The sequence below is a fragment of the Acidicapsa borealis genome, from assembly GCF_059115245.1.
This window is the reverse complement of record NZ_JCACNY010000001.1, coordinates 4,203,265-4,258,549: the sequence shown is the minus strand read 5'-3', so window position 1 is coordinate 4,258,549 and position 55,285 is coordinate 4,203,265. Positions and strand designations below refer to the sequence as shown.

At 58.9% G+C, this 55,285-nt stretch carries 56 protein-coding genes, 2 tRNA genes and 3 rRNA genes (2 of these 61 running past the window's edge); 34 read left to right on the top strand and 27 right to left on the bottom strand.

Translation table 11 applies throughout. The annotated features are described in order from the left end of the window. On the top strand, positions 1-387 hold the end of the coding sequence (locus tag AC5S27_RS17540) for a GTPase Era (RefSeq protein ID WP_493935859.1). 795 nt of this gene lie to the left of the window's left edge; the window shows 387 of its 1,182 coding nt (coding positions 796-1,182); its start codon lies beyond the left edge, outside the window; its stop codon occupies positions 385-387. 24 nt (positions 388-411) lie between these two features. On the opposite strand, the gene AC5S27_RS17535 is transcribed toward AC5S27_RS17540, so the two are convergent. The 6 genes from AC5S27_RS17535 to AC5S27_RS17510 all read right to left on the bottom strand — a co-directional run bounded on the left by AC5S27_RS17535 (position 412) and on the right by AC5S27_RS17510 (position 4,555). Continuing rightward, a complete protein-coding gene (locus tag AC5S27_RS17535; protein ID WP_493935858.1) occupies positions 412-582 on the bottom strand; it encodes a hypothetical protein in 171 nt (56 codons plus the stop codon). A 181-nt stretch (positions 583-763) separates the two neighbouring features. Continuing rightward, positions 764-1,810, bottom strand: a complete 1,047-nt coding sequence (locus AC5S27_RS17530) for a sensor domain-containing diguanylate cyclase (protein WP_493935857.1) — start codon at positions 1,808-1,810, stop codon at positions 764-766. A 127-nt stretch (positions 1,811-1,937) separates the two neighbouring features. Continuing rightward, positions 1,938-2,987 carry a GTP 3',8-cyclase MoaA gene (gene moaA / locus AC5S27_RS17525; RefSeq protein ID WP_493935856.1) on the bottom strand — a complete coding sequence of 350 codons (1,050 nt, stop codon included), beginning with the start codon at positions 2,985-2,987 and terminating at the stop codon, positions 1,938-1,940. A 212-nt stretch (positions 2,988-3,199) separates the two neighbouring features. Beyond that, positions 3,200-3,478, bottom strand: a complete 279-nt coding sequence (locus AC5S27_RS17520; RefSeq protein WP_493935855.1) for a hypothetical protein — start codon at positions 3,476-3,478, stop codon at positions 3,200-3,202. A gap of 151 nt (positions 3,479-3,629) precedes the next feature. Then, entirely contained in the window at positions 3,630-4,205 is a 576-nt protein-coding gene (locus AC5S27_RS17515) for a hypothetical protein (RefSeq protein ID WP_493935854.1), read from the bottom strand. A 77-nt stretch (positions 4,206-4,282) separates the two neighbouring features. Further along, on the bottom strand, positions 4,283-4,555 hold the full coding sequence (locus AC5S27_RS17510) for a hypothetical protein (RefSeq protein WP_493935853.1): 273 nt from the start codon (positions 4,553-4,555) through the stop codon (positions 4,283-4,285). 57 nt (positions 4,556-4,612) lie between these two features. Here AC5S27_RS17510 and AC5S27_RS17505 point away from each other — a divergent pair, with 57 nt between their 5' ends. Next, positions 4,613-4,798 carry a hypothetical protein gene (locus tag AC5S27_RS17505; protein ID WP_493935852.1) on the top strand — a complete coding sequence of 62 codons (186 nt, stop codon included), beginning with the start codon at positions 4,613-4,615 and terminating at the stop codon, positions 4,796-4,798. A gap of 2 nt (positions 4,799-4,800) precedes the next feature. Beyond that, complete coding sequence (locus tag AC5S27_RS17500; RefSeq protein ID WP_493935851.1) at positions 4,801-5,160, top strand: VOC family protein; 360 nt, start codon at positions 4,801-4,803, stop codon at positions 5,158-5,160. A gap of 11 nt (positions 5,161-5,171) precedes the next feature. On the opposite strand, the gene AC5S27_RS17495 is transcribed toward AC5S27_RS17500, so the two are convergent. The 4 genes from AC5S27_RS17495 to bla all read right to left on the bottom strand — a co-directional run bounded on the left by AC5S27_RS17495 (position 5,172) and on the right by bla (position 9,182). After that, positions 5,172-5,864 carry an ankyrin repeat domain-containing protein gene (locus AC5S27_RS17495; RefSeq protein ID WP_493935850.1) on the bottom strand — a complete coding sequence of 231 codons (693 nt, stop codon included), beginning with the start codon at positions 5,862-5,864 and terminating at the stop codon, positions 5,172-5,174. A 7-nt stretch (positions 5,865-5,871) separates the two neighbouring features. Continuing rightward, a complete protein-coding gene (locus tag AC5S27_RS17490; protein WP_493935849.1) occupies positions 5,872-7,398 on the bottom strand; it encodes an energy transducer TonB in 1,527 nt (508 codons plus the stop codon). Between the two features lie 80 nt (positions 7,399-7,478). Continuing rightward, on the bottom strand, positions 7,479-8,246 hold the full coding sequence (locus AC5S27_RS17485; protein WP_493935848.1) for an RNA methyltransferase: 768 nt from the start codon (positions 8,244-8,246) through the stop codon (positions 7,479-7,481). A 9-nt stretch (positions 8,247-8,255) separates the two neighbouring features. Further along, entirely contained in the window at positions 8,256-9,182 is a 927-nt protein-coding gene (gene bla / locus AC5S27_RS17480) for a subclass B3 metallo-beta-lactamase (RefSeq protein WP_493935847.1), read from the bottom strand. 102 nt (positions 9,183-9,284) lie between these two features. On the opposite strand from bla, the gene mtnB reads away from it, so the two are divergent. From mtnB to AC5S27_RS17405, 15 genes are all read left to right on the top strand, one after another. Further along, entirely contained in the window at positions 9,285-9,920 is a 636-nt protein-coding gene (gene mtnB / locus AC5S27_RS17475) for a methylthioribulose 1-phosphate dehydratase (RefSeq protein ID WP_493935846.1), read from the top strand. Positions 9,921-9,936: 16 nt separating this feature from the next. Then, the gene (locus AC5S27_RS17470) at positions 9,937-10,506 is read left to right on the top strand and encodes a 1,2-dihydroxy-3-keto-5-methylthiopentene dioxygenase (protein WP_493935845.1); all 570 of its coding nucleotides are present in this window, start codon (positions 9,937-9,939) and stop codon (positions 10,504-10,506) included. After that, positions 10,503-11,252, top strand: coding sequence for an acireductone synthase (mtnC, locus tag AC5S27_RS17465; protein ID WP_493935844.1), 750 nt, complete (start codon positions 10,503-10,505; stop codon positions 11,250-11,252). The genes AC5S27_RS17470 and mtnC overlap by 4 nt, the downstream gene beginning before the upstream one ends. Positions 11,253-11,584: 332 nt before the next feature. Continuing rightward, positions 11,585-12,280, top strand: a complete 696-nt coding sequence (locus tag AC5S27_RS17460) for a MarC family protein (protein ID WP_493935843.1) — start codon at positions 11,585-11,587, stop codon at positions 12,278-12,280. Between the two features lie 978 nt (positions 12,281-13,258). Next, positions 13,259-14,760, top strand: a 16S ribosomal RNA gene (locus AC5S27_RS17455). A 264-nt stretch (positions 14,761-15,024) separates the two neighbouring features. Next, a tRNA-Ile gene (locus AC5S27_RS17450) sits at positions 15,025-15,101 on the top strand. Between the two features lie 26 nt (positions 15,102-15,127). Further along, a tRNA-Ala gene (locus AC5S27_RS17445) sits at positions 15,128-15,203 on the top strand. Between the two features lie 411 nt (positions 15,204-15,614). Continuing rightward, positions 15,615-18,533 (top strand): 23S ribosomal RNA (locus AC5S27_RS17440). Positions 18,534-18,763: 230 nt separating this feature from the next. Then, positions 18,764-18,879: ribosomal RNA gene (gene rrf / locus AC5S27_RS17435) — 5S ribosomal RNA — on the top strand. Together the 16S, 23S and 5S rRNA genes with 2 tRNA genes alongside form the textbook arrangement of a ribosomal RNA operon. Before the next feature lie 74 nt (positions 18,880-18,953). Further along, positions 18,954-19,604, top strand: a complete 651-nt coding sequence (gene queE, locus AC5S27_RS17430; protein ID WP_493935842.1) for a 7-carboxy-7-deazaguanine synthase — start codon at positions 18,954-18,956, stop codon at positions 19,602-19,604. Between the two features lie 8 nt (positions 19,605-19,612). Beyond that, complete coding sequence (gene queD / locus AC5S27_RS17425; protein ID WP_493935841.1) at positions 19,613-19,969, top strand: 6-carboxytetrahydropterin synthase QueD; 357 nt, start codon at positions 19,613-19,615, stop codon at positions 19,967-19,969. Between the two features lie 110 nt (positions 19,970-20,079). Then, complete coding sequence (locus tag AC5S27_RS17420; RefSeq protein WP_493935840.1) at positions 20,080-21,240, top strand: TIGR03790 family protein; 1,161 nt, start codon at positions 20,080-20,082, stop codon at positions 21,238-21,240. A gap of 244 nt (positions 21,241-21,484) precedes the next feature. Further along, positions 21,485-21,841, top strand: a complete 357-nt coding sequence (locus AC5S27_RS17415; protein WP_493935839.1) for a PadR family transcriptional regulator — start codon at positions 21,485-21,487, stop codon at positions 21,839-21,841. Continuing rightward, entirely contained in the window at positions 21,838-24,660 is a 2,823-nt protein-coding gene (locus tag AC5S27_RS17410) for an ABC transporter permease (protein WP_493935838.1), read from the top strand. The genes AC5S27_RS17415 and AC5S27_RS17410 overlap by 4 nt, the downstream gene beginning before the upstream one ends. Next, a complete protein-coding gene (locus AC5S27_RS17405; RefSeq protein ID WP_493935837.1) occupies positions 24,653-27,514 on the top strand; it encodes an ABC transporter permease in 2,862 nt (953 codons plus the stop codon). The genes AC5S27_RS17410 and AC5S27_RS17405 overlap by 8 nt, the downstream gene beginning before the upstream one ends. A 22-nt stretch (positions 27,515-27,536) precedes the next feature. Here AC5S27_RS17405 and AC5S27_RS17400 read toward each other — a convergent pair whose 3' ends face one another. The 3 genes from AC5S27_RS17400 to AC5S27_RS17390 are packed head-to-tail and all read right to left on the bottom strand — an operon-like array spanning position 27,537 to position 28,846. Further along, positions 27,537-27,917: a RidA family protein gene (locus AC5S27_RS17400; protein WP_493935836.1), complete on the bottom strand. Its 381-nt coding sequence runs from the start codon at positions 27,915-27,917 to the stop codon at positions 27,537-27,539. 20 nt (positions 27,918-27,937) lie between these two features. Next, positions 27,938-28,360: a hypothetical protein gene (locus AC5S27_RS17395; RefSeq protein ID WP_493935835.1), complete on the bottom strand. Its 423-nt coding sequence runs from the start codon at positions 28,358-28,360 to the stop codon at positions 27,938-27,940. Between the two features lie 48 nt (positions 28,361-28,408). After that, entirely contained in the window at positions 28,409-28,846 is a 438-nt protein-coding gene (locus tag AC5S27_RS17390; protein ID WP_493935834.1) for a VOC family protein, read from the bottom strand. A gap of 171 nt (positions 28,847-29,017) precedes the next feature. Here AC5S27_RS17390 and AC5S27_RS17385 point away from each other — a divergent pair, with 171 nt between their 5' ends. Continuing rightward, complete coding sequence (locus AC5S27_RS17385; RefSeq protein WP_493935833.1) at positions 29,018-30,757, top strand: alpha-amylase family protein; 1,740 nt, start codon at positions 29,018-29,020, stop codon at positions 30,755-30,757. A 15-nt stretch (positions 30,758-30,772) separates the two neighbouring features. Here AC5S27_RS17385 and AC5S27_RS17380 read toward each other — a convergent pair whose 3' ends face one another. Continuing rightward, on the bottom strand, positions 30,773-31,258 hold the full coding sequence (locus AC5S27_RS17380) for a GNAT family N-acetyltransferase (RefSeq protein ID WP_493935832.1): 486 nt from the start codon (positions 31,256-31,258) through the stop codon (positions 30,773-30,775). A gap of 123 nt (positions 31,259-31,381) precedes the next feature. Further along, complete coding sequence (locus AC5S27_RS17375) at positions 31,382-32,791, bottom strand: alpha/beta hydrolase (RefSeq protein WP_493935831.1); 1,410 nt, start codon at positions 32,789-32,791, stop codon at positions 31,382-31,384. Positions 32,792-32,995: 204 nt separating this feature from the next. Here AC5S27_RS17375 and AC5S27_RS17370 point away from each other — a divergent pair, with 204 nt between their 5' ends. From AC5S27_RS17370 to AC5S27_RS17355, 4 genes are all read left to right on the top strand, one after another. Further along, a complete protein-coding gene (locus AC5S27_RS17370) occupies positions 32,996-35,449 on the top strand; it encodes an ABC transporter permease (protein WP_493935830.1) in 2,454 nt (817 codons plus the stop codon). Positions 35,450-35,952: 503 nt separating this feature from the next. Next, positions 35,953-36,660, top strand: coding sequence for a tetratricopeptide repeat protein (locus AC5S27_RS17365; protein WP_493935829.1), 708 nt, complete (start codon positions 35,953-35,955; stop codon positions 36,658-36,660). A 155-nt stretch (positions 36,661-36,815) separates the two neighbouring features. Beyond that, positions 36,816-37,454 (top strand): RNA polymerase sigma factor, encoded by a 639-nt coding sequence (locus tag AC5S27_RS17360; protein ID WP_493935828.1) that lies wholly within the window; start codon positions 36,816-36,818, stop codon positions 37,452-37,454. Further along, complete coding sequence (locus AC5S27_RS17355; RefSeq protein ID WP_493935827.1) at positions 37,451-37,981, top strand: hypothetical protein; 531 nt, start codon at positions 37,451-37,453, stop codon at positions 37,979-37,981. The genes AC5S27_RS17360 and AC5S27_RS17355 overlap by 4 nt, the downstream gene beginning before the upstream one ends. 23 nt (positions 37,982-38,004) lie before the next feature. Here the strand turns inward: AC5S27_RS17355 and AC5S27_RS17350 are convergent, their stop codons facing one another. Next, a complete protein-coding gene (locus AC5S27_RS17350; RefSeq protein WP_493935826.1) occupies positions 38,005-38,352 on the bottom strand; it encodes a phage holin family protein in 348 nt (115 codons plus the stop codon). 126 nt (positions 38,353-38,478) lie between these two features. Between AC5S27_RS17350 and AC5S27_RS17345 the strand changes: the two genes are divergently transcribed. Then, positions 38,479-39,399 (top strand): hypothetical protein, encoded by a 921-nt coding sequence (locus AC5S27_RS17345; RefSeq protein ID WP_493935825.1) that lies wholly within the window; start codon positions 38,479-38,481, stop codon positions 39,397-39,399. 82 nt (positions 39,400-39,481) lie between these two features. Here the strand turns inward: AC5S27_RS17345 and AC5S27_RS17340 are convergent, their stop codons facing one another. Next, a complete protein-coding gene (locus AC5S27_RS17340; protein ID WP_493935824.1) occupies positions 39,482-39,991 on the bottom strand; it encodes a hypothetical protein in 510 nt (169 codons plus the stop codon). A 163-nt stretch (positions 39,992-40,154) separates the two neighbouring features. Here AC5S27_RS17340 and AC5S27_RS17335 point away from each other — a divergent pair, with 163 nt between their 5' ends. From AC5S27_RS17335 to AC5S27_RS17325, 3 genes are all read left to right on the top strand, one after another. Further along, positions 40,155-40,421: a hypothetical protein gene (locus AC5S27_RS17335; protein ID WP_493935823.1), complete on the top strand. Its 267-nt coding sequence runs from the start codon at positions 40,155-40,157 to the stop codon at positions 40,419-40,421. A 61-nt stretch (positions 40,422-40,482) separates the two neighbouring features. Continuing rightward, on the top strand, positions 40,483-40,830 hold the full coding sequence (locus tag AC5S27_RS17330) for a type II toxin-antitoxin system RelE/ParE family toxin (protein WP_493935822.1): 348 nt from the start codon (positions 40,483-40,485) through the stop codon (positions 40,828-40,830). Further along, positions 40,830-41,168 (top strand): XRE family transcriptional regulator, encoded by a 339-nt coding sequence (locus AC5S27_RS17325; protein ID WP_493935821.1) that lies wholly within the window; start codon positions 40,830-40,832, stop codon positions 41,166-41,168. The genes AC5S27_RS17330 and AC5S27_RS17325 overlap by 1 nt, the downstream gene beginning before the upstream one ends. 28 nt (positions 41,169-41,196) lie before the next feature. On the opposite strand, the gene AC5S27_RS17320 is transcribed toward AC5S27_RS17325, so the two are convergent. From AC5S27_RS17320 to efp, 6 genes are all read right to left on the bottom strand, one after another. Further along, a complete protein-coding gene (locus AC5S27_RS17320) occupies positions 41,197-41,736 on the bottom strand; it encodes an adenine phosphoribosyltransferase (protein WP_493935820.1) in 540 nt (179 codons plus the stop codon). 146 nt (positions 41,737-41,882) lie between these two features. Then, on the bottom strand, positions 41,883-42,164 hold the full coding sequence (locus AC5S27_RS17315; RefSeq protein WP_493935819.1) for an acylphosphatase: 282 nt from the start codon (positions 42,162-42,164) through the stop codon (positions 41,883-41,885). Between the two features lie 38 nt (positions 42,165-42,202). Beyond that, on the bottom strand, positions 42,203-43,144 hold the full coding sequence (locus AC5S27_RS17310) for a 3-keto-disaccharide hydrolase (protein ID WP_493935818.1): 942 nt from the start codon (positions 43,142-43,144) through the stop codon (positions 42,203-42,205). A gap of 89 nt (positions 43,145-43,233) precedes the next feature. Beyond that, positions 43,234-43,617 carry a hypothetical protein gene (locus AC5S27_RS17305; protein ID WP_493935817.1) on the bottom strand — a complete coding sequence of 128 codons (384 nt, stop codon included), beginning with the start codon at positions 43,615-43,617 and terminating at the stop codon, positions 43,234-43,236. Continuing rightward, the gene (locus AC5S27_RS17300; RefSeq protein ID WP_493935816.1) at positions 43,596-44,009 is read right to left on the bottom strand and encodes a HEPN domain-containing protein; all 414 of its coding nucleotides are present in this window, start codon (positions 44,007-44,009) and stop codon (positions 43,596-43,598) included. The genes AC5S27_RS17305 and AC5S27_RS17300 overlap by 22 nt, the downstream gene beginning before the upstream one ends. A gap of 17 nt (positions 44,010-44,026) precedes the next feature. Beyond that, positions 44,027-44,587: an elongation factor P gene (gene efp, locus AC5S27_RS17295; protein ID WP_493935815.1), complete on the bottom strand. Its 561-nt coding sequence runs from the start codon at positions 44,585-44,587 to the stop codon at positions 44,027-44,029. Positions 44,588-44,741: 154 nt separating this feature from the next. Here efp and AC5S27_RS17290 point away from each other — a divergent pair, with 154 nt between their 5' ends. Then, positions 44,742-45,329, top strand: a complete 588-nt coding sequence (locus AC5S27_RS17290) for an anthranilate synthase component II (RefSeq protein WP_493935814.1) — start codon at positions 44,742-44,744, stop codon at positions 45,327-45,329. Between the two features lie 14 nt (positions 45,330-45,343). Further along, complete coding sequence (locus tag AC5S27_RS17285; protein WP_493935813.1) at positions 45,344-46,249, top strand: hypothetical protein; 906 nt, start codon at positions 45,344-45,346, stop codon at positions 46,247-46,249. Between the two features lie 111 nt (positions 46,250-46,360). Here the strand turns inward: AC5S27_RS17285 and trpE are convergent, their stop codons facing one another. Then, the gene (gene trpE, locus AC5S27_RS17280; RefSeq protein ID WP_493935812.1) at positions 46,361-47,917 is read right to left on the bottom strand and encodes an anthranilate synthase component I; all 1,557 of its coding nucleotides are present in this window, start codon (positions 47,915-47,917) and stop codon (positions 46,361-46,363) included. A 101-nt stretch (positions 47,918-48,018) separates the two neighbouring features. Between trpE and AC5S27_RS17275 the strand changes: the two genes are divergently transcribed. From AC5S27_RS17275 to AC5S27_RS17260, 4 genes are all read left to right on the top strand, one after another. Then, on the top strand, positions 48,019-48,288 hold the full coding sequence (locus AC5S27_RS17275) for a type II toxin-antitoxin system Phd/YefM family antitoxin (RefSeq protein ID WP_493935811.1): 270 nt from the start codon (positions 48,019-48,021) through the stop codon (positions 48,286-48,288). Further along, complete coding sequence (locus tag AC5S27_RS17270; protein WP_493935810.1) at positions 48,285-48,713, top strand: putative toxin-antitoxin system toxin component, PIN family; 429 nt, start codon at positions 48,285-48,287, stop codon at positions 48,711-48,713. The genes AC5S27_RS17275 and AC5S27_RS17270 overlap by 4 nt, the downstream gene beginning before the upstream one ends. A gap of 160 nt (positions 48,714-48,873) precedes the next feature. Next, positions 48,874-49,815 (top strand): VTT domain-containing protein, encoded by a 942-nt coding sequence (locus AC5S27_RS17265; protein WP_493935809.1) that lies wholly within the window; start codon positions 48,874-48,876, stop codon positions 49,813-49,815. 39 nt (positions 49,816-49,854) lie between these two features. Then, positions 49,855-50,745 carry a Nif3-like dinuclear metal center hexameric protein gene (locus AC5S27_RS17260; protein ID WP_493935808.1) on the top strand — a complete coding sequence of 297 codons (891 nt, stop codon included), beginning with the start codon at positions 49,855-49,857 and terminating at the stop codon, positions 50,743-50,745. An 18-nt stretch (positions 50,746-50,763) separates the two neighbouring features. Here the strand turns inward: AC5S27_RS17260 and AC5S27_RS17255 are convergent, their stop codons facing one another. Both AC5S27_RS17255 and AC5S27_RS17250 read right to left on the bottom strand, forming a co-directional pair. Further along, positions 50,764-51,192, bottom strand: coding sequence for a GNAT family N-acetyltransferase (locus AC5S27_RS17255; protein ID WP_493935807.1), 429 nt, complete (start codon positions 51,190-51,192; stop codon positions 50,764-50,766). Positions 51,193-51,208: 16 nt separating this feature from the next. Further along, positions 51,209-52,618 carry a phytoene desaturase family protein gene (locus AC5S27_RS17250; RefSeq protein WP_493935806.1) on the bottom strand — a complete coding sequence of 470 codons (1,410 nt, stop codon included), beginning with the start codon at positions 52,616-52,618 and terminating at the stop codon, positions 51,209-51,211. Positions 52,619-53,085: 467 nt separating this feature from the next. Between AC5S27_RS17250 and AC5S27_RS17245 the strand changes: the two genes are divergently transcribed. Next, positions 53,086-54,351: a Glu/Leu/Phe/Val family dehydrogenase gene (locus AC5S27_RS17245; protein ID WP_493935805.1), complete on the top strand. Its 1,266-nt coding sequence runs from the start codon at positions 53,086-53,088 to the stop codon at positions 54,349-54,351. A 454-nt stretch (positions 54,352-54,805) separates the two neighbouring features. Here the strand turns inward: AC5S27_RS17245 and AC5S27_RS17240 are convergent, their stop codons facing one another. After that, positions 54,806-55,285, bottom strand: the 3' portion of a protein-coding gene (locus AC5S27_RS17240) for an L-dopachrome tautomerase-related protein (RefSeq protein ID WP_493935804.1). 663 nt of this gene lie beyond the right edge of the window; only the last 480 of its 1,143 coding nucleotides appear in the window; its start codon lies beyond the right edge, outside the window — the gene reads right to left on this strand; it ends in the stop codon at positions 54,806-54,808.

Below are 55,285 nucleotides of genomic sequence, written 5' to 3'. Positions count from 1 at the left end.
TATGCCTCGGCTGTGGTGATTGAGAAGTTTGAGGAGCCACCTCCGAGTACGGGTAAGACGAAGAAGCCGCGGCCGATCAAGGGTGGCGGATTTGCTGAGGTGAAGCTGCCGGTGACGAGCATTGCTGCTGCGATTTACTGCGAGCGGGATGGGCAGAAGGCGATCTTGATTGGCAAGCAGGGCGCGAAACTGAAGGCGATCGGGACCGGCGCGCGCAAGGAGATTGAGTCGCTGCTGGGGACTCGGGTGTACCTGGAACTGCGGGTGATTGTAGAACCGGGATGGCGGGAGTCGCGCGGGTTTATTGACACGCTGGACTGGCGGCGGCAGCTTGAGGATATGGCGGCGCGGCAGGCGGATGAGGTTGAGGGGAATCTGGGGGAGTAGGAGCCCCCTCGACTCTGTTCTTGTTCACGGAGAAGGACTCATAGGGAAAGTCGTCAGTTCGTACGCCTCCACAAGTGAGACGAGAGCTTCAAGGCGATCGCTTTCTGGGGTGTTTTCCTCGGCTCCCCACAGGCGCTCGATCTCTTTGAGAGCTGCCTCGTGATCGGCATAGGTTGTGATTACCTTGAGTTGCATGTGGAGTGTCCCTAAAGAAGTGTAGAACCGTATTTGTTCGTCCCACCCCTCCGCGAACGGCGCCGAAGGGTGAGGCACTCGGTATTGGTAGACCTATTAGAAAAGTAGAAGCAACAGCAGATTCCCTTCGGGAATGACAAACCAAAAAGCAACTGCAAAAACGAAGTCAAGAGTGGCAGATTTACGCTTCGATGCGGCCTCGGCCTGAGCTTTTTACCGAATACATGCGTTTGTCGGCTGCGCCTAGGATGGCGTGGACGGTGCGGCCGTCGCCGGGGTAGGCGGCTATTCCGGCGCTGGCGCCCACTTTCAGGTCTTTGCCGTTGCTGAGGCGGAAGGTGGTGTTGGCGAGGTTGGTGTGGATGGATTTCGCCATGCGCAGGGCTTCTTCGCGGGTGGTTTCGGGCATCAGGATCACGAATTCATCGCCGCCATAGCGGAAGCAGAGGTCGGTCTTGCGGCAGAGTTCGCGGATGCGGCGGCCCACCTGGCCGAGCAGATCACTGCCGACGAGGTGTCCGTGGAGATCGTTGACGAGCTTGAAGCGGTCGAGGTCGAGGAAGACGAGGCTGAGGGATTTGCTGTCGCGGCGGGAGGATTCGCGTTCGCGATCAAGTTCGCTCTGCAGGACGGTGTAGAGATGGCGGGCGTTGTAGAGGCCGGTGACGTCGTCGGTGATGGTGAGCTGCTGGGCGCGGGCGACGTCGAGGGCGTTTTCGATGGCGATGGCGGCGTAGTCGACGAGGATGTGGAGGAAGGCGATGGTGTATTCGGAACCTTCTGCGATGTTGGGGTTGAAGATTTCGACGACGCCGTGGGTGCCTTTGCGGCCGCGGATGGGAAGGCCGACGGCGGAGCGGATCGTGAAGCCGTTTCCATTGGTGCCGCTGCTTCCGGTGTTGGTCAGGCGCGGGTCGGTTGAGGCTTCGGGGATGATGAGGGTTTCGCCGTGAAGGGCGACCCAGCCGGCCAGTCCCTCGCCCATTTTGATACGGAGGCCCGCGAGACGGGAGCTTTCTGTACCGTCTGGAGAGACGTAATAGAGCTCCTGGCGGGCGGGGTCAACCATGAGGAGGGCCCAGAGCTGGGCGTCGATGAAGCGGTCCATGTACTGGAGGATGATGCGGAGGATGGCATTGAGGTCGAGCGTAGAGGTGAGCGAACGCGCCAGTTCATGGAAGACCAACAGGTCATCCAGCGGGCCTCGGCTTACGGGCGACTTCGGCATCGGCGGCAGCCAATCGTACACAGTTAAGTAACAGAACGGTATAAAGATAAGAGCCGCGGGGGTCGGCTGAAGATTGCGTGTTACGCCATCATATCTGAGTGGAGCTGCCTTCTAGAAAGGCGGAATTCTAGCCGCCTATGTGCACCATGGAGCGGGATGGTTTCAGGAATCCCGGTTCGCCGATGTGGTGCCGTGCTTCCTTTCTAAGAACTGTACGTAGGATGAACTCCTGCAGATTTTCGTCTGAGGCATCTTCTTGCATTTTTTTATAGAGATCGTGTTCGTTATGGGAGAAGAGGCAGGTACGGATTTTGCCGTCTGAGGTGAGGCGGATGCGGCTGCAGGCTCCGCAGAAGGCCTGGGTTACGGGGGCGATGATGCCGATTTCTCCGGTGCCGTCGGCAAAGCCATAGCGGCGGGCGGTTTCGCTGGCTGCGTTTGGGGTGAGCTGGTGGATTGGGTGGACTTTGTTGAGGCGCTCCACGATTTCGCGGAGCGGAACTACCATCTCGGGGGACCAGAGGCGGTCCTCCTCGAGGGGCATGAATTCGATGAAGCGGACGATGACGTTTTCGCGGCGGGCGAATTCGCCGAAGGCCTCGACCTGGTCGTCGTTGAAACCGCGGAGGAGGACGCAGTTGACCTTGACGCGTTCGAAGCCGGCCTGCTGGGCGGCGCGGATGCCCTGGACGACTGCCTGGAAGCTGTTGGGGACGCGGGTAATGCGTTCGAAGGTAGGGGCATCGACTGCGTCCATGCTGACGGTGACTCGGCTCAGTCCGGCTCTCTTGAGCGGAGCGGCCAGGTCTTCGAGCAGGTGGCCGTTGGTGGTGATGGCGATGTCGAGCTTGTCACCGGTGAGGGTGCGCCAGGTTGCCAGTTCCTGGACCATTTCGGTCAGGTCGCGGCGAAGGAGCGGTTCGCCTCCGGTGAGGCGGACTTTTTCTATGCCGAGGGCGACGAAGTTGCGGATAATGCGGAGGTAGTCCGCAGTAGAGAGTTCGGCGTACTGGGCGCCGACCTGGCCGGTGCGGCAATAGACGCACTTGTAGTTACAGCGATCGGTGATGGAGACGCGGAGGTCGGTGATGAGGCGGCCGTGGCTGTCCAAGAGCTGATCCGGCAGTTGGCGACCCAGAGCGGCTTGGTTTGCGACGATCTCCGGGAGAGTGGCCATGGCTAAGGCTATCGCATATGCGGGGGATCGCGCTATGACGGGATACTGTGGGGTTTGCTGGGAAGCACAGGCGACTGCGGGTTTAGCAGCAGATTCCCTGCGGGAATGACAACAAAAGAAGCAACGGCAACTAGAGGTCTCTTTAGAACACAAAGATAAACGCGGCTTGAGGAATCAAGCCGCGCTCACGATGTCTGTTGGTTTCCAGGCGACTAGTCGAGGGGGACGGAGCCGCTGCGCATGATGGTGCCTGCGGTACCGCAGGTGAGGACGATGGTCACAGCGATGGCCATATAGTAGGCCATGGGGTGCGCCCAGCCCGGCGAGTACGTGAGATCCTGGCCGACCCAGAGGGAGAGCAGGATGCTGACGACGGTGAACTGGCCGGCGATGACCTGGAGGGTCAGGCCCCATTCGCGGCGCTTGTCGAGAGCCTCTACCTGGTCGGGAGTGAGGTTGCGTTCGGCGACGGGGAGGAGCGTATTGGCCATGGCTGTGTTCTCCGGGGTGGTTCGGGTTTCTACTGCGTCTTCTGGATTGTAAATCGGGGGCGGGGAGGTTGGGCAAGTGGGAATGAGACGCGAGGTGGAAATTGTGCTTTTGGGAAGACGTTGATAGTTGGGTTTGTTTACAGGAACTGTTTTATTTCACGGGTTTGGCGTCCCAGATCATCTTCGAAAATTCGATAACGATTGTCGCTCCGGAAGCGAACAGGAAAGAGTGCCTCATCTGGTCATCTTCTCCGGGCGTAACTTCATCAGCCAACAGGCTATCAACGATTTTTCCCTGGCTACGTGAAAACCATCTTTCGTTGGGGACATTAATGTTCAAAGAGGAAAGCTGGCGATATCGCAAGGTATGAATAAAATTGCCCGAAAAGCTTTCGAAAACTGCTTTCACCGAGGTCTCTCGTATCTTTTTGCTTCCCGACTTGTGAGGTGTATCGCCGAAAGAGAACTCCAGAAGATCGCTATCGAAAAGAGGGAGCTTACGATCGGAGAGCCGGGAGTACGTCTGCTTGCTGAATCGTGCTCTTAACGGAATTAGCTGTTCAAAATACTCAGCAAGCAGACGTTTGCTGGTATCCGATGCGCGTTCAATCCCTTCGCGGTCGATCTCTTCCTGATTCATCAAATTCTGAAGTTCAGGATCATAAAACCGAAGCGGTGATGGCTTAGCGGCTGGATTTGGTTGAGACATAGATAGAGTTTTATTCATGTCGCTCAATCGTGCGGGTCGAGTCACAGAGTCCTGCGTGTTCCAAAATGTGTGATGGCGTGTGGGATCATAGCTGGCTAGAGGAAGGCCAGGGTTTGGAGTTGGGTGATTTCGAAGCGTTTGCGGCAGCGGATGTTGCCGCAGGCTACCATGTCATCGCGGCGGACCATGTAGGGTTGGGCATTGGCGAAGCGGGCCCGGTCGCGGTCGTCGGCGTTGCGAGGGAGCTGGGCGCGCTTGCGGCGGACTACCCATTGAATCTGATGATCGGAGGGCTGGCCGCAGTGAGGGCAGACGAGCGTGTGGGTGCGCGTTTCGTTGGTTTCTGTGAAAAAATCGCGTTCTTCCATAAGTGAGTTAACTCCCGCTTTCTTCCCAGACGAAAGTATTCCATACTCGGAGGTGCGATGACGAAACGAAAAGTGGAGAAGTTCTCTGTAACGAAAGCGGTGAAGTCGAATGCTCGGGACCAGGTGGGGCAGCCTAAGCCTGGGCGCGTGTTGGAAGAGAAGCCTAAGCCGGACGAGCGGGGCGAGAAACACAAGCCCAGCTTGGAAACCCTAATTGAACGCGGCAATGAGACAGGAGAGTAGTGATGGCGAAGGTAGTTGGAATCGGCGGAGTGTTTCTCAAGGCGAAGGATCCAAAGGCTTTGCTGAAGTGGTACGGAGAGAATCTTGGCATACCGGTGAGTGACTACGGGTTCGCCAGCTTCGAGGGGCCGGAAGCTGCGGGGACGACGGCGTTTTCCTTTTTTCCGGAGGCGAAGGCCGAGGGGGGAGAGCAGGCGGTGGTGAATTTCCGGGTGGATTCGCTGGCTGCGGTGATCGAAAAGCTCGAGGCGGCCGGGGTGAAGGTGGATCCGAAGCGCGATGAGTACGATTTTGGGCTCTTCGGCTGGTTCTGGGATCCGGAGGGGAACAAGGTCGAGCTTTGGGAGCCGCTGGGGGACTGAGTTTGCCTTGCCTAGAGAGTTTCCAGCCAGTCTGCCAGTGCAATGTGCTCGCGCTCGCGGGCGAAGGTGGCTGCGGTCTGGCCGAAGTCGTTGGTGAGCTTGGGGTCGGCGCTGTGGGCGAGAAGCAATTCGACCAAGTCCAGGCGGTTGGCTGCCGCGGCTGAAAAAAGCGCGGTGTAGCCGGCTGTCTGGCGGGCGTTGGGGTCAGCTCCGGCTTCCAGCAGCAGCTTGATGGTTTCAGGGTTGCGGCTGAGCGCGATGGCGGCGTGGAGCGGCTGGTTGGTCTGCGGGTTCTTGCTCACGGCGTCTACTTTTGCGCCGCGGTCGAGCAGGAGCCTGACAGCTTCCGGGGTGCCGAAGGCTGCGGCCAGGTGCAGGGCGGTCCAGCCGTCGGGGGAGTAATTCTGGATCCGGTTGTCGGAGGCGAGCTGAATCAGCTGGCTGGGCTCAGGTTCGAGAGCGGCTTCAATTTCTGCGGTGTCGCCTACGGCTGCTGCTTCGAAGAGGTCGAGCGGGACGCCCTGGTTCGAGATCTGGACGAGCAGGAAGTTGCGGATGGTGGTCTGGCCGCTATAGATAGCCCACATCAGCGCGGAGACGCCCTGTGCATCGCGGAAGGTGACGAGTGACGGGTCGGCTTCGACGGCTTCGGCTACCTCGGGGGCCTGACCGCGCTGGATGTGCTTGAGGAATTGCTGGCTCATGACTCCATTATGGCTGGTTTGGGGTTGTTGATGGTGCGGGTTTCTCTTCTGGTTTTGGGGCGGGTTTCGCGTCAGTCGCCGGCGGCGTGACGGGTTCGGCGGGAATTACGATCGCGGGTTCGTCCGCGCCGGGATCCTGGAGCTGGGGTTGGGACGAATCGGGCTGCTTCGGAGCTTCTGTTGCAGGGGGCGCGTCCGCTGCCGGCTGAGGTTGTGGCGCACGAACCGTGAAGGGGCCTGGTCTGACGGGTTCGGCGGGTTTGGGTTCCGCGTCCGGCGCTGCTGCTGCGGCGACGGATGTTCGCTTGGAATAGATGCGGAACATGACGCCAAGGTCGAGGGTTTCGCCTACAGGCTTTCCGGCTTTGATGGCGGGCTGGAAGGTGGCTTTGCGGATGGCTTCGACGGCCTTTTCGTCGAGACCGAAGCCGATCGGGTGCAGGACGGCGATTTCCGCTGGGCGGCCGTCGGGTCCGATGACGGTGCGGTAGAGGGCGCGTCCGGCGATGCCGCTGGCCTGGGCGAATTCGTTGGAGTCGGGCGCTATGGAGCTGGTGAGTTTAGCCTGCTGGTCGACGGCGTTGGCGCGGTAGACGTTGGGGTCTTTGGAGTGGTACGCAACGTGGGTGGCCTGGGCCTCGTAGTAGAGCTGCCAGAAGTCTGGCATCTGGGCTTTGAGCTTGTCGTCAATGCCAAAGGAGAAGATTTTGGTGATGGCGGTGCGCAGGAGCGCCGCAGAGGTTGCCGGAGAAATCGTAACGGTCACGGTCGTTTCGCCGGTGACGGGATCACTCACCGCGCTGGCCGTTGTCTTAGGTTCATTGCCTGTTGAGGTGGTTGCTGCCTGGGTGGCCGGATCGGTTTCAGAGGACGCGACGACGGGCTGGGGTTGATCGGTACCTGCGGCCGCGCCCATGGCCGGTTTGACCTTCTCCTTCGGGGATTTTTCTCTTTCTTTCTTGACCTTGGAAACCAGTTCGCGCTGGATGGTCACGCGGAAAGTTTTCTTCTTGGGGGTGATCCTGACTCGTTCCACGTCTTTGCCGGGATCGTCATAGGGGTTATCGCCAAGGAAGTGGATCGCGTAGCGGACACCTTCGAGTTCGAGATGGTGCTTGGTCAGGCTTACCTTATCGATCTGCACAGCGGATAGGGTGTAGGAGCCGCGGACCGGGTTGCCGGTGGGGTCGCCGTGGATGTCGAAGCTGAGAGATTCGCCGAGGTAGCCGCCGCGTAGGAACAGCTGCTTGCCGACCAGGAGGGACTTAACCTCTTCTTCGGTGATTTCGCCGCCCTTGGTGTTGGCGGGCGGTTCAGCGGGCGGCTGGGCCTGGGGCGCTGCCGGAGTCGGCGCAGGTTGAGGCGGTGTGGCGGGTGCCGGGGCCGACGGGGTTTGCGCGCTCAGGATGGCGGGGCCGATGACGAGTTGGGTGATGAGGAGGGCGGAGAAGCTGCGGGTGAGCAGAGCTGTCCGCCTTGCGGAGACAGTCTTGGTAACACTTGCGAAGGGGGAGGACGAACGTGTCTTGATCATGTGCCTTGCCCGCACTGTAGCAGGAATTCGGCAATTTATTGACAACGTTCTGCAAACTTTGTCATTCACGACGGATTCGTCTAGGGATTTGGGCGGCGGAGTTGCCAGAGGATGCGGCGGAACAGCCCCATCATGCGGCGCAGGTCGGCATCGTTGGGCATGAGGCGGCGGAGGAGGATGCGCAGGGCTTCGCCGTTGGCTGAGCGCATGCCGCGGGTGGCGTAATTGACGGACTCCATGGTTTCTTCGATGAGGCCGGCCAGGCGGTCCAGCTGCTCGGAATTTGCATTGCTGGTGAGTTGAGGTGGGGCGCTGGCGGCTGGGGCTTCCTGCGTGGTCGAGACTGTTCTGGAGATTTCGTAGAGGCAGACGGCGACCGCCTGACCTAGATTCATCGAGGGCTGGGCATCGGCGGTGTCGATGACGGTGATGGCGTGGCACCAGGAGAGTTCGTCGGCGGTTAGGCCGTGCTTTTCTGAGCCGAAGAGCAGGGCTACGCGGCTCTTGGAGTCTCCGCTGGAGGCTGCTTCCCGCATCTGGACTGCTGCAGCGGGCAGGTCGAGGATGGCTTGTTCGGGCTTGCGGCGGTCGAGTGAGCCGGTGCCAATCACCAGTGTCGCGTGGGCTACGGCTTCGGCGAGGGTTTCGTAGACGATGGCATCACGGAGCAGGTCGGGCGCGCCGACGGCGGATTTGGCCTCCATCCAGTTATGGGCAAAGGGGGCGACGATCAACAGGCGGCGGAAGCCGAAGTTGGCCATGGCGCGGGCGGCTGCGCCGATGTTGAGCGGGTTGCGTGGGGTGACGAGGACTACGTCGATGCGGTCGAGTTGGGCGGGGGTGAGCAAGACTCGATTTTAAGCGGTGTGGGTGGCTGCTTTCTTCTGGCGGGCTAGCTCGGTTTCGAAGGCTTGCTGGCGGTCGGCGATGTAGGCTCTGTAGCCTTCGGGGTCAATGAAGGGGTTGGTGGTGGAGTTGGTGAGTTTGGCGGATTTTTCGAGCATGTCGTAGTAGCCGCCGTGGGCGCCGAGAAAGACGTCGCAGGGGAGCGACTTCAGCGTTTGGAACTGGCGGGTGAAGTCGGCGGCCATATTCGGGTATTTGGGGTCGTTGATGAGGTTGTAGCTGGAGAGGACATTCGGGCTGCCCACGATTACCGCGTTGTACGACCTGCCTTTGTCGGTGACCTGCATGGTCCAGGTGGTGCAGCCTTTGGTGTGGCCGGCGGTTTTGTGGGCGGTCAGGACTGCGTTGCCGAGCTTGACCTGCTGGCCGTTGCGGAGGGTTGAGGCGACTTTGGCGGTGGGGAACCACATGCTTTTGTCGTTGGCGTAGCGGAAGTTGGTGCGGCCGCCGGCTTCAACTTCGGGAACGTCGGCGTCCATGACCATGTATTTGGCTCCGGTTTCGCGGACAATCTGGGCGCTGCCGGCGCAGTGGTCGTAGTGGGCATGGCTGATGAGGAGGATTTTTACGTCCTTATAGTGATAGCCCAGCTTTTCGATGACGGCGCGGATCTGTGGCGGGGAGGTTTCGAGGTTGCTGTTGATGAGGATGAGGCCTTCGGAGGTGGTGACGAGGAAGGAGGCGAGGTCGCGGCTGCCTACGTAATAGAGGTTGTCGGCGATGCGGTGGGGCGTGGCTGGCGTGGTCCAGTCTGGGTCGAGGCCCGATGTTGGGGCAGCGCGGAGAATTGGCTTGGCTAGGTTGGCCAGAGTGGCTGCCGACAAAGATTGAAGAATGGAACGACGAGTAATGCTACGGCGGGAAAGAATTGCGGGCATAGATGACTCCGGGATCAGTATAGGGATGGGTAGAGTTGGGATTTTCCACGGATGCGGCTGGGTTTGAGAGAATGTGCCTTCAGGGTTACGAGGGTTCTGTGTATGGCTGAGGTGGTTTGGACGGAAGGGCTCTTGCGGCAGGCTGAGGAGCTTTGTGCGGCGGCGAAGCGATGTTCGGCGCGTGGCTGGGTGCCGGCTACGGCGGGGAACTTCAGTTTTCGCGATGCCGAGACGGGGCGGATCTTTATTACTGCCAGCGGACTGGACAAAGGGGCGATTACTCCTGCCGACCTGCTGGAGATTGATCTGCAGTGCAATGTTCTCGCTGGCGCGGGGAAGCCTTCGGCGGAGACTCTGCTGCATGGGGTGGTTTACCGGGATTTTGCGGAGGCAGGGGCGATCTTTCATGTGCACACTGTCTGGAACACGCTGCATTCGGACCGGTTTGCTGGAGGGGCAGTCGAGCTTGAGGGTTATGAATTGCTGAAGGCGCTGTCAGGGGTGGGGACGCATGAGCACCGGGAACTGGTGCCGGTGCTGGAGAATTCGCAGGAATATGTAGGACTGGCGGCGGCGCTCGAAGCTACCTTACAGGAGTTTCCGCAGTCGCATGGATTTTTGTTGCGGCGGCATGGGCTCTATACATGGGGCGAGTCGGTGGCCGGGGCCTGGCGGCATCTGGAGGCGCTGGAGTTTTTGTTTGAGGTTGAAGCGCGGCGGCTTTTGGGCGCATCTTGAGTGGAGAGGGTTCTATATGGCTGTGGTGACGGTTCCTGCGGAAGGTCGCACGATTCACGATGAGCTTGGCATCCAGGCCGAGCTGGCGCCCTTGGGTGTGGATTACGAGAAGTGGGATCTTTCGCGGGTGGCGGAGGATGCTTCGGCAGAGGCGGTGCTGGAGGCCTACGCCGCCGAGATCGAGGAGATGAAGCGGCTGGGCGGGTATCAGACAGCGGACGTCATTGATGTGAATCCGGAGACGCCGGGGCTGGATGTGATGCTGGCCAAGTTCGATCGAGAGCATACGCATTCCGAAGATGAGGTGCGGTTCATTCTGGCGGGGCGCGGGATTTTTTATCTCCATAAGGATGACAAAGTCGTCTCGGTTGAGGTGGGGCCGGGGGATATGATTCGGGTGCCGCGGGGGACGGAGCACTGGTTTACGCTGTGCGCGGATAAGCGGATCCGGGCGATCCGGTGGTTTCAGGATACGACTGGGTGGACGCCGCACTATACGGCTTCGGGTGTCGACGCGGGGTATCAGCCGCTTTGCTTTGGGCCAGCCTATCTGGGCGCTCGCGCTGAGACTTCGATCCAGATATGACGACGGCCCGGCTTTATTTGCTGGATGTTGAGGGGACGACTTCGCCGGTTTCGCTGGTGTATGAGCAGCTTTTTCCGTATGCGCGGCGGCGGATGGGGGCTTTTCTGCGGGAGCAGGTGCGGGAGCCTTGGATCGACGATTCCATCGCTTCGGATTTGGATTTGCTGGCCGTTGAGCGGGCTGGCGAGCCTACGGGCGCGGATGCTCCGGTGCTGATTGGGCCGGCGGATGGCGGGAGTTGGGAAGCTCATGTGGGCGAGGCCGAGGCTTATCTGCTTTGGCTGATGGATCGCGACCGGAAGTCTACGGCGCTGAAGGCGATCCAGGGGCGGGTCTGGCGGGCAGGGTTTGAGGGCGGGGAGCTGGTGGGAGCAGTGTTTCCGGATGTCCCTCCAGCTTTGGCGCGATGGAGCCGGACTGCCAAGGTGGCGATTTACTCTTCGGGGTCGGTAGAGGCGCAGCAGCTTTTGTTCCGGTATTCGAGTGCTGGGGATCTGACCGGGTTGATCACTTGCTACTTCGACACTCGAGTGGGGCCGAAGACTTCGCCGGACAGCTTTCGGGCTATTGCGGAGCAAATGCAGGTGGCGCCGGGGGAGATCGTGTTTGTTTCGGATTTGCTGCGTGAGCTTGATCCGGCGCGGGAGGCTGGTTGCCAGACCTGTCTGAGCGTGCGTGAGGGCAATGCGCCGGCGGCGGATCCAAATGGACACGACGTTATTGGGTCGTTCGAGGAAATTGCTTGAGAATGCTCTGGTGCTGGCGATGTGAGGCTGAGATGCCGATGCTGGACGACGAGGAGTTTGCGTTCGTCATCGCTCAGAAGAGCAGGGTTGGCGCGCTAGAAGTCAGGCTTGCGCCGGTGCTGGATGCCTACGAGTCGATTACCGGATTCCGAGAGACGAACCCGAATGCGGTTTATCACCATCGGCTTTCCATGTATGGACCACCCTGCACAGCGTGCGGAAAGCCTCTTCGGACTCCTCTGGCGAAACTATGCGGAAGCTGCATGCATCAGAGGTAATAGGAACCCTCTCCATATGTGGTCCTGTTGCACGGCTTGGGGTAGCCTCATGGCATGATCTTCGATAATCCAGCGGTGGGCGTCCTGCATGATCTTCAGACGACGCCCTATTTCCGCTTTTCGCTGCTGGCGATCAGTTCCATCTTCTTTCTGGTCGATCCGTTTGCCGCGATTCCATCGTTTCTGGCGATTACCGCGGGAGCGGATCCGGCGCGGCGGTCGCGGATGGCGCGCAAGGGCGCCATTACCTGCTTTATTGTTCTGACTACCTTCGCCCTGGTGGGCAAATACATCTTTGTCATGTTTGGCATTACGCTGCCGGCCTTTGAAGTTGCCGGTGGATTGATCCTGCTTCTGATCGGTCTGGACATGCTGGAAGCCAAGAGATCGCCTACCCAGGAAGCGACGGGGGATACGGAAGAGGCCTCGCATAAGGAAGATGCCGGGATTGTGCCGCTGGGGATTCCCATGCTGGCCGGGCCCGGTGCGATCTCCAGTGTGATGGTGCTGGCCGGGCAGGTGACGAAGGCCTGGCAGCTGGTGGCTATCGTTGGATGCATCGGATTTACTGCATTTGTCAGCTATTGGGTGCTATCGGCAGCGGATCGCGTGCGGAAGATGATGGGCGAAACAGGGATTCGCATCCTTGTACGCATCATGGGGCTGATGCTGGTGGCGCTGGCTATGCAGTTTTTCGTCAATGGACTGACCGATTTGGGTGTTATCGCACCTCAGGTGACGGGTAAGTAGCTGTCAGGTGGCCGTGCCACGGCAAAAAACGAAGAAAAGTTACGATTGCGTGAAGGCCGCGTGGTTATTGGGGAAACGCGATTTGGGGTACGGCATTTCCACAACGAAGGGGGAGTTTTGGGGGCAAAAGCCCTTGCGCTGACAGGCAGGGGTTGCTATTCTCAGAAAGTTGCAACCGGGCGCTACGCAAGACAAAGCGAACGGGAGCAAGAAGTACAAAATTAGGAAACAGCTCGGCAAGGCTGGAAGAAATAGAAAGTTTGATTAAGGCCTTGCAAATCTGAGAATGAAGTGATAATCTCAGAAAGTTGTTTAAGTAGCAGTGGAGCTTCTGGAGCGGCCTGAGAGATCAGGTAGCCAAGCCCGAGAGGGACAAGAGAAGCCGGTTCGTAGAGACAGGTGAGGCGAGAGCCCCTGATCTCCTGTAGGGAATCCCGCAGAGAACAACCCCATTGCAAGACCCGAGGTTCACGACTTGTCGTGGGCATCGAGAGCCAAAATTGGCTCGGTACGGCGTTGAGCCGTTGCTGGTTGATCTTTCTAAGTTTGCGCATCAGCGATTTCACCGTGTCCGGCTTTATCGGTTCCCTTGAGTTCCTTTCTTCGAGTTGCAACCACTATCCATGGCGATGAGTGGCTCGATAAAAGAAAGAAAACAAAGAGGTTGACAGAAAGATAAAGAAACGGTAGACTGGGAAAGGCGCTAACGACGACGAAACGATGACACGAAAGTGACTCGGAGTAGAAATCGGCGCACAAGTTCGAGGACAACTTAAGACTCCGGTCTTAAGCCTCGATCCAAACGGCACCGCTTAGGCGGAGGGTCGTAAGGATCTTTGACAACAGGTTGAACGTGCCAGTCGTGATGAAGACAGATAGCTTTGGCTTGAATCTTCTCACAACATAAGTCATCACGGATTTACTCCGTGGTGCTGCTAGATCAAGTCGACCTCCGTCGCTTAGATCTAGTGAACAGTTTCAAACGAGAGTTTGATCCTGGCTCAGAATCAACGCTGGCGGCGTGCCTAACACATGCAAGTCGAACGAGAAAGGGACTTCGGTCCTGAGTACAGTGGCGCACGGGTGAGTAACACGTGACTAACCTACCCTGGAGTGGGGAATAACTGAGGGAAACCTTAGCTAATACCGCATAATACCTACGGGTCAAAGGAGCAATTCGCTTCAGGAGGGGGTCGCGGCTGATTAGCTAGTTGGCGGGGTAATGGCCCACCAAGGCATTGATCAGTATCCGGCCTGAGAGGGCGCACGGACACACTGGAACTGAAACACGGTCCAGACTCCTACGGGAGGCAGCAGTGGGGAATTTTGCGCAATGGGGGAAACCCTGACGCAGCAACGCCGCGTGGAGGATGAAATCCCTTGGGATGTAAACTCCTTTCGATCGGGACGATTATGACGGTACCGGAAGAAGAAGCCCCGGCTAACTTCGTGCCAGCAGCCGCGGTAATACGAGGGGGGCAAGCGTTGTTCGGAATTATTGGGCGTAAAGGGAGTGTAGGCGGTTTTGTAAGTCGTGTGTGAAATCTTCGGGCTCAACCCGAAGTCTGCACACGAAACTGCAGGGCTTGAGTATGGGAGAGGTGAGTGGAATTCCTGGTGTAGCGGTGAAATGCGTAGATATCAGGAGGAACACCTGTGGCGAAAGCGGCTCACTGGACCATTACTGACGCTGAGACTCGAAAGCTAGGGGAGCAAACAGGATTAGATACCCTGGTAGTCCTAGCCCTAAACGATGACTGCTTGGTGTGGCGGGTACCCAATCCCGCCGTGCCGTAGCTAACGCGTTAAGCAGTCCGCCTGGGGAGTACGGTCGCAAGGCTGAAACTCAAAGGAATTGACGGGGGCCCGCACAAGCGGTGGAGCATGTGGTTTAATTCGACGCAACGCGAAGAACCTTACCTGGGCTCGAAATGTACAGGAATCCGGTGGAAACATCGGCGTCCCGCAAGGGACCTGTATATAGGTGCTGCATGGCTGTCGTCAGCTCGTGTCGTGAGATGTTGGGTTAAGTCCCGCAACGAGCGCAACCCTTACCTCCAGTTGCCATCATTCAGTTGGGCACTCTGGCGGAACCGCCTCGGATAACGGGGAGGAAGGTGGGGATGACGTCAAGTCCTCATGGCCTTTATGTCCAGGGCTACACACGTGCTACAATGGCCGGTACAAACCGTCGCAAAGCCGCGAGGTGGAGCTAATCGGAAAAAGCCGGCCTCAGTTCGGATCGCAGTCTGCAACTCGACTGCGTGAAGCTGGAATCGCTAGTAATCGTGGATCAGAATGCCACGGTGAATACGTTCCCGGGCCTTGTACACACCGCCCGTCACATCACGAAAGTGGGTCGTACTAGAAGCCGGTGGGCTAACCCGCAAGGGAGGCAGCCGTCCAAGGTGTGATTCATGATTGGGGTGAAGTCGTAACAAGGTAGCCGTAGGAGAACCTGCGGCTGGATCACCTCCTTTCTAAGAGAGAACGCTGTGGCGCTTAGCACTCCTTCCGCGAATGCGGAACGTCGAGAGACGTAGAGTGCGGCGGTCACACAACCTTTCCAGTCTCGACGTGAGTCGGGCTTGGAAAGAGTCCGGTTCAAGCCTTCTCTGACTATTCTGTTTCGCACGATGGTCCTGTCCGACGTAGTCGGACTGCACGTTCAACCTTGTCCTCGAAACCTTTTTGAATGGATGAGGAAATTCGCCCGGGAGTGCCAAGCCTGACGGACTTTACTGGGGCCTGTAGCTCAGTTGGTTAGAGCGCACCCCTGATAAGGGTGAGGTCGGTAGTTCGAATCTACCCAGGCCCACCAATTCAGCAGCATGTTCCGACGTAGTTGGGGCTGTAGCTCAGTTGGGAGAGCACCTGCTTTGCAAGCAGGGGGTCAACGGTTCGATCCCGTTCAGCTCCACCATCATCTATTCGCTGTATCCGGTTGGATATCCAGACTTGCGAGCCTGGGTATCGATCCGGAGACAGAGGTTGAATGGTTTATCAAGTTTAGCCGTTCAACTGGTTTCCAAGCCCTAGGGCTCAGGCATTTCGACATAGAAATGCATTGGATCTTTGACAACGAAATTGATTGGGTAATACAAGGCCGAGCACATTTTGGTTCGCCGGACTATTGCTTGACTTCTGATGTTTACATTGGCGGGTTGAGTGATGAGTTGCGGTGACTAGGAAAGTGTTCAAATGTAAGAAGAGTGTTCTTAAGGAGAAAACTCCGGCAACGCGTGAGCGTCCCGGAGATCTCAAGGCGAAAAATCAAGATTGACTTTGATCAGGACTGAAGTGATTCAGCACCCTGCGCTGGAGTTAATTCTATGGTCAAGCTACTAAGGGCGCACGGTGGATGCCTTGGCAGAGACAGGCGAAGAAGGACGTGGCAAGCTGCGATAAGCTTCGGGGAGCCGCACACAGGCGTTATATCCGAAGATCTCCGAATGGGGAAACCCTCCTGAGTAAACCTCAGGAACGGCCCGCTGAATACATAGGCGGGTACGAGCGAACCCAGGGAAGTGAACCATCTCAGTACCTGGAGGAAAAGAAAGAAACCTCGATTGCGAAAGTAGTGGCGAGCGAAATCGCATCAGCCCAAACCGTGAATATTTCGGTATTTGCGGGGTTGTAGGGCCAGCAACAGTAGAGTTACCAATCTGGTAGATAGTCGAATCCTCTGGAAAGTGGATCCATAGAGCGTGACAGGCGCGTAGGCGAAATCTATCCAGACTCGAAGCTGGTACCTGAGTAAGGCGGGGCACGTGAAACCCTGCTTGAATCCACGGGGACCATCCCGTAAGGCTAAATACTCGTCTCTGACCGATAGTGAACCAGTACCGTGAGGGAAAGGTGAAAAGCACCCCGTCGAGGGGAGTACAAAGTACCTGAAACCGTGTGCCTACAAGCAGTGGGAGGACTATGCCCGTAAGGGAATGTCTGACCGCGTGCCTATTGCATAATGAGCCGGCTAGTTATTCTTGTCAGCAAGGTTAAGCGTAAGCGAGCCGAAGCGAAAGCGAGTCTGAACAGGGCGTTCAGTTGGCAGGAATAGACGCGAAGCGGGATGATCTACCCATGGCCAGGTTGAAGGTGGGGTAACACCCACTGGAGGACCGAACCGGTGTTTGTTGAAAAAAGCTCGGATGAGCTGTGGGTAGGGGTGAAAGGCTAATCAAATTCCGTGATAGCTCGTTCTCTCCGAAATAGCTTTAGGGCTAGCCTCGGACGAATTGCACTGGTGGTAGAGAGATGGATGGACTAGGGGGCTTTCCGGCTTACTGAATCCAACCAAACTGCGAATGCCAGTGACAACATATCCGGGAGTCAGACAGTGGGGGCTAAGCTTCATTGTCGAGAGGGAAACAGCCCAGACCATCTGCTAAGGTCCCAAAGTTACAGTTAAGTGGGAAAGGAAGTCGGAACGCTCAGACAGCCAGGAGGTTGGCTTAGAAGCAGCCATCCTTTAAAGAAAGCGTAATAGCTCACTGGTCAAGCGGTCCGGTGCCGACAATACAACGGGGCTAAAACTGTACACCGAAGCAATGGATGCACACCTATGGTGTGCGTGGTAGGAGAGCATTCTCAACCGCTGCGAAGCCAGACCGAGAGGACTGGTGGAGCGTTGAGAAGAGACCCTGCCGGCATAAGTAGCGATAACGAAGGTGAGAACCCTTCGCGCCGAAAGTCTAAGGTTTCCTGAGGAAGGTTAATCCGCTCAGGGTTAGGCGGTCCCTAAGTCGAGGCCGAAAGGCGTAGATGATGGACATCCGGTTAATATTCCGGACCTCCCAATGTTCGTTTGACGATGGGGTGACGCAGAAGGATAATCGTGCCGCCATATGGCTATAGCGGTCGATGCGTGTGAAGCTGGTTCTGATAGGCAAATCCGTCAGGGCTTAACAGTGAGACGCAAAGCAGTCCCTTTTGGGGCTAAGACGATGATTCCACGCTGCCAAGAAAATCCTCTAAGGAGAACAAAGGGAACCGTACCCCAAACCGACACAGGTAGACGAGGAGAATATCCACAGGCGCTCGAGTGAAGGCTCGTTAAGGAACTCGGCAAATTAGATCCGTAACTTCGGGAGAAGGATCGCCCTCCGTAAGGAGGGTCGCAGTGAAGCGCGTACGGCGACTGTTTAACAAAAACACAGGTCTCTGCTAAGTCGAAAACGACGTATAGGGGCTGACACCTGCCCGGTGCTGGAAGGTTAAAAGGAGAGGTTAGCGCAAGCGAAGCTTTGAATTGAAGCCCCAGTGAACGGCGGCCGTAACTATAACGGTCCTAAGGTAGCGAAATTCCTTGTCGGGTAAGTTCCGACCTGCACGAATGGTGTAACGATCGTACGACTGTCTTAACGAGTTGCTCGGCGAATTTGTAGTACCGGTGAAGATGCCGGTTACCCGCAGCTAGACGGAAAGACCCCGTGCACCTTTACTACACTTTAACTATGGGTTATGACAATTGCTGCGCAGGATAGGTGGGAGGCTTTGATGCCAGGTTCTCGGACTTGGTGGAGCCAACGGTGAGATACCACCCTGCGATTGTTGTGATCCTAACCTCCTCCCGTGATCCGGGAGAGGGACATAGTTAGACGGGTAGTTTGACTGGGGCGGTCGCCTCCCAAAATGTAACGGAGGCGCGCGAAGCTACTCTCAGACTGTTTGGAAATCAGTCGTCGAGTGCAAAAGCATAAGAGTGGTTAACTGTGAGACCTACAAGTCGAGCAGGTGCGAAAGCAGGCTTTAGTGATCCGGTGGTTCTGTATGGAAGGGCCATCGCTCAACGGATAAAAGGTACGCCGGGGATAACAGGCTGATCGAAGCCAAGAGTTCATATCGACGCTTCGGTTTGGCACCTCGATGTCGGCTCATCGCATCCTGGAGCTGTAGAAGGTTCCAAGGGTTAGGCTGTTCGCCTATTAAAGCGGTACGTGAGCTGGGTTCAGAACGTCGCGAGACAGTTCGGTCCCTATCTGCTGTGGGCGTAGGAAATTTGAGGAGGGCTGTCCTTAGTACGAGAGGACCGGGATGGACGAACCTCTTGTGTTCCAGTTGTCTTGCCAAAGGCACGGCTGGGTAGCGAAGTTCGGTTGTGATAACCGCTGAATGCATATAAGCGGGAAGCACGCTCCAAGATGAGATTTCCCTGAAGGGCCCAGGAAGACCACCTGGTTGATAGGCTGGAGGTGGAAGTGCAGTAATGCATGTAGCTTACCAGTACTAATCGCCCGTTCGGCTTGTCCATAGAATTAACTCTGCGCAGAGATTGCGCTCTTGAGTTCTTCTTAAGGACAAACCAAGATTCTTCTTACCATCGTCCTTGTATTACCTAATCAATTTCGTTGTTTTGACAATATTTGGCGCCAGATTGCTGTATGCACCTGCCGCTCGCGAACGTGAAGAAACAGTCTGTAATGCGAGCTGATCAGTGTGCCTGGCTGCAGGGAAAACATCCTGCCAAGCGCCATCAAGTTTGCCGGCGACATTACCGCGAGGGATCACCCGTTCCCATCCCGAACACGGAAGTTAAGCCTCGTTGGGCCGATGGTACTGCATGGGTAACTATGTGGGAGATTAGGTTATTGCCGGCATTATTTCGACGAAAGGCCAGTCCATTGCGGACTGGCCTTTCGTGCTTTACGGGTACGTTTGTTTTTGGAGTTGCATGAGCTACGCGGTCAAAGAAATCTTCTATACCTTGCAAGGCGAGGGTGCGCAGGCTGGGCGGGCGGCAGTGTTTTGCCGATTCTCGGGCTGCAATCTCTGGTCGGGGCGGGAAGAGGATCGTGCTCAGGCTGTCTGCCGTTTTTGCGACACCGACTTTGTCGGCGTCAACGGCACGGGAGGTGGGAAGTTTACCTCTGCTGAGAAGCTCGCGGATGCTATCGAACGGGAGTGGCCTCTAGCACGTGATCTTCCATCTCGGCGCTTTGTTGTCTGTACTGGCGGGGAGCCGCTGCTGCAGCTGGACTCAGTTCTCATTGCGGCTCTGCATGAGCGTGGATTTGAGATTGCAGTTGAGACCAATGGCACAGTGATGGCTCCCGAGGGGATCGACTGGTTGTGTGTCAGTCCCAAGGCTGGTGCGAAGTTGGTGCAGACCTCCGGCGACGAATTGAAGCTGGTGTATCCGCAAACCGAAAATACGCCCGAGCAGTTTGGATCTCTGAACTTCCGACACCGTTTTCTGCAGCCAATGGATGTGGCTGACCCAGTGCAGAGGGCGCGGAATACAGAGCTTGCGATACGGTATTGCATGGAGCATCCGCAGTGGCGGCTGAGCGTGCAAAGTCACAAGGTTGTCGGAATTCGATAGAGGATATCGTGGAGTTATTCAAGCAGTTCAGTATCGAGGCGGCGCACTGGCTGCCCAACGTTCCGCCGGGACACAAATGCCGGCGAATGCATGGGCACAGCTTTCAGATTGAAGTGCATGTGTCCGGGCCTGTCGATGTCGAACTCGGCTGGGTCATGGATTTCGCCGAGATCAAGGCTGCCTTTACTCCGGTCGAAGAACAGATCGATCACTACTGCCTGAACGAAGTTCCCGGCCTCGAAAACCCGACCAGCGAGAATCTCGCCCGGTGGATCTGGACGCGACTGAAGCCAACGCTACCACTGCTTTCGAAGATCGTCATCCGCGAGACTTGCACCAGCGGCTGCGCCTACCGCGGCGAGTAATTCCCCGGCATTTCAAGAGGTGAGCATCGGTATCATTGCACTTGAGGATTCCTTGCGTGCGCCGAATTTTATGCCTGCCGTTGTTGTTAGCAATCACTGGATGTTCCGGCATGAGTGAGCCTGTTGCCGCTCCGCGGCATACCGCTGCCGAAGTTCTGCTGGTTTCAAACGCCAACAGCCCTATCTCGACCTCAATTGCCAGGGACTACGCTGCTCGGCGCGGCGTTACGAAGACTGTGGTGATTCGGTGTGCGGACTCCGCTGTCAGCACGGCGAATGAGACGATTTCGCTGGCCGATTACAACGCGCAGATTGGCGCGCCGGTTGCGGCTTATCTCAAGCAGCATCCTGAGATCAACTTCATCGTGCTGACCAAGGGTGTCCCGATCCGGGTCGACGGCGGCATTACCGGTTCGCGGCAGGAGTATACGACAGGGAACCTGCATCCTTCCGTCGACAGCTATCTGGCTGGCATCGACTACCCAATGATCAAGGATGCGAAGAAGATCAGCATTCACGGATCAGGGGCGGACGGATTTGCCTGGCTCAACCGCTACTGGAAGGCGGATGAGCCGTTCAGCCATGCGAAGTTCGGCGGCTATCTCGTCACACGGCTGGATGGGTTGACTGAGACGGATGCGAAGGCACTGGTGACTCGTTCGCTTGAGGCTCAGAAGTCGAAGGCTGCTGGCGGGAAGGTGCTCTTCGACGTCCAGCCCATCTTCACAATTGGCGACGTACCCAGCCAGCCGGTCGACGTGACAGGGAACATTCCGGATGAATCGCCCTATGGCACCTGGAACGCAGATATGGTCAAAGCTGCCGGCCTGCTGAAGGCGCGCGGCGTGCCGTGTGAGCTCGATTCGACGGAGACGTTCGTAGGCCAGCGGTCTGGGCTGCTCGGCTATTTCTCGTGGGGCAGCAACGATCCCAAGTTTACCCAAGCTGCTTACGATTCGCTAACCTTTGCGCCGGGGGCAATCGGCGACACGGCAGTTTCAACCAGCGCGCGGACGTTTCTGCCGACGACGGGCGGCCAGTCCCTGATCACGGTGCTGATTGCGCATGGAATCACCGGCGTGAAGGGCTATACGGACGAGCCGGAATTACAGGCCATTGCTTCGCCTTCGATCACGATGGACCGGTACACGCGCGGGTTTACGCTGGCGGAGAGCTTCTATGCCGGGTCGAGGTTTGTAGGCTGGGAAGATGTCGTCATCGGCGATCCGTTGGCGGTTGCGCCTGCTTTCATGATCACGGCTGCGAAATAGGGCGTCTATCGCCTGGGCTTAAGCCCCTCCTCTAAAACTGGCAAAATCACAGGCCTGAGTGCATCTGTTCCTCCGCTTCGCAGCCTCGAGTTTCATCTGGTAAAGCCAGTTGCCATTCTTCACAGCCAGCTTCCCAAAGACGGACGACCCGAGCGAATTCGTCATTTTCTCTCCTTGACAATCTAGGAGAGTCTCGCTACGCTCTCCTAGACGGTCTCACTGAGGCGGTCTAGGAGAGTTGTTCTTGAGCGATGCAGAAAAGCAGTTGGAGTTGTTGCAGGGCACGCTGGATCTGCTGATCCTGAAGGCGGTTTCGTTGGGGCCGCTGCATGGGTACGGAGTGCTGTTGCGGATTCAGCAGATCTCGAGGCAGACGCTGGTGATCCAGCAGGGGTCGCTCTATCCGGCGCTCTACCGGCTGGAGCATCAGGGCTTGATTGCCAGTGAATGGGGCGAGAGCGATAACAACCGCAAGGCCAAGTTCTACACGCTGACGACGGCTGGGCGGGTGCGGCTCGAAGACGAGACGGCGAAGTGGAATCGCATGGCCGGGATCATGGGAACCATCCTCACGGCCAAGACGGCCCCGGAGGGCGCATGAAGGCAGGGAATCGGGAACAGGGATCAGGGAACAGGCCGCTGCTACCAGGCCTATATCTCCTGCTGGTCCGGCTTATATCTGCGCCTCTGTCCTGGTGGCGGGCGATGACCGAGCGCGGACGGCTGGAGGCCGAAATGGAAGCTGAGCTGGCGGATCATGTTGAGCGGCGGACGGCCGATCTGATGCGCACGGGGTTGTCGGCAGCCGAAGCAACTCGGCGATCGCGCGTTGAACTGGGCTCTCCGGTAGTGCACAAGGACGGGATGCGCGCGTCGCTTGGACTTCGGCTGTGGGATGAGCTGGCGGCGGATGCGCGGTATGGCGCGCGCCGGTTGCGGCGGAGCCCAGGATTTACCGCAGTTGCGGTGGTTTCGCTGGCGCTGGCAATTGGGGCGAATACCACGATCTTTTCGATGGCCAAGCAGGTTCTGTATGAGCGGCTGGCCGTTCCCCATGCCGAGCAGTTGCGGCTGCTTGCCTGGAATGCAACGGCGAAGCATCGAGCGGTGCATAGCACTTGGGGAGAGTATGCAGTTCTTCCGAACGGCAGATTTTCGAGTTCATCGTTTTCGTATCCGGTGTATGAACAGCTTCACGCGCAGAGCCTGTCGCGTAATGGAGTGATGCACGAACTTTTCGCGTTCAAGGACATGACGGGCAATGCGACGATCGCGGGAGAGGCCCGACAAGCGGGTGGACAGTTGGTTTCAGGAGACTACTTTCGCCAGCTTGATGTGCGGCCAGCGCTGGGTCGGCTAATCACCGAGGCGGACGACGCATCGACCGCAGCGGGTGCAGTCGCTGTTCTCAGCTATGGGGTCTGGGAACGGGAGTACGGTCGTTCGCCTGCCGTTTTGGGGCAGACAGTCAAGCTCAACGAGGTTCCGCTGACGATCATTGGCGTCACTCCGAGAGAATTCACTGGAGCATACAGCACTTTGCAGTCGCCGGATTTGTTTGTGCCGATGGGGATGCAGCCGCTGGTGCGTCCGGACGGCAAGCACGCGTCTTTGCTCGCCAGCGATCAGGAATGGTGGGTCAATGTGATGGGGCGTCTGCGGCCGGATGTTGCGGAGCAGACTGCACTCGCGGTCCTCGACACGCAATTGAATGCTGCTGCGCGGTCAACTCTGCCGATTAGGCCGGATGAAGATCTGCCGCGCATGGAGATGCGTGATGGCAGCCGCGGCTTGTTCATGCAAGGCCGTAGCTTTGTGCAGCCGATGCGGGTGCTGCTGATGATGGTGGGACTTGTGCTGCTGCTAGCGTGCGCGAATATCGCCAACCTGATGCTGGCGCGGGGAACGCAACGGCAGCGGGAAATGTCGGTGCGGCTGGCTCTTGGCGCGAGCGGGGCGCGGATTGCTCGGCAGATGCTGGTGGAGAGTTTATTGCTAGCCATGCTTGGTGGGGCCGGTGGCACGGTGCTTGGGTACATCGGCAGCAATTTAGCTCCGAAGTTGGTGTCGTACGGCTGGCAGAGGAACGATTTTCAGGTCCATTTCGACTGGAAGGTTTGGATATTTACAGTCGGCATCACGCTCGCGACGGGCATTCTGTTTGGTCTTGCGCCGGCGCTGTCCGCCTCGCGGGTGAGGGTCGGAAACGGTTTGAAGGAGAGTTCGCAGTCTGTGACGCGGCGTCGGACGGGATGGGGCGGCCGGTCGCTGGTGGGATTTCAGATTGCGTTGTCCACGTTGCTGGTGGTTGGCGCGGGGCTGTTCTTGCGCACGCTGACCAGTCTCAACTCGGTGGATGTCGGCTTCCGCACCGATCATTTGCTGCTGGCGCAGGTTAGCCTGCCGCCGAAGGAATATCCGGCGGGGAAAGACGTCCAGTTCCACACACGCGTATTAACGGCGATTGCTGCCTTGCCTGGAGTGGAAGGCGTTTCGCCGGCGAGTTCGGCTTACATTGCGGGCAATTTCAACTCGACGGGTTTTCGCGTTGAGGGGGCGCGGTCAGGTAAGGATGCGGACTATAGCGAGAGCTACACGGTGGTTGGCAACGACTTTTTCTCCATGATGAGGATTCCGATTCTCGAGGGGCGATTGTTCGGGTCGCAGGATACGTCGACTTCGGGCAAGGTCGCCATCATCAATGCCAGTCTGGCTAAGGAAGTATTTCCGAATCTGAATCCGGTGGGCAGGCGCTTCTACAACAATGATGAGGGACCGATTCAGATTGTAGGCGTGTGCGGAGATACCCGTTATGCGAGCCTCCGCGACGAGCCACCACCGCAGTTCTTTCTGCCGTTTGTGCAGCAGACACATGTGAGCGGAAGCTGGACCTACGAGGTTCGGACGAAGACTGATCCCGAGTCGATTGTGCCTCTGATGCGCAAGGCGGTGCGGGATCTCGATCCGGATCTTCCGCTGATCAATGTGCGCACGCAGGAGCAGCAGATTGAAGCGACCACGCAGACGGAACGAACGTTTGTGGCTCTGACGACTGGATTCGGTGCGCTGGCGTTGGTTCTGGCGGCGGTTGGAATCTACGGTGTCATGGCGTATTCGGTGGCCAACCGGACGAATGAGATCGGGATTCGACTGGCACTGGGAGCACAGCAGCGGCAGGTGCTAACGATGGTGCTGAAGGAGGCGACTTGGATGTCGCTGACAGGGATCGTTGTCGGGCTTGGTGCGACGCTGATACTTGCGCGGCTGGTGAAGTCAATGCTGTACGGGTTACACGCAAATGATCCATGGAGTCTTGGGCTAGGCGCTGCGCTGTTGTTGCTGGTTGGGATTTCCGCCAGTTGGCTGCCTGCGCACCGCGCGGCATCGATTGAGCCGATGGAGGCGCTGCGCTGTGAATAAAGCAGGGAATAGGGAACAGGGATCAGGGAACAGGCCGCTCGTCAGGCGGCTGTATCTCGCGCTGGTGCGATCAGTATCTGCGCCGCGCTCCTGGTGGCGGGCGATGCGTGAGCGGGACCGGTTCGAGGCGGAGATGGAGACTGAGCTTGCCGACCATCTGGAATGCCTGACTGCCGATCTGGTGCGGGCTGGGTTCAAGCCTGCGGATGCCAAACGCCGGGCGCGCATTGCGCTGGGCTCAACAGTGGTGCACAAGGATGCTATGCGCGGATCGCTGGGACTGAAGGTTTGGGATGACTTGTTCGCGGATGTTCGCTATGCTGGCCGGCGTTTGCGGCGGAGTGTTGGTTTTACCGCCGTGGCGGTAATTTCGCTGGCGATGGCCATTGGCGCGAACACGACGATCTTTTCGCTGGCCAAGCAGTTGCTCTATGAGCGGCTGGCGGTTCCGCACCCAGCAGAGCTTCGGTTGCTGGCGTGGAACGCGACGGAAAAACATGGCGCTGTCCACCACATCTGGGGTGACTACAACAATCTTGGTCATGGCAGGATCGGGAGTTCCTCGTTCTCCTATCCCGCCTATGAGCGGCTGCGGACTTTGAATCGCAGCGGGAACGGCGATTTCCAGGACCTGTTTGCGTTTAAGGAAACGGGCATGAATGCGACTGTCGCCGGGTTGGCCCAGCAGGGGCAAGTGGAGATGGTCTCTGGCAATTACTACTCGGTGCTGAATGTCAAGCCGGTGTTGGGCCGTGCGATCACGGCATCCGACGATGCGCAGCAGGGGCAGGGCGCCGTGGCGGTGATGAGCTACGGGATGTGGCAGCGGGCATTCGGTGGCGCGGCTTCGGCGATCGGGCAGGTGATCAAGCTGAACGATGTGCCGCTGACGATTGTAGGCGTGAATCCGAAGGGATTTACCGGGGCAAAAGGGACACAGCAATCTCCCGACTTCTTTGTGCCAATTTCGATGCAGCCGTTGATCTATCCGCGCGGTGAGAACGGTTCGGTACTCACGGATCCGAAGGTCTGGTGGATCAATGTCATGGGCCGGATTCGGCCCGGTGTTTCGACTGAGTCGGCGCAGTCGGTGCTGGACGGCCAGCTCAGCGCTGTGGTGCGGGCAACCATGCCGCTGCGTCCGAACGAGGATCTGCCGCGCATGGATCTGCGCGATGGCAGCCGCGGGCTGTTCAACCAGGAGCGTACCTTTGCCAAGCCGATGGCTGTGCTGCTGACCATGGTGGGGTTTGTGCTACTCCTGGCGTGCGCGAATATCGCCAACCTGATGCTGGCGCGGGGATCACAGCGGCATCGCGAAATGTCTGTTCGGCTGGCGCTTGGCGCGGGACGATTGCGGATCGCCCGGCAGATGCTGGTCGAGAGCCTGATGCTGGCCTGCCTGGGTGGACTGGGCGGCTTGGTGGTGGGCTTTATCGGCGGCAATCTTGTTCCCAAGCTCACGCAAAGCGCGTGGGAGCACAGCGATTTTCAGATTCACTTCGACTGGCTGGTGTTCGCTTTCACTGCCGGGATCACCCTGGTGACGGGAGTGCTCTTTGGACTGGCTCCGGCCTTTGCCGCGGCCCGGGCGAAGGTGAGCAGCGGGTTGAAAGAGAGTTCGCAGTCGGTAACGCGGCGGCGAAAAGGCTGGGGTGGCCGCTCGCTGGTCGGATTTCAGATCGCCCTCTCGACGCTGCTGGTAGTTGGCGCGGGGTTGTTCCTGCGCACGCTGGCCAGCCTGAATGCCGTGAATGTGGGCTTCAGGACCGACCATCTCTTGCTCGCGGAGATTGAGGCTCCAACAAAGCTGTATCCGGCGGGCAAAGACATCGCGCTGCATACGCGCATCCTGCAGGCCATGGCGGCCACGCCGGGGGTGGACGCGGTTTCGCCGTCATGGATGGTGTACATCGCCGGGAATATGAACAGTACGAACTTTATCCCGGAAGGCACGGTTGAGGAAAAAGACAAGGACAATAGCGAGGTCTATAACGTCGTGGGGAACAACTTCTTTTCCATGATGCAGATTCCGATTCTCGAAGGGCGGTCGTTCGGATCGCAGGATACAGGGACTTCGGCCAAGGTGGGCATCATCAATGCGGCGCTGGCCAAGGCACGGTTTCCAAATCAGAACCCCATTGGCAAGCGCTTCACCAACGACGGCGGCGACAGCGACGGTCACGGGATGAAGAAGGACAAGGAGTGGGTCACGGTCGTAGGAATTTGCGGCAATACGCACTACAACAACCTCCGCGAAGAGCAGCCTCCGCCGCAGTTCTTTCTGCCCTTTGTGCAGCAGAAGGAGGTCGGCGGCAGCCTGGACTATTTCATCTCCACGCGGATGCAGCCGGAGGCCATTGTGCCGTCACTGCGCAAAGCAGTGCAGCAGATCGACCCCGACCTGCCCCTGACCGATGTACATACGCAGGAGCAGCAGATCTATGAAGAGACGCAACAAGAGCGGATCTTTGTTGCCATGACTTCGAGCTTCGGGATGCTGGCCCTGGCGCTGGCTTCGGTGGGCATTTACGGGATCATGGCTTACTCAGTCTCAAACCGGACCAACGAGATCGGCATCCGGCTGGCGCTGGGAGCGCAGCCCCGGCAGGTGCTTGCAATGATCCTGCGGGAGGCGACGTGGATCTCGCTGGCAGGGGTGACTGTCGGACTCGGTGCGGCTCTGCTGCTGGCGCGGCTGGTGAAGACCATGTTGTACGGGCTGGAGCCCTGGGACCCGGTGAGCCTGATTTCGGGTGCGGCGATTCTGCTTGCGGTGGGTCTCGCGGCCAGCTGGATTCCAGCGCGGAGGGCGGCTTCTGTGCAGCCGGTCGAGGCGCTTCGGCACGAGTAACGACGGCAGCTGTTGAAGGCGCTTAGTCCGTAAGCGCCACGCAGCCGATCGAGAACAGCAGGCCTTTGGGCAGCGGTACGTTCATGGTCATACGCGCCGGCGGAGAGGCAGAGAAGTATTCTGTATAGAGTTCGTTCACAAATCCGAAATCGCTGATATTGACGATCAGGACGGTCGTGTTCACAACGCGGTCCATGCTGCTGCCACCGGCTTTGAGGACCTGTTCCAGGTTCTTGAAGGCTTGGCGCGCCTGCTCCGCAAAAGTTGGCCCGGCGGCTTCGCCTGTCTCCGGATTCACGCCCGGCTGTCCTGAAACGAAGAGAAATCCGTTGGCCCGGACAGCTTGTGAGTAGGGGCCGATGGTCTTGATGCCCGGGACTTCTACGATCTCCGGCTTGGTCATCGGGCTGCTCCTGCGAACTGTTAGGTGCGGCTAGGCGTCGGAACGTACGAATGCGATTGCGTGGTGCCGTCGAGGATGGGGAGTGTAGGCAGTGCGCCCGCGTCCTTGGCTTCCTTCACGATGATGTCGAGGTGCTCGAGGACTTCCTCGGTGGTCATCGCATACATCTCGCGGCTGGCGTCGTAGCCCTCTTCGATGATGGACTTCAGGTAGTGTCCGGCGATCTGCGCGGCGAGATAGTCGGTGATGACCTTGCCGGTGCGCTTCTTCTGCTCGACCCAGGCGTTGAGCGGCATGGCGATCCACATGGGGTGGCCGTTCACTTCGTAGCGCACGTCGACAGCATCGGCGTGGCGGGTGGCGATGGCTACGATGTTGGCTTTCCAGACGCAGTGGAGGGCTTCGCCTGTCCAGCGGTCGGTTACTTGGAAGTCTTCATACATGCACTTAGCCTAACGGGTTGGGCTGCTTGGAGCAAGCTCGGTTTCCGACTACAGGTCCGTCTGCGAAAGCAGAGTTTCTTCCGGCAGGTCTGTCGGGCTGGAGAAGTTGATGCTGTAACCGTCTGGATCGTGGAGGAAGACTTCCCAGTTGGAGTTGCCGACCTGCGGCTCCCTGCCCGCAATGCCGCGCTCAAGCGCCTGGCGATAGATGGCGATGGCGTCGCGGCACTGGAAGTAGAGAGCAGAGCCGCTGCCGAGTTTGCCTGCTTTGGCGAGCCGTTCCGGCGTGCCGCCCGTGCCTTCCTGCAGCATGAGCGGGGCAGTACCCAGCTCCATCCAGACCCAGCGCATATGGCCGTCAGGAATCCAGCGGTTCTTGATTTCGAAGCCGAGGCCATCGACGTAGAACTTCAGCGATTGTTCCATGCTGGTGACCATCAGCAGGGCGGCAACTCCGGTGACGTTGGGTTTGGGTTGTTCTTCCATCGCAAGTCCTCTCCGGAGGTGATTGTGCGGCAATTCGCGACCAGTGTACAGGAGGAATTGTCATGGAAGTTCGTCATGGGAATCGGTCATCTATGATGGCTTTGTTCGATAGCGCGCCTGAAACAGTTGCCTGGCATCCGTCGGCGACTTTGGCGAGATGAGGCAGATCGATTGTCAATTTCTGGAAACAAAGATCTAACCCGCCGCAACTTGCTCAAGAGCGCCGCTCTGCCGGCTGCGGCATCTTTTCTCCTCCCTCAGACCGGCTTCAGCGCCGCAGCGGCACCAGGGGAGCAGGGAAGTCTCGTTCTGCCAGTTCTTTCACAGCCGGAGATGGTGATCGCCTATGTGGGCGATACGGAAGCTGCTCGGCAAAGCTTATTGCGCAGTGGCAACGAATGGACGGGCGTCGGTGGGGTCCGTGTCAGCTTCCTTCCGGGGGCGCGGCAGGCTGCGGTTTCGCTGGAGTCTCCGTCGCAGCCGGTGCAGCGAATTCACCTTCGCTGGAAGCACAGCTTTCCTTCCGGCGTTCTGGCACTGGGCGATGCATGGGAGCGCAGCTATGGCGATCTCGAATGGCGGCCGCTGCAGGCCGAACGCGTCATGCCGTGGTACGCAATGCTTCACAGCGGAGAGCGGACGGCGGGAGTCGGGGTGAAGACCGGCGCTGCATCCTTCGCCTTCTGGCAGGTGGACCCGGCTGGAGTCTCGCTGTGGCTGGACGTTCGCAATGGCGGCAATGGCGTGCAGTTGGGCAAGCGCCAGCTCGCGGCTGCCACGATTGTGACTTACAGCGGCGCTGCGGGCGAAAGCGCCTTTGCCGCCACACGCGGCCTGTGCCGGGCGATGGCTGAGGGAACGAAGGTTCCGGCGAAACGCGGCGCGAGCTCCGTCGACCTGATCTATGGCAGCAATGACTGGTACTACGCCTACGGGCGGAATACCCATGAGGGCCTTCTACGCGACGCGGACCTGGTCAAGTCGGTGGCCCCATCGGGCGGAGAAAAGCCGTTTACCGTCATCGATGATGGCTACCAGGATCCTGCTCGCTTTCCCAGCCTGGCAAAGCTCGCGGAGGATATTCGCAGCCGCGGCGTGCTGCCGGGCATCTGGATCCGCCCTTTACGGGCTCCAGCAACGGCGGGCAAAATCCTGCTGCCTGCGGCGCGATTTGCAGGTGATCCATCGCCAGCCTACGACACGACCATTCCCGAGGGGCTGGAGGCTGCAGCTGCCGTGGCAACCGAGGCATGCGGCTGGGGCTTCGACCTGATCAAGCACGACTTTACGACCTTTGAATTGTTCGGCATGTGGGGCAGCCAGATGGGTGCGTCCCCAACGCACGGCAACTGGCATTTCAATGACCGCACGGTGACCAATGCCGAGGTCGTGACGGCCTTATACCGAAGGCTTCGCAAGGCCTGTGGAGAGGACCGGATCATTCTCGGATGCAACACGGTTGGGCATCTTTCCGTGGGGGAATTCGACGCTTCGCGAACCGGCGATGACGTGAGCGGCAAGGAGTGGGAACGGACGCGGCGGACCGGAGTCAACACGCTGGCGTTCCGGCTTCCGCAGCACAAGGTCTTTCATTCGATCGACGCGGACTGCGTTGCTCTGACCCCGGAAGTACCCTGGTCAATGACCCGGCAGTGGCTGGACGTGGTTGCGAAGAGTGGCAGCGTGCTGCTCATCTCGCCCGATCCGAAAGCCGTAGGGGATGAGCAGCGGACAGCGCTCAAAGAAGCGTTCGCCCGCTATGTTCACCGGCCCGCGAGCGAGCCTGCGGACTGGCTGGAGACGAGGACGCCGCAGACCTGGCGGTCCGCCGGTGCACCCGAGAGCTATGACTGGATCCTGCCTGAGGGCGAAAGCCCTTTCCCGATCGGGGTACAGCGCGGACCAGAGTAGAACGCATCCATCCCGCTATGCGAGCAATTTCTCGAAGTAGCGAACGGTCTTGGCGCCGTTGTGGATGGCTGCCTGGCCGATTTCGACAAAGCCCATGTTGGCGTGGAATGCGTCGGAGGCAGGGTTGGGGGGATCCAGGTTGACTTCGCAGACGACGCGCGTCTGGCCGGCCTGCTGGGCGAACGTGAACAGATCTTCGTACAGCAGGCGGGCGAAACCGTTGCCCCGGGCTGATGCTGCGACGATGACTCGGTCGACATAGACGAAAGAGTCGAACCTCGCCTTGAACCAGGCGAAATTGGGGTTCACGTACTGTGCGTCCTGATCGAGGGCGATCAGCAGCGCGGTTGCGCCTGAGGCGATGCCTCGCGCATAGACTGCCATGTCGAGCAGTGATTTCATCCCCGCCAGGTCCAGCTCGGAGGTTTCCTTGGCGTGGGCGTTATTCAGACCGAGTGCGACGGCGGGGTCGAGCGGACCGGGATGAACGATCGTAGGCATGCTCTTACTGTACGGGGACAGGATGCGAAGGGATGCGCGCCGTGCGGTGGAGACGATCGCAGCAGAGCGCGCAAGTGTTGGCGACGATGTTGTGAATACCGAGCGCGCGATGAAATGCCGAGCCTAATCCGCGGAGCGGTTGGTGACGGCAACGCGGAAGTACGGTTTGTCTTTTTCTGCCGGGTCTTGTTGATAGGTTTGCTCGGTCTTGCTGGGGTCGTAGTCGCGCCAGAGCCAGATCATGGATTCCGGAAACTCAGCTGCGCCCTGGCCGGAGTTATGTGTGCCTTTCCCGAAGCTGAAGTGGAAGTCGTAGTCGCCGAGCTTGAGGGCGTTGGCCATGCGCAGGTTGGCCAAAGGCCATGAGCCGAAGTTGGGGTTTTCCATGTCGTTTGCTCCGTCCTGCAGCCAGATGCGGATGTTGCGGTGGGGTTCGCGGATGACCTTGTCGGGGTAGTCCTGGCCGCCCTCGGTGATCTCCGGGTGTTCGTGCCACTGGATGCTGGTGAAGCTGCCGATCCAGGTGAGTACGCGGCTGAACTGATCCGGCATCTGCCAGGCGGCATTGAAGGAGCAGATACCGCCCGAAGATGCGCCAGTAATGGCGCGGCTGTAGGCGTCAGGACGGAGGTTGTACTGCTTGCCGACGTCGGCAAGGATCTCGTCGCGGAGGAACCGGACGTAGCGGTCGCTCACAGTGTCATAGAGCGTGCTGCGCATGGCGTCGTCGAGGGTGCGTTTGAAGTGGTCCGCGTGGGTTTTCACGCCTTTGTATGTTTCGGTGCCTGGAGCATCCGCGATGCTGCCGGGATTGATGAAGACACAAATCATCACCGGGATTTTCTTCTCGGCGATGAGGTTATCGATGACCGAGAGGATGCCGTGTTCCCACGGGCCGTTGGCTTTGCGCGTGGCATAGGGCTCGCCGTCCTGGAAGACCATCAAGGCTGCAGGTATCTTGGGGTCGTACTGGGCGGGGACGTAGATCCAGTAATTGCTCTTCATGCCCTCGTAGATTTTGCTGGTGTGGGTGATCTTTTCGGATAGCTTGCCCGAGGGGACGCCGGGCTGCAGATAAGACAGTGGACCAAAGGCAGCCATGTCCAGACTTCCGCCGAATTCTTTACCGTCGACCAGGTAATGGAAGGCGTGATTTTTGCCTGTTTCGGCAATGTGGGTGGTGGCGTACCAGAGCTTCTGCTGCTGGCCGGCTGGTGTCGCAGACTGCATCGCGGCGACCTTGCCGGGTGAGACGGGCTGCGTGGCGATGCCGGGAGTCTTATCGTCGAGGATCAAGGTGGGCTCGGTTGCGGATTCGACTGCGAAAAAGATGTCCGGACTCTGGCTTATCCACGCTGTGCCTTCTTTGAGATCCTTGGCCGCAAAGGTGGCGCGGATTGCGCTTTCCAGCGGCGCGTCCTTGGCGGTGGAGAGATGGATGAGTTCCGGTGCGGTTAGCTTGGACGGAGCCGATGCTTGAAACGCCATCATTGGCAGCGGGGTCAGCAGTAGAAGGAATGCCAGTTTCTTCATAGACTGCCCAATATACAGGACTTGTATTTCGACGCGCTGATGTTCATTTACGAACAGGGAAGTTGCGGTTTCGGACAATGTTCCCGGTTTGGCCGCTGCGAGTTGGCGGCTAACTGTATGGCAGATTGGGAGTTATAGAGGTATTCAATTTGGCCGATGAGATGCTTCTACTTACGGCGAACATTCCCGTCCGGGAGGCCGTTTATGCGTTCGCTTCTGCAGAACCTGCGCTTTGCGCTTCGCCAACTCCGCAAGTCACCGGGATTTACCTTTACGGCGATTCTTTCGCTGGCGCTGGGGATAGGCGCGACGACTGCGGTCTTCAGCGTGGTGTATGCCATCCTGATGAACCCGTACCCCTATGCCAATCCTGACCGGATGGTGCATCTGCGGATACTGCAACCGGACGGCGGAAATAGCGGCTTTGGGATGACGGCGTCGCAGTGGCAGGTGCTGCGCAAGTCGCCAGTGGTCGAGGATGCCTTTCTAACCGACCAATGGAATCTGACGGTGACGGGAAGCGACTTCCCGGAGGATGTCGGCGCGGATTATGTCTCCTCGAATACGTTCAACTTTATGGGCGTTCCGCCTGCGCTTGGACGGCTGATCCAGCCCTCCGATGCGGTGGACGGGCAGGATCCTCAGCCCGTGGTCGTGCTGAGCTACAAGTTCTGGCAGCGGCACTTCAATGGCGACCCGGCAGTGCTGGGTAAGACGCTGCAGATGGTGCGGAAGAACTACACGGTGGTTGGCGTGGCGGCGCCGCGGTTTACCTGGGATGACGCCGATGTGTATCTGGCCAAGAAGATCACGCAGGACCAGAAGCTGGGCTATTACGTTGGCGTTCGGCTGAAGCCGGGCGTAACCCACGCGCAGGCCGATGCGGCGCTGCAGCCGCTGATTCAGCAGTTCGCCAAGCTGACACCGGACCATTATCCCAAGGGCGAGATCCGCTTTCACGTGGTCGGGCTAAACGAAGACTTTGTCCAGAAGCTGGGCGGGACGCTTTACCTGCTGTTTACCGCAGTAGCTCTGCTGCTGCTGATTGGGTGTGGGAATGTGTCGATTCTGCTACTGGCGCGGGGAACGGCGCGGCAGCACGAATTCGCAATCCGTTCGGCGGTGGGGGCGAGCCGCCGGCGGATGGTCTGGCAGTTGCTGACGGAGTCGTTGCTGCTGTCGATGACGGGCGCGGCGATGGGGATCGGGCTGGCTTACGTTGCGCTGGACAAGATTGTGGCGACGCTCCCTGAAAACGCGTTCCCGCATGAGGCAGCGATTCATATCAACCTGCCGGTCCTTGGGTTTGCCGTGGTGATCGCGCTCCTAACCGGGGTATTGTTTGGCCTTTGGCCTGCGCTGGAATTTTCGCGACCTGAGGTGAGCCAGATGATGCAGGCCGGCACGCGCAAGGTGGCTGGCAGCGTTGCTGGGCGGAGGACCCTGAGTTCGCTGATCGGCGCGCAGATCGCGCTCACGCTGCTGATGCTGGCCGGGGCAGGCGCGGCGCTTGAGGGGTTCGTAAAGCTGGCGACGGTGCATCTCGGGTACGACCCGCACAACATCATGTCGGTCGGAATCCCGGTCCACGAAGGAGCATATGGAACGTGGGAGTCACGAAGAGCTTTCTTTGAACTGTTGCGGCAGAAGATCGGCGAGACACCCGGCGTAACGATGGCTGCGGTTTCATCGAATGCCACTCCGCCGAACAATGGTTTTGGCACGACCATGGAAATTCTCGGCAAGCCCGCTTTGACGGAGCAGAAGATCCGGGTAAACATCGTGAGCGAAGGTTATTTCCCCGCGCTCCGCATTAAGCTCGCGCAGGGACGAATCTGGGATGAGGCAGAGAACCATAACGGCGCCACGGTGGCTGTGATCAATCAGGCGCTGGCGAAGCAGTATTTCCCAGCCGGCGATGCCATTGGGCGGTCGATCAAGATCGAACCGGTAACGGAGGCGTTGCCGTACCGAGTCGTTGCGCCCTCTATGAAGGAGCAGGGCGGCGCTCCGTGGCTGCGGGTCATTGGAGTGATCGAGGACAAGCTGGATGACGGCCTCGACAAGCCGGTTAAGCCGGAGATTTTCGTGCCGTTCACGCTGGTGCTTGGAACCTATACCCAGGTTCTGGTGCGGTCGGAGGTATCGCCGCTGACGCTGCTGCATTCGATCCGCAAGCAGGTCAGTGCGGTGGACGCGGACCAGCAGACCAACGGCAACGTTCGCGATCTGGATCACTGGATTTCGACGCAGCCGGAGTATGAGCAGGGGCAGTTCATCTCCTGGCTCTTCGGGGCGTTTGCTGTGCTCGCGCTGATGCTGGCGGCGGTTGGGTTGTACTCAGTGGTTTCCTATTCTGTCGCGCAGCGAACCAATGAGTTTGGCATTCGGATGGCGCTGGGCGCACCGCGTGGGCATGTGCTCAACATCGTCTTCTACTCCGTGGTGGCAAGTGTGGGCGGCGGTGTCGCGGCGGGCCTGGTGTTGGCGTTTGCGCTAAACAAAGTGCTGGCGCAGTGGGCTGAGGGGAGTTCGCGGGATATTGGCGTGCTGGCTGCGGCGACGGCGTTGTTGGCGTTGGTGGCTGCGGTGGCTTGTGTAATTCCGGCGCTTCGGGCTTCGCGGGTGGATCCGATGACGGCGCTGCGGTACGAGTAGACGTCGATTGGTAAGGGCCGATTCTCACGACACGGAATTACAGGCGGCAGGAATTTACTCCCACTGATTTCGACCGGAAGATGTGTTCGATTTTGGCATTTTTGTTTCGCAAGGCCTTCTTAGACTGGTGGAGTAACAAGGGCCCTGTTGCAAGCTGTTCGTAGTCGCAGGTCTGACTACCTGAAAGGTCTTATCCGCGGAAAAACTCACCTCTTGAATGGTCGGGTGAATGGACCCGGGAACTCATGCCCGGATAGCGTTTCTTGCTATTTTCCTAAGCTCCAGCAATGGATGCAGAAGGCACGCGGTGTGGATGACCGTAGGTAGTCAGGTTTGCGATTCCAGCTTACCGGCGACAGAGAAAGAGCGCTGCGATGGACGCTCCTGAAGCGCCCCTGTTAGACTGATAGGGTTGTACCGGCTGTGCCTGCATCGCCTCCGCTGTGTGCTTGCCCGCAACAATCCTCTTCCGGCTTTTCCCGGACATTCGATGAAGGACTCTCGTGGATTCTCAGACTCGTCACGCACTGAAGCAAGATAAATTCGTACAAACGACGCAATCCGGTGTGAGCTGGGTTGAAGAACATCGCAGCACGGTGATTCGTGCGTCCATTGCTGTTGTTGTGGTTCTGGCGCTGGTGGTTGCAGGCATTGTGCTCTATATCCAGCGTTCGGACGCTGCTGAGACGGCGCTTGGCGCGGCTCTCGATGTTTACAGCGCCCCTCTCGCGATTCCCGGAGCTCCGGCGCAGAAGAACGTGTATGCAACGGCTGCGGAGCGTGCCAAGGCGGCAAACCAGAAGTTTGTCGACGTGGCTTCCCAGTACGGATGGCTTTCCCAGGGTGGGAAGGCTCACTACTTTGCCGGCCTAACCTACCAGGAGTTGGGGCAGAATGCTTCGGCGGAGTCGGAACTGAAGACCGCAGCGGGATCGTGGGACGGAAATCTCTCCAGCCTGGCCAAGTTTGCCCTGGCGAATTTCTATCACCAGACCAGCCGCGACGGGCAGGCGATTGAAATCTACAACGCGCTGATTGCGAAGCCGACGGATTCCGTGCCGGCATACACGTCGCAGCTTGCTCTGGCTGACCTCTACAGCGCCACGGGCAAGGCCGATCAGGCTAAGCAGATCTGGGCCAAGATCAAGGATGCCGACAAAACCGGGCCTGCGGGATCGATGGCAGCCGAAAAGCTGACGCCGCGGAAGTAGTTTCGGTGGTCGAAAAGTGTTGCGAAAGGCCTGCCTGAGTGCAGGCCTTTCGCGTTTGGTTCCGGACAGCAGATTTCCCGCAGGAATGACAACCAGAAAAGCAAAAGCAGATACTGCTCTTGAGCGAATTGCGCCGGGACTGCGTCGTTAGGAATATGAGCACCTGTCCCGCAGCAATCGCAGGTTGGATGGAGATACCGGCCACGTCGGCGCGCGAACAATTCGAACAGACTCAAGCTGCGGAAACGGCCATTGCCGCGCTGGTCAATGAGTACGCCGGAACGCTGTATCGCGTGGCGTATTCCGTGTTGCGTAATGCGGCCGATGCCGAGGACGCGGTGCAGGAGACGTATCTGCGTGTGCTGCGGCACCGGGATTCACTGACCGAGATCCGCGAGCCGCGTGTCTGGCTGGTGCGGATCGTGTGGAACGTCGTGCTGGACCGCAAGCGCCGGGCAAAGACGCGGCCGGAGACAGACGATATTGCGGACATGGCGCGGTTGCTCCCTGCCAGTGGCTTGACGGCTGAGGAGCGGGTAGCCTCGACGCAGCACCATGAGCAGGTCTTACGCGCGGTGCAGCAGTTGCCGGAGAAGGAGCAGCGAGTGCTGGTGCTCTCGGCCTTTGAAGAACTGTCGAGCGTGGAGATCGCGCAGATTCTCGGCACGACGGAGTCGACCGTTCGTTCGCGACTGTTTCGAGCGAGGAATCTGCTATCCGGATTGTTGAGTCACACCCGGAATTCGTCACACACTGTTTCAAATGCCACTACGGCGCCACGGAGTCGATCATGACCCAGAACAGTTTCAATTCAAAGGGTGAGAACGGCGCTCCTCTGACGGCAGAGGAAGAAGCGATACGAACGCTGCGGCTCGTGGCGACACTGCCTCCGCCGGAAGGACTTGCAGATCGGGTTCAGCAGCGTCTGACGGATGCGCAGACGGTTGATCGGCGTAAGCCTTCGCGTTCCAATGCCTTGCTCTCTGTCTGGCGGCTTTGGATGCCGATGCAGCGGTTACAGTTCGCGGGAGCGGCGCTGCTGGTGGCGGCGATTGGTGCTTCCAGTTGGACGGTGTATCAGGGCAAAGTTCAGCCGCGACAGGGAAGTCAATCCGGTGCTCAACCTGCCGCGACACCGTCCCAGTCAGGGTTTGGAACCGCCAAGACGGAACGGCGGCCTGCGACCTTGACGCCGATCAAGGTGCCGCCAGCGGCCAAAAAGAAGCCGAGCGCGAATCATTTGGCCAAGCCCAATCAGGCGCCCAGGACAACCGTGCAGAAGTCGACAGCGGATGACGCGCCCATTCAGCCTCAGCGGTAAGCGCTCGTGCCAGCTCAGTCAGCCTATTCCGCCTCGTTGACCAGAAAGCGGAACAGCATCTGAATGATGGCCAGGACAGCCGCGCCCCAGAAAGCTGCTCCGAAGCTGCGGATGTGAAAGCCCGGTACGAAGCCGGACGCCATCTCCAGGATGAAGGCGTTCACCACCAGCAGGAAGATACCCAGCGTCAAGATGGTGAGCGGCAGCGTCACCAGCTTGAGCAGCAGGCCAACTGTCGCGTTGAGCAGGCCAAAGACCAGTGCCGCGATCAGCGCTGTTCCCAGGGTATCGACGGTGAAACCGGTCACGACCCGGGAGACGATGAGCAGAGCAGCGGCGCTCAATAGCCAATTCAATAGCAGACGACCCATTCTATGCTTACTCCGTTTCTCTTCTGCGGCTTGCCAGGAACCAGTGCTTCATAGACATCGTATCGCTCTCAGCTGCCTTTCCTGTTCTTAATTGAGTCAAAGTAGGATGGAGCTAGGGTGAAACGGATGCTGCAAGCGAGAGATGCTCTGAGAAGAAGACGGTCGCATGGCCTTTTTGCGCTGGGCGTCGGAGGCATTCTTGTGCTCGCGGCGGGAGCATTTGCTCAGGCGCCAAAATCGGCTGTCAAGCCTGCAGAGGCGACGAACGCGCCAATTCCAGATGTGCGAACGCTGATGACCGAGGTGATGGATCATCAGAAGCAGCTGGAGAAGGTGCGCGAGAACTACACCTACCACACCAACATGGTCACGCAGGACTTGAACGGTACTGGACAGGTGACCAAGACGGAGACGGTGGACAGCGAGGTCTTTTTCGTCCATGGACACCGCATTGAGCGCACGGTCAAGAAGGATGGCAAGCCGCTCGATGGGCACGATCAGCAGAAAGAGCAGGAGCGGATCAACAAGCTGGTTGAGAAGGCGCAGAATGTCCCACCCGGTGAGCCGCTGGAAGGGCCGAATACCAATATCAGCGTGACCCATTTGCTCGAGATCATGGAGGTTTCCAATCCACGGCGCGAGGATTTCCGGGGGCGACCAACGATCATCTTCAACTTTGCAGGCAAGCGCGACGCCAAGACGCACGGGATGGCCGAGGATGCTTCGAAGAAGATCGCCGGGACACTCTGGGTGGATGAGAAGGACCGGCAGGTGGCGCGGATGGAAGCGCACTTCACGGACAATTTCCATGTAGGCGGAGGCTTACTAGCCAATGTGCAGAAGGGTTCGAGCTTTTACTTCGACCAGGCTCCAGTGAATGGGGAGATCTGGTTTCCAACCGGGGCCGAGGGGCACATCGAGGCGAGAGTACTGCTGCTCAAAGGGATTCGCCAGCACGTGGTGGAGCATGACTCGGAATACCAGAGATTTTCTGTGGATGCGCGGCCGGGCGACGCCTCTGCTGCTGTGCCGCCGATACAACCCTAGTTTCTGCAGGAGCAAAGGGCTGTCTGCTGAACCGTCTTCTGGTTGGCAGACAGCCTTTCTTCGTCAACTACGTGAGTTCCCGCTATTCGGACGGGGGCGGCGGAGGCGGGGGTGGCTCGTTGCCCGGGTCGCCGCCGTCACGGCGGTTCCGAATGCGCCCTTCGCGCTTGGCATTCCAGTCGGCGAAGGTCTTCTTCTGGTTTTCGTCGAGAAGGGCGTTGATCTTGGTGTTGGTTTCCTCGCGGATCTGGCGGCCCTGCTCCATCAGAGCGCGGCGGGATTCACGGGTTTCGCTGCCCTGATCGGCCGCTTCCTGCTTGGCGCGGAGCGCTTTCATCTCAGTCGCGGACTGCTCCAGAACGGCCTTAACGCCGGTCTGCTGGTCGGTGGTCAGGGAGAGTAGCCTGGTCAGCTGCTTCAGCTGGCGCTCGGGGTTGGGGCCTCGTTCGGGCCCTGACTGTCCAGGTTGCCCGGCCTGATCGGGTGGCGGACCTGGTGGCGGTCCATCGGGACCCTGGGCCCAGACCGCACAGCTTGAGAGCGACAGCAGGGCGATCCCTGCCAGCATTTTGCAACGGTTGACTAGCTTCATGGCGATACTCCTCGCATTTCCCTGGGGGTGGTGCTCACGAGAACTGCGTGCCGGCGCGCGCTCACATGGTCAGACGCCTGTCTCAGGAGAAGCGTTGACGTGAGATCGAAATGAATTGCCAAAGGAGATGAGACCAGATGCGCAGATGGCCTAGAGTGGATCTATGTTTGTCCGTCGAATTTCAATTGAGTACGTGGACGCCGAAGGATCATTGACGCCATGCCCGATCCGCTGGATCGACAACTTTGCCATGCGGAATTTCACCAACGACGCCGTCTTCGATGACACGCTGCCGATAGGGGACGGGATGCTGGAAGCCGGGCATCAAGTGCCGCTTGAGCGGCTGGGACCGGCAATGGAAGATTGGTTCCGGCGGAAAGGCTACCTGAAGCCGGAGGAGCGGCTGCAAGTTGCTGAGACAGCTGTTTAAGGAATAGGATTAAATATGTACTTGAAGGAATATCACTTTAGATGCATAATTGGAAATCGCGATGTGGGAGATCGAAGCCAGCGATGAGTTTTTGAGTTGGTATCTTGTCCTGACAGACGATGAGACTCTGAGTGTCAATCGCTCAGTCGAGATGCTTGAGCAGGCAGGTCCTGCTCTCGGACGGCCGCATGCGGATACGCTCAAAGGATCGAAGATTCCAAATCTCAAAGAGCTGCGAGTTCAACATCAAGGCCGGCCATTGAGGATACTTTTTGTCTTCGATCCAAGGCGAGTTGGATATCTGATTCTCGGTGGAGATAAGACTGGCAGGGAAGATTGGTATCTGACCTTTATTCCCCAGGCAGAGAAAATTTACGAATGCCATCTGAAAGAACTCGGGAGCAAATAATGGCACATAAGTGGAAAGACATTCGACGTACTTTATCCCCGGAGTCTGAAGCGCGCATCAAGCGAGAGGTAGCCGAGGAGTTGGCTAGACTTCCGCTCGCGGAGATGCGTCGAGCACGACAAATGACCCAGAATCGGCTGGCAGAACTGCTTGAAGTTAACCAGGGAGCAATTTCAAAGCTCGAAAATCGCTCGGATATGTATCTGAGCACACTTCGCAGCTATGTCGAAGCGATGGGAGGGCAGCTTGAATTACGCGCTATTTTTCCTAATGGAGAAGTCTTGCTGGAGCATTTGGGAGATGTAGCTGAGGTCGAGCACGAGCCGGTCGTTGCCTGAGCAGTCAACGACCGGCTCGATGGATGCCCTACTCGTCGTAGTGCAGCAGGCTGAAGACATCCTGTTCCGGGAAGCGTTCGCGGCCGCGAAGGAAGTCGAGTTCAATGGCGAAGGCCAGGCCGACAACCTCGCCGCCGAGCTGCTTGACGAGCTTGAGCGTGGCTTCCATGGTGCCTCCGGTGGCGAGCAGGTCGTCGACAAGCAGGACGCGCTGCCCTGGCTGGATGGCGTCGAGGTGGATTTCGAGCGAGTCCGAGCCGTATTCGAGATCGTAGGTCACCCGGGCAACGGGCGCGGGGAGCTTGCGCGGTTTGCGCACCGGGACAAAACCGGCGTTGAGACGGTAGGCAAGAGCGGGTCCAAAGATGAAGCCGCGGGCCTCGATGCCGAGAACGAGGTCGATCTTGCGCTCCAGATAGTGCGCGGCCATCGCGTCGATGAGCATGGCAAACCCGGTACGGTCTTTGAGCACTGTGGTGATGTCGTAGAAAAGGATGCCGGGCTTGGGGAAGTCCGGCACAGTGCGGACGAGGGCTTTCAGCGCGGCGGTATTGATCGGTTCCGGCATGATGGATGCTGCTCCTGAATGTGGATAGATGATTTCTGATAAGACGCCCGGCTGCACGATCCTGATTCTGCCCGGGATTGCCCCGGGTAACGGCCCGACGCTCTAAGACGCTCTCTCGATTATAAGTTGGCGGGGATTGCCAGGGGCTACCAGGCACCTTCGATTTTGAACGCGCTGAGGCCTTCACCTTCGCTCTCGACCAAAGGATGCTCAATCAGGCGGTCAACGCGGCTGCCGCGCGGGCCCTTTTTGAGGGAAGAACGAAGTTCAATGAGGCTCTCCTCGACGCCTGCGACGACGATCTCCACGTCGCCGTCCTCGGTGTTGCGGACCCAGCCTTTCAGCTCCAGTTCGCTTGCCTCACGATGGACAAACCAGCGAAAGCCTACACCCTGAACTCGTCCCTGAACCAGAAAATGCAGCACCATGCGGTTTACGCTCCGTTCAGACCTTATTTTACGGGGCGCTACTTGAGCTTCTTGATCCATATGTTGCGGACCAGAACTTTGCATGGAGTGCCTTCGATCTCGATGCCGATCTTGCCGGATTTGTTGTTGGAGGAGGCCGGGTCGTCGTCCACGTAGACAGCCATGAGCTGGCCGTTGAGCACGTGGATGAAGGTGCCGCCGCGGGCCATGATCAGGTATTCGTTCCAGTCGTTGACCTTGGTGTATCCGCCGAGCGCGGTGCGGTCGCCGATGTTGCCGACCAGCTGCGGGTTTTTGCCGGGAGCGGAATCAACCACCTGCCCGCGCCACGCAAGGATGCCAAGTGGAGTGTTCTCGGAGTAGAACTGACCCGTCCATTCGGATGCGATAGGGAAGGCGGGCGACCAGAAGTCAGCTTGCGGGCCGGTCATCATCCAGTCGAGGTTAGGCTTGGCGTCTTCCGGATGCTGCCGGCGCCAGGGAAGGCCGGTCTGGCTGCGGTACTGGATGCCGCTGCCGCCGCCGTTGACCACCTTGATTTCGAGCTTCAGGTCGAAGTCCTTCGCCTCAAAGCCGTGGAACGAGATGTAGCTGTTCCCGATCGGCTTTTCTTTCGTGGATTCCCCAACGATAGCGCCGTCTTCGACCCGCCAGACGGACGGGTCGCCGTCCCAGTTCTTCAGGCTGACGCCGTCGAAGATCTGCTGGTAGCCATCGTGGTCCTGCCAATCGATAGGATCAGGCTCATGGAAGCCGCCGCGGTCTTTGCCTTTCGGTGTGGGCAACTGCTTGGTGGGAGGAATTGCGTCGGGTTTGGATTGCGCAGTTGTTTGAGACGAAATCATGGCCGGAGCGGATAATTGCCCTGCTGCAGTAAGACTGAGGCTGCTCAATACGAGAATGCAGAGACTCCAGCGAGCCACAGATGTAACTGCATTTTGAGCTGTCCAGTGGCCGATGTTTCCTGTCCTATGATTCATGCACCCTCCGACATTAGCTAAGAATATGTATCTCGCCAATCAGTAAGAGTTCGAATCTTAACTTGTTCCGGCAATGAAAATCGAATGTTTCAGCGAATGCGGTAGACGAAAGCCTCTTCGATGTATTGGTTTCCGAACTTCTGACCGCCAAGACGCATTCCGTATGTGTCGTTGGCAGAAGCGAAAGCCTCTCTCAACCCCTTGATGAGCGGCTCATCCATCCGGCAGAAGTAGACGGTGGGCTCAGTCAACAGCGTAAAGTTGGCCTTACGCATCGATGCGTTGATAACCCCGTAGCTTTCAAGCAGAGGTTTCTGGTTCAGCTGCCTTGAGGCAATGATTAGACGCCAGTCCTCATACTGCGGCAAAACGGCCCAGAGTGCCACGTCCGGAACAATTCCGTCGCTCTCAAGCGCCTCAATCACACGCTGTCCGCTGTCGATGTCGAAACTTACCAGTGCAGTTTTATCCATGGAAGAACTCCTCCTGCATCATCCTCGATTGCGCTTATCAGGTCTTCCGCTGCGCGGCTGTCCATCCGCTCGTACCTGCTACCTTCTGACCATCCTCGCACAATTGTCCATCGGTTCTTGATGGAACTGTCCGCTTGAGCGGCATCCTCTAGCCTCGGCGTCAGTTCTGATAGCCTGAGCAACTCGATCAAACTATGGGTATGGCTTTCGTTCACCAATCTCTTATCTGGAAAATCGTGTTCTTTGGTCCGCTTCGCGATGCACGCCTTCAGCGCGCACTCAACTGCATAGCCAGCCAAGTAGTAGGCACCATCGGAGAAGCCCGCGTCCAGGAGGGAGCGGGCTTCTTTGAGTCGAACTTCTGAGAGCAGCTGCAGTTGCTGGCGGTTCATGGTTAGTTAGGACCATCTTACGCTCTGCTCAGGTATGTGCCTTCGCTGGTGTCCACGCGAATCTTCTCGCCTTCGTTGATGAACGGCGGAACCTGCACAACCAGGCCCGTCTCCAGCTTGGCCGGCTTGGTCACGCTGGATGCGGTAGCCGACTTGATGCCCGGCTCGGTCTCGACAACCGTGAGTTCCACGGTACCGGGCAGGTCAATGCCGACGGCCTTGCCATCAAAGTAGCTGACCGAGATCTGCAGGTTCGGCGTCAGGTACTCAACAGCATCGCCCAGGGTGGAGGCCTTCAGGACCGTCTGCTCGTAGTCCTTGGGGTTCATGAAGTAGTAGTCATCGCCGTCCGCGTAGAGGAACTCCATGTCCACTTCGTCCACGATCACGCGCTCAATAGCATCGCCCGAGCGAAAACGGTGCTCAAACATGGCGTTGGTCCGGATGTTGCGCAGCTTGGCCTGGATGAAGGCGCGAAGATTGCCCGGCGTGCGGTGTTCTACGTGGAAAACGAGGTGAAGCTGCTCGTTGTGCTTGATGATCATGCCGGGACGCATTTGCGTGGCGGGAATCGCCATAAAGTGAAGCTCCTTGCCGTGCTGGCTGCCAGCGACAGAGCTGGCCAGATTGCTGAATTGGTTGGGTATTTGCCCAACCCATATTGTAGCCCAGCGGAGCATGGGATAGACGCCGGGTACCTCGACGTGTCCGCCGCTGTACACTTGGGTTTGTATGGTTTTTGTGCTCGACAACTACGATTCGTTTACTTACAACCTTGTCCAATACCTGGGCGAGCTGGGTGCGGAGAGCGGCATCGAGATTGTTGTACGCCGCAACGATGAGCTGACTGTGGACGAGGTTGAGGCGCTCAAACCCGAGCGGATTCTGCTGTCTCCGGGGCCGTGTACGCCGCAGGATGCCGGGATTCTAGTGCCGCTGATCCAGCGCATGGCAGGGAAGGCGCCCATCCTGGGCGTCTGCCTGGGGCATCAGGCAATTGGCGAGGCTTTTGGCGGCCGGGTGGTGCGTGCGGCTGAGCTGATGCACGGCAAGACCAGCCCGGTGGAGCATGATGGCAAGGGCGTTTTCAGCGGCCTGCCCACACCACTCGTGTGCACCCGGTACCACTCGCTGATCGTGGCTGAAGAAGACCTGCCAGCCGATCTGGAAATCACCGCACGTTCCGATGGACATGATGGAGAATCCATCATCATGGGCCTGCGCCACCGGTCGCTGCCGGTCGAGGGTGTGCAGTTTCATCCTGAGAGCGTGCTGACCGAAGGCGGCAAGCAGATGATCCGCAACTTCCTGAACATGTAGGAGATGGAGTGACAATGCATGCCCTTCGAGCCTGTGCGGGAGTTCTGCTGCTTGCGGGCGCTCGTGCGGCTTCCGGGCAAAGCACACCGATCGCGATCGTCCCAGTGGAAGGCGCCAAGCTCACCGGAGCCATGGACGTGGCGGAGGGCAAGGCGATCATTGCTACCAGCGGGACGGTAGCTGCAAACGAAAAGCCCATTACGGTGACGCTGCCGCATCGGGGCAATCTGCGCCTGTGCGCGACGACCAAGGTGAGCCTCACGGCGGACTCTTCCGTTCCAGCGGGCACGGGCGAACAGCCGGGCCTGATGATGGCGCTGGGGCAGGGCGCTCTGGAGGCCAGTTTCGCCACGGGTCACAACTCTGATGTGATCATGACGCCGGACTTTCGCATCCTGATCAGCGGACCGGGGACGGCGGCGGTGCAGGTCAGGCTGGGAGCGAAGGGCGATACCTGCGTAGACAACCGGGGCGCCAATGCGCCCTATGTGACCGTGAGCAGCGTCTTCGAGGGTGGGGTGTACCGCGTTCAGCCGAATCAGCGAGTGATGTTCCAGCACGGCAGCCTGCGCGAGGTTGTGGACAACGAAAAGGAGTCCTGCGGCTGCCCGGTCGACGAGCCAAAGCCCATCAATGGCGATCCCTTTCCGGTGGCGCAGAGCGCAGGCCTGGCTCCGCTGGTGCAGCCGTCGAATGTTGAGCCGGTTGGCAAGGAGGCTGGGCAGGTTTCGACCCAGTTCGCCTATGACGGAACCAAGCCTGCGGCGATTTCAGCAGGCGGTCAGCCCCCGGTTCCGCCGCCAGCGCCGACTGCACCTGTCGCAGCACAGCCAGCCCCGAAGCCCGAGCCGAAAGCAGCGCCCAAGCCGGGATTTTTCGGCAAGATTGGCCGATTCTTCCGCAATATATTCGGCGGCTAGAGCCACCAACCAAAACGTGCTTCCGGACAAATCGGCCATCGCAGCAGAGCTCTTGCTGACCGCTGATCCCTGTCTTCCAATCCCTGTTCCCTAATCCCTGTTCCCCGGAACTTATCCCCGAGCCCGCTCAATGGCTCGCAGGACAGCCTGCGCCTTATTCAGGCACTCCTGATACTCAGCTTCGGGCACGGAGTCTGCCACGATACCTGCGCCGACCTGGATGTGTCCCTGACCGTTCTGCGCGACCATGGAGCGGATGGTGATGCAGGAGTCGAGATTGCCGGAGAAGTCGGCGTAGAGCACCACGCCGCCGTAAATGCCGCGCCGGGCAGGTTCGAGCTCTTCAATGATCTCCATCGCGCGAACTTTTGGCGCTCCGGAAAGCGTGCCAGCAGGGAAGCAGGCGCGAAGGGCGTCCACAGCGGTAAGATCCTTGCGCAGCTTGCCAGAGACGGCGCTGACCAGGTGCATGACGTGGCTGTAACGTTCGACGAACATCAGCTTGTCAACGCTGACGGTCCCGTACTGGCTGACCCGCCCGACGTCGTTGCGGCCCAGATCCACCAGCATCACGTGCTCAGAACGTTCTTTCTCGTCGGCCAGCATTTCCGCTTCGAGGGCGTGGTCCTTGGCCTCATCGGAGCTACGTTTGCGCGTCCCGGCAATGGGGCGGTACTCGACCTTGTCGCCATCCGCCGTGCGGGTGACGCGGACCAGCATCTCGGGCGATGATCCTGCGACTTCGAGAGTGCCTGCAGGTTTCTTCGCGGCCTTCTTTGACGCGGACTTTGCGGATGGTTCCGGCGTGACGCGCAGGAAGTACATATAGGGCGAAGGGTTCACGATGCGCAGAGCGCGGTACACGGCAAAGGGGTCTACGCCTGGTTCTACATCGAGGCGCTGCGAGAGGACCGTCTGGAAAACATCGCCGGCGCGGATGTACTCGCGGATCTTCTCAACCGCCGCTAGATAGTCCTTTTTGCGGGTGCGGTGCGTCACCTTCAGCTTTCCGCTAAGCTTCGGCTTGGGCAGCTTCGGCAATGGCCGGGTGAGGCGCTTTTCAAAGCGCGCCAGCCGCTTGACGGCATCGTCGTAGGCGGCTGATGGCGACTGCAGCGTGACATCGGAGGTGACTACGAGGTGAATTTCCTTGCGGACATGGTCAAAGGCCAGGACTTCGTCGTAGAAGAGCAGGCAGGCGTCGGGTACATGCAGCTCATCCTTCGCGGTTTCGGGCAGCTTTTCGATCTGTCGGACAACGTCGTAGCTGAGAAAGCCGACGGCTCCGGCGGTGAAGGGCGGCAGACCGGGAACGCGCGCCGGCGTGTGGCCGCCCAACGCATCGCGGAGAACGGCGAAGACATCGCCTTCGATCTGGACACTCTTCTTGCCTTCGGTAATGGTGATAGCGCGGCCACGCGAGACGATTCGCTTGTACGGGTTCACGCCGATGAACGTGTAGCGGCCAACCTGTTCGCCGTTCTCGACACTCTCCAACAGGAAGCATTCCGGCTCTTCCCAGGCGGCGCGCAGAAAGGCGGAAACCGGCGTCTCAAGATCCGCGGTCAGGGTGCGGAAGACAGGGACGAGGGTGTGCGTTTTCGCGAGCGACAGAAACTCTTTACGGCTGGGCTGAAGTCCGGATTGGACGGGATTTGTGCGTGCCATGGCAGTCCTCAGTGTAAATGGCTGCGGTTTGATTTGGATTGCTGAACCACGCCCCAAAAGTAGCTATGATATAGATATTGTCTATGGTACGGAGGAAAGCAATGATCACCAAGACCTCAGTGGAAGCGCAAAACGGGTTTGGCCAAATGCTCGATACTGCTCAGCGCGAACCCGTTGCGATTACCCGTCACGGTCGCCCGGCAGCTTTCCTGGTATCCCCCGCCGATATGCAGGAGTTACTGGATGCGCGACGCAAACGGAGCAGGGCAGTCGCTGATCTGGAAGAGTGGAGTGTGCGTACGCGGGCGAAGCCGGCAGCGGCCGAATTGACCGACGAAGATGTCGTCCGTCTGGTGCATGAGACGCGGTGACCCAAATTCGTCGTGTTGTTTTCGACACCAGCACACTCGTCAGTGCTGCACTTCGCGCCGGCTCTGTGCCCTATCGAGCATTGATGCAAGCGTTTGCTGCCTGTCACCTTTGTGCGAGCGCTGAGACATTGGCTGAACTCGAGCGCGTTCTGGCGAGGAAGAAGTTCGATCCGTACAAGGACCTGAAATCCCGTCTCGAGTTCGTTGCCCTGATTCGCCGGAACGTCGATCTGATCGAGGTGCCAATCGCCGATGGAATCGTGATCGAGCCGCCGTGCCGCGACTCCGCAGATTCGCAGTTTCTGGCACTGGCGTTGGTCGCGGAAGCGGATGTGATCGTAAGCAGTGACGATGATCTTCTGGTCCTTCATCCATGGAACGGCATTTCGATCCTCAGACCGGCTGATTTCGTTGCGGAGTGTTAGTTGGATTACGACGAACTTTCGCGGAATGCACACGGGCGTACGATGGATATCTGCATCCAACCAGCAAAGGGCGCTGGTTCCGTGAGAGCCTTGTAGCTGGATCGATGTTCAAAGGCGGGGCATGGATGTAGTCGGGGTGGTCACACAGCATGGATACCTGATGACCGCTGTGGTCATGTTTCTTGCCGCCGTTGGTCTGCCCCTGCCGGTAGCGATTGCGTTGCTTGCAGCGGGTGCTGCAGCACATCAAGGGTTACAGCCGGCCCTGGTTTTCGCCATTGCCTGGAGCACATCGCTGGCTGGCGACATCCTGCTCTACCTCGGCGGCAGGTACACCGGCTGGTGGCTCCTGGCCGGGATGTGCCGGCTTTCGCTGAATCCCGAGCAGTGCATCTTCAACTCCGCAGACTCGTTCTACCGCAAGGGGCCGCAGACGCTGCTGATTGCCAAGTTCATTCCTGGCCTCGGAACCGTGGCTGCTCCCCTCGCTGGCAGCCTGAACATGCGCTTCAGCAGATTTCTGCGCCTGATGGCGGTGGGTGAGGTGCTTTATTGCGGAGCATGGCTTACCGTCGGCTATGTCTTTTACCGCTTCATTCGCAACATTTCCGAGTGGATGGCGCGCGCCGGAAATGCGCTGCTGGCGGTCGTGTTGCTTGCCGGCGCCTGCTATGGACTGGTCGTGCTGTTTGTGATCTGGCGTTCGCGGCGATTCCGGAAGATTGAAAAGATCTCCGCCGAAGGACTGCGGGAGCGAATTGACGGCCTGACCGGAGACCAGGTAGTTGTGATCGCCGATGTGCGCAGTCACAACTACTACGATCCCGGCATGCACCGGATCAAGAACTCGATCCGCGTGGAGCCGAACCGCCTGCAGCATGAAATCAAGGCTCTGCGCGAGTTCATGGCGCCGGAGTGCGAAATTTATCTCTACTGTAGCTGCATCCGCGACACCACCAGCGTGCGCGTGGCGCATGAGCTGCAACTGGCCAACTGCAACGCCAAGGTTATCGAAGGTGGGATGAAGGCCTGGGTGCGCGCGGGAGGCGAGATCGAACTGGTTCCCGAGAGCGACGTGCAGCATCTGCCGCGTTTTGACTGATCGCAAACTGGCCGGGACTGCTCTTTGCTACCCTGAACCATGCCGAATTTCAGCACTCGACTCCTTGCCTCTCTCCTCGTTTTGACTGCTTTTACGCTTGCTGCATATGCGCAAAGCTCTCCGTCGCCGCTGACTGCGCGAGAAGCGATCGATCGCATTGTGAAGGCGACCGGTGCAACGCTCCCGCCGAATACCGTTGACACGATCAAGGCAGGCGATCCGGCGACGGTCGTAACGGGGATTGCGACGACCTTTTCGCCGACCATGGAAGTCCTGCGCAAGGCCGTTGCCGACGGCGACAACCTGATCGTGACCCACGAGCCCACCTTCTACAATCACCTCGACCAGACAACACTCTTCACCAACGATCCCGTCTACAAGGAGAAGCTGGCCTACATCCAGGAGCATCAACTGGTGATCTGGCGTTTTCACGATACCTGGCATATGCGCAATCCCGACGGCATCGCAGAGGGGTTTGCCGCGCAGGCCGGTTTGGCAAAATTTGAAAAAGCAGGCCCGATTGGCGACAAAGGCTTCTTCTACACGGTGCCACAGACGACCGTTGAGGCGCTGGCTAAGGATCTAAGGCGACGTCTGCACGCGAAGGCGATCCGGATTGTCGGCGACGCTGGAATGAAGATCACGCAGGTAGGGTATGCGCCTGGGGCTTCCGGCGAAGCTGAGCATGTGAAGATGCTGGAACGCGACGACGTTGAGGTGCTGCTGGTAGGCGAAGCGCCGGAGTGGGAGACAATCCTCTATGTCCGCGACGCCCAGCTTCAGGGCCGCCACAAGGCTCTGATCCTCCTCGGCCACAACACCTCCGAAGAGGCCGGAATGGACAACTGCGCCACCTGGCTGCGCACAGTTTTCCCCGGCATGAAAGTGAAGTTCATTCCCGCTGGCGAGCCCTACTGGCCCCTGAAATAGGCTGCTTGAATTGCGAGGTTACGCGAGCGACTTCTTAAGAAAAAACCGGCTTTGACCAGGCGGATAGTCGTCAATGGTGCCGAAGACCGAATAGCCGAGCCGCTCGTAGAAGCCGCGAGCCTGAAAGCTGAATGTGTCCAGCCAGACTCCAACGCACCCCCGGCGCACCGCTTCCTCCTCGGCCTGCCGCATAAGCTGCGTTCCCAATCCGGAGCCGCGTTCAGACCCGGGCAGGTAGAGCAAATCAATGTGCAGGTAGTCGAAAGAGGTCCAGCCCCAAAGCCCTCCAACGGTCTCGCCAGTCTCCGGTTCTGAGACCAGGATGGCCAATGGACGGAAGTCGTTGGGACGCCCCGAGGCGATCTCGTTGAACTGAGTAATCAGCCGCGTAATCGCATTGAGTGCGTGCGAGTCGGGATTGTCGGTGAGCGTGATGACGGGCGGCATCGGGCTACCTCAGCTCCTACTTCAGATCTTTGATAGCGGCAAGCGCTGCATGATGGCCGCACATGCCGTGGACGCCGCCCCCGGGCGGAGTGCTGGCGCTGCAAAGGTATAGACCCTTTTTCGGAGTGCGGTATTGCGAAGCCGTAGGACGGAAAACGAGCTGGTCAATCTTCATGGAGCCGCCGGAAAGATCGCCTCCGATCAGATTCGGATCCCAGCCTTCAAACTCTGCCGTAGACCAAACTTTGCGGGCAAGAATGCAATCCCGGAACCCCGGCGCAAACCGTTCCATCTGGCCCTCGATAGCCTCCTGCGCATCGCCCGTATAGCCGTTCGGAACATGACAGTAGCCCCAGGCAGTATGTTTTCCGGCAGGCGCGCGGGTGGGGTCAAACAAGCTCGGCTGCGCCACCAGAACAAATGGCTTCTGTTCAACACGGCCTTCCCAAGGCGCCCGCTCGGAGGCCGCCACCTCCTCCGCAGAGCCGCAGACATGGACCGTGGCAGCGCGCAGGCATTCCTGCGCCTTCCACGGGATGGGCTGCGAAAGCGCCCAGTCGATCTTGAACGCCCCAGGTCCGTAGCGAAACCCCTGCAGGCTGTCGCGGTAGCCTGCCGGCAGCTCGTCTCCCGCCAGCTTCAGCAGTTGCCGCGGCGAAACATCGCAGAGAACCGCATCATACCCCTGTAACTCCGCCAGTGACGCAACCGTTCTGCCCGTAGAAATCTCCCCGCCCAGGCTCCGCAGATATCCCGCGAGAGCATTCGAAATCGACTGCGCCCCTCCCCCGGCAATCGGCCACCCCGCGGCATGTCCAGCCGCGCCCAGCACCAGCCCAACCGCCGCGCTGAACGGGCTCTCAAGCGGCAGCACCGAGTGCGCCGCATTCCCGGCGAAGAGTGCCCGCGCCCGCCCGCCGCGGAACAGCATCTTCGTCAGCGCCGTCGCCGGCATCGCCGCAAACACGCCAAACCGCGCCATCAAAATCGGGTGCGAAGGCAGATGAATCACCGGTCCTAGAATCTCCCCGCAGAGCTGCTCGAATTGATCCGCCAGGGGCTGCATCAATCGCCGGTATGCTTTCCCGTCCGCGCCCAATCCAGCAGCAGTGGCGGCAATGTCATGCTCCTGCATCACAGCAGTGCCGTCGTCCAGCGGATGCGCCAGCGGCGCCTCCGGCTCAATCCACGTCAGACCAAAATCCGCCAGCGGCAGCGACCGGAAGAACGGACTGGCAGCGCCCATCGGGTAGATGGAAGACCCCAAATCGTGGTGAAATCCCGGCAGCGTCACTTCGCCCGTAGAAGCAGCCCCGCCCACCGTCGCCCGGCCCTCAAAAACATGCGTCTCGATCCCGGCGCGGGCCAGCGTAATCGCGGCGCTCAGGCCGTTCGGTCCGCTGCCGATGATCGCTGCCTTGGGCATAAGGAAAACGCAGGCCTCAAGTTGAACGTAACACGGCCCGGCCCGTACCGAATTTCCCGGCATGTATCCGGTTAATTTATAGAAAACAGGACAGAACCTTTACACCGCCTCCCGGATAATAGGGAATGTTGTAGTCGTTGGTTCCGTTACTGAAGATGCATGTAAGTTCGACCTTAGTGGGGTTGACGTGCGACTAAGGCGGAACCTAGACTCGTCGAGTTTGATCAGAACCAGAGCTGGAGTAGCCGGTTCCCAGTCTGGCCATGTGCGGAGTAGCCGTAAAGTCCACCGCACGAAGAATTTACCGAACCGCACGACCGTACTACCGCGTCCAATGGACAGTAGCGTATGCGAAATATAGCCCCGAACTGGGCAGTCTCGTACAGCTACACACTGCGGAAGCACGCAGCGCGCCACGAGGCCACCGAACTCAGCCCTCGGCGCACGGAACCTGGAGATGAATTGCAATGGCAACCATAACCCTCGAGCAGGAAATTAACCCCTGGGAAGCCCAGTCTGCTCGTTTTGATTTTGCAGCTCGCAAGCTGAACCTCGACCCCGGCCTCTGGAAAGTCCTCAGCTCCCCCTCGCGCGAGATCATCGTGCACTTTCCCGTAGTCATGGACGACGGCCGAATCGAACTCTTCACCGGCTACCGCGTCCAGCACTCCATCGCTCGCGGCCCCGGCAAAGGCGGCATCCGCTACGCACCCGACGTAACCCTCGACGAAGTCCGCGCCCTCGCCTCCTGGATGACCTGGAAGTGCGCCGTCGTCAACATCCCCTTCGGCGGAGCTAAGGGCGGCGTGATCTGCGACCCCAAGACCATGTCCCAGGGCGAGCTCGAACGCATGACCCGCCGCTACACCTCGGAGATCATCGAATTCATCGGACCGGAAAAGGATGTTCCCGCGCCTGACGTCAACACCAACGAGCAGACCATGGCCTGGATCATGGACACCTACTCCATGCACATGCGCCAGACCGTCACCAGCGTCGTCACCGGCAAGCCGCTCAATATCGGCGGTTCCCGCGGACGCCGCGAAGCCACCGGCCGCGGCGTGATGGTGATGTGCGACGAAAGCCTGCGTTACCTCAAGCTCCCCAGGGAAGGCTGCCGCGTCATCATTCAGGGCTTCGGCAACGTCGGCTCCAATACCGCTCGCCTGATGGCTGAGAACGGCTACAAGATTGTCGGCATCGCCGAGTACGATGGCGGCCTCTACAACCCCAACGGCATCGACATCAACCAGCTTCTCGCCTACAAGGAACGCAACGGCACCACGCTCGGCTTCCGTAACGCCGAGGCCATGCCGAGCGAAGAAGTAATGACCACCGAGTGCGACATCCTCATCCCCGCCGCAACGGAAAACCAGATCACCAGCCGCAACGCCGATCGACTTCAGTGCAAGATCCTCGTCGAAGGCGCCAATGGTCCGACCACGGCAGTAGCCGACGAAATCCTCGCCGACAAGCGTATCTTCGTCGTGCCGGACATCCTCGCCAACTCAGGCGGCGTCACCGCCAGCTACTTCGAATGGGTGCAGGACCGCCAGGGCTACTTCTGGAAGGAAGCCATCGTCATCGAACAGCTCGAAAGCATCCTCAAAGAGAGCTTCGACGACGTGGTCCGCTACTCGGAAGCTCACAACGTCAACAACCGCATCGCAGCCTACATGCTGGCCATCGACCGCGTAGCCTTCACCATCAAGCAGCGCGGCATCTACGCCTAGGCACTCCCAGCCTGGCGCCAAAGGCGCGACGCAATACCAGCCTGGGGCATCGCCCCAGGCGTGCGTACCCCTTAAAGACCGAGGGCCAACGGCCCGACCCATCCAAACCTCTCGCCGTTGCCCTTGATTTTTCTTGTTTGTCATTCCCGCAGGGAATCTGCTTCTTCCTTTGCCTTTCCTGTTGTCATTCCCACAAGGATTTCGGACAGCGGTGAGGAGTGCGGGACGTTGGTTTCTGGCTTTCCGTGCTTTTCACCGCTTGTCATTTCCAATGCTCTGAACTGCCGATGCGAGAGAAACGAAGTCACGCTTATCCGACGATAAGCGCATTTCACAGGACGTACCTCTGAGGTCAGATCACACTCATGCTCGATCCTCCGCTCCCTCGCTTAGATTCGGAGAGAATTCCGCTCCAACCGGTCGAAATGTCCGGGGCCATATTTCCGGGGCCAGCTCAGTTCCTCGACTTTTTCAAGCGATAGATAAAGTAAGGTCGGTGTTCGACAAGCTTTGCTTTGGTCGGGGGCCTCACGAACTGATCGAGGTAAGATGGGATTGAGCTATCGGTAAAGTAAACATCGCCGTTGGCTCCGACGACGATTCCATCCGGCCAAACAATATCTCTCGACCCTCCGAGCTTTGATAACTGATTTGTGGCTAGATTGAATGCCATGATGGATCCGTGTTCGACGTCGGTCATGAGGACCCGTCCATCCTGGTCGATCGTGATGCCATCACTGAGCGGCTTCCTCCCGATGTCTTCAAGGCTCTGATTGAAAGAATTCGTTGTCGTTGCCGGATTCAAGACGACGGACATCGGCACGCGACAAAGCCGAGAGTTGGTCATCGACGCGATGTAGAGCCACTTCTGATCTTCACTGATCTCAATGCCGTCAATCCCGACGGAGAAATTCAGAAGTCCCCCAAGCAATCG

Bases quoted from the DNA above. Each gene is read 5' to 3' on its own strand.
- AC5S27_RS17315 (WP_493935819.1), bottom strand. From the start codon at position 42,164: ATGGTGCTGCATTTTCTGGTTCAGGGACGAGTTCAGGGTGTAGGCTTT.
- mtnB (WP_493935846.1), top strand. From the start codon at position 9,285: ATGGCTGAGGTGGTTTGGACGGAAGGGCTCTTGCGGCAGGCTGAGGAG.
- AC5S27_RS17255 (WP_493935807.1), bottom strand. From the start codon at position 51,192: ATGCCGCCCGTCATCACGCTCACCGACAATCCCGACTCGCACGCACTC.
- AC5S27_RS17395 (WP_493935835.1), bottom strand. From the start codon at position 28,360: ATGTATGAAGACTTCCAAGTAACCGACCGCTGGACAGGCGAAGCCCTC.
- AC5S27_RS17245 (WP_493935805.1), top strand. From the start codon at position 53,086: ATGGCAACCATAACCCTCGAGCAGGAAATTAACCCCTGGGAAGCCCAG.
- AC5S27_RS17275 (WP_493935811.1), top strand. From the start codon at position 48,019: ATGATCACCAAGACCTCAGTGGAAGCGCAAAACGGGTTTGGCCAAATG.
- mtnC (WP_493935844.1), top strand. From the start codon at position 10,503: ATGACGACGGCCCGGCTTTATTTGCTGGATGTTGAGGGGACGACTTCG.
- AC5S27_RS17325 (WP_493935821.1), top strand. From the start codon at position 40,830: ATGGCACATAAGTGGAAAGACATTCGACGTACTTTATCCCCGGAGTCT.
- bla (WP_493935847.1), bottom strand. From the start codon at position 9,182: ATGCCCGCAATTCTTTCCCGCCGTAGCATTACTCGTCGTTCCATTCTT.
- AC5S27_RS17260 (WP_493935808.1), top strand. From the start codon at position 49,855: ATGCCGAATTTCAGCACTCGACTCCTTGCCTCTCTCCTCGTTTTGACT.
- AC5S27_RS17335 (WP_493935823.1), top strand. From the start codon at position 40,155: ATGTTTGTCCGTCGAATTTCAATTGAGTACGTGGACGCCGAAGGATCA.
- AC5S27_RS17490 (WP_493935849.1), bottom strand. From the start codon at position 7,398: ATGATCAAGACACGTTCGTCCTCCCCCTTCGCAAGTGTTACCAAGACT.
- AC5S27_RS17530 (WP_493935857.1), bottom strand. From the start codon at position 1,810: ATGCCGAAGTCGCCCGTAAGCCGAGGCCCGCTGGATGACCTGTTGGTC.
- AC5S27_RS17285 (WP_493935813.1), top strand. From the start codon at position 45,344: ATGCATGCCCTTCGAGCCTGTGCGGGAGTTCTGCTGCTTGCGGGCGCT.
- AC5S27_RS17330 (WP_493935822.1), top strand. From the start codon at position 40,483: ATGTGGGAGATCGAAGCCAGCGATGAGTTTTTGAGTTGGTATCTTGTC.
- AC5S27_RS17400 (WP_493935836.1), bottom strand. From the start codon at position 27,917: ATGACCAAGCCGGAGATCGTAGAAGTCCCGGGCATCAAGACCATCGGC.
- AC5S27_RS17515 (WP_493935854.1), bottom strand. From the start codon at position 4,205: ATGAATAAAACTCTATCTATGTCTCAACCAAATCCAGCCGCTAAGCCA.
- AC5S27_RS17470 (WP_493935845.1), top strand. From the start codon at position 9,937: ATGGCTGTGGTGACGGTTCCTGCGGAAGGTCGCACGATTCACGATGAG.
- AC5S27_RS17340 (WP_493935824.1), bottom strand. From the start codon at position 39,991: ATGAAGCTAGTCAACCGTTGCAAAATGCTGGCAGGGATCGCCCTGCTG.
- AC5S27_RS17460 (WP_493935843.1), top strand. From the start codon at position 11,585: ATGATCTTCGATAATCCAGCGGTGGGCGTCCTGCATGATCTTCAGACG.
- AC5S27_RS17495 (WP_493935850.1), bottom strand. From the start codon at position 5,864: ATGAGCCAGCAATTCCTCAAGCACATCCAGCGCGGTCAGGCCCCCGAG.
- trpE (WP_493935812.1), bottom strand. From the start codon at position 47,917: ATGGCACGCACAAATCCCGTCCAATCCGGACTTCAGCCCAGCCGTAAA.
- AC5S27_RS17380 (WP_493935832.1), bottom strand. From the start codon at position 31,258: ATGCCTACGATCGTTCATCCCGGTCCGCTCGACCCCGCCGTCGCACTC.
- AC5S27_RS17345 (WP_493935825.1), top strand. From the start codon at position 38,479: ATGCTGCAAGCGAGAGATGCTCTGAGAAGAAGACGGTCGCATGGCCTT.
- AC5S27_RS17505 (WP_493935852.1), top strand. From the start codon at position 4,613: ATGACGAAACGAAAAGTGGAGAAGTTCTCTGTAACGAAAGCGGTGAAG.
- AC5S27_RS17535 (WP_493935858.1), bottom strand. From the start codon at position 582: ATGCAACTCAAGGTAATCACAACCTATGCCGATCACGAGGCAGCTCTC.
- AC5S27_RS17355 (WP_493935827.1), top strand. From the start codon at position 37,451: ATGACCCAGAACAGTTTCAATTCAAAGGGTGAGAACGGCGCTCCTCTG.
- AC5S27_RS17510 (WP_493935853.1), bottom strand. From the start codon at position 4,555: ATGGAAGAACGCGATTTTTTCACAGAAACCAACGAAACGCGCACCCAC.
- AC5S27_RS17310 (WP_493935818.1), bottom strand. From the start codon at position 43,144: ATGAATCATAGGACAGGAAACATCGGCCACTGGACAGCTCAAAATGCA.
- AC5S27_RS17320 (WP_493935820.1), bottom strand. From the start codon at position 41,736: ATGCCGGAACCGATCAATACCGCCGCGCTGAAAGCCCTCGTCCGCACT.
- AC5S27_RS17300 (WP_493935816.1), bottom strand. From the start codon at position 44,009: ATGAACCGCCAGCAACTGCAGCTGCTCTCAGAAGTTCGACTCAAAGAA.
- AC5S27_RS17370 (WP_493935830.1), top strand. From the start codon at position 32,996: ATGCGTTCGCTTCTGCAGAACCTGCGCTTTGCGCTTCGCCAACTCCGC.
- AC5S27_RS17500 (WP_493935851.1), top strand. From the start codon at position 4,801: ATGGCGAAGGTAGTTGGAATCGGCGGAGTGTTTCTCAAGGCGAAGGAT.
- AC5S27_RS17250 (WP_493935806.1), bottom strand. From the start codon at position 52,618: ATGCCCAAGGCAGCGATCATCGGCAGCGGACCGAACGGCCTGAGCGCC.
- AC5S27_RS17265 (WP_493935809.1), top strand. From the start codon at position 48,874: ATGACCGCTGTGGTCATGTTTCTTGCCGCCGTTGGTCTGCCCCTGCCG.
- AC5S27_RS17350 (WP_493935826.1), bottom strand. From the start codon at position 38,352: ATGGGTCGTCTGCTATTGAATTGGCTATTGAGCGCCGCTGCTCTGCTC.
- AC5S27_RS17290 (WP_493935814.1), top strand. From the start codon at position 44,742: ATGGTTTTTGTGCTCGACAACTACGATTCGTTTACTTACAACCTTGTC.
- AC5S27_RS17305 (WP_493935817.1), bottom strand. From the start codon at position 43,617: ATGGATAAAACTGCACTGGTAAGTTTCGACATCGACAGCGGACAGCGT.
- queE (WP_493935842.1), top strand. From the start codon at position 18,954: ATGAGCTACGCGGTCAAAGAAATCTTCTATACCTTGCAAGGCGAGGGT.
- AC5S27_RS17360 (WP_493935828.1), top strand. From the start codon at position 36,816: ATGAGCACCTGTCCCGCAGCAATCGCAGGTTGGATGGAGATACCGGCC.
- moaA (WP_493935856.1), bottom strand. From the start codon at position 2,987: ATGGCCACTCTCCCGGAGATCGTCGCAAACCAAGCCGCTCTGGGTCGC.
- AC5S27_RS17390 (WP_493935834.1), bottom strand. From the start codon at position 28,846: ATGGAAGAACAACCCAAACCCAACGTCACCGGAGTTGCCGCCCTGCTG.
- AC5S27_RS17420 (WP_493935840.1), top strand. From the start codon at position 20,080: ATGAGTGAGCCTGTTGCCGCTCCGCGGCATACCGCTGCCGAAGTTCTG.
- AC5S27_RS17520 (WP_493935855.1), bottom strand. From the start codon at position 3,478: ATGGCCAATACGCTCCTCCCCGTCGCCGAACGCAACCTCACTCCCGAC.
- AC5S27_RS17375 (WP_493935831.1), bottom strand. From the start codon at position 32,791: ATGAAGAAACTGGCATTCCTTCTACTGCTGACCCCGCTGCCAATGATG.
- efp (WP_493935815.1), bottom strand. From the start codon at position 44,587: ATGGCGATTCCCGCCACGCAAATGCGTCCCGGCATGATCATCAAGCAC.
- AC5S27_RS17410 (WP_493935838.1), top strand. From the start codon at position 21,838: ATGAAGGCAGGGAATCGGGAACAGGGATCAGGGAACAGGCCGCTGCTA.